53 protein-coding genes and 1 pseudogene are annotated in these 55,407 nt (G+C 62.5%); 22 read left to right on the forward strand and 32 right to left on the reverse strand.

The window, feature by feature from the left end:
• The first annotated feature begins 88 nt into the window (after window positions 1-88).
• The 5 genes from tnpA (at window position 89) to ACZ7GB_RS18835 (ending at window position 4,619) form a co-directional block, all read left to right on the forward strand.
• The gene (tnpA, locus tag ACZ7GB_RS18815) at window positions 89-526 is read left to right on the forward strand and encodes an IS66-like element accessory protein TnpA (protein ID WP_472158834.1); all 438 of its coding nucleotides are present in this window, start codon (window positions 89-91) and stop codon (window positions 524-526) included.
• Window positions 523-876: an IS66 family insertion sequence element accessory protein TnpB gene (tnpB, locus tag ACZ7GB_RS18820; protein ID WP_472158832.1), complete on the forward strand. Its 354-nt coding sequence runs from the start codon at window positions 523-525 to the stop codon at window positions 874-876. The genes tnpA and tnpB overlap by 4 nt, the downstream gene beginning before the upstream one ends.
• A 71-nt stretch (window positions 877-947) precedes the next feature.
• Window positions 948-2,513 (forward strand): IS66 family transposase, encoded by a 1,566-nt coding sequence (gene tnpC / locus ACZ7GB_RS18825; protein WP_472158831.1) that lies wholly within the window; start codon window positions 948-950, stop codon window positions 2,511-2,513.
• Window positions 2,514-2,743: 230 nt separating this feature from the next.
• Window positions 2,744-3,436: a hypothetical protein gene (locus ACZ7GB_RS18830; RefSeq protein WP_472159965.1), complete on the forward strand. Its 693-nt coding sequence runs from the start codon at window positions 2,744-2,746 to the stop codon at window positions 3,434-3,436.
• 637 nt (window positions 3,437-4,073) lie between these two features.
• Complete coding sequence (locus ACZ7GB_RS18835) at window positions 4,074-4,619, forward strand: hypothetical protein (RefSeq protein ID WP_472159967.1); 546 nt, start codon at window positions 4,074-4,076, stop codon at window positions 4,617-4,619.
• A gap of 578 nt (window positions 4,620-5,197) precedes the next feature.
• Here ACZ7GB_RS18835 and ACZ7GB_RS18840 read toward each other — a convergent pair.
• From ACZ7GB_RS18840 to hppD, 5 genes are all read right to left on the reverse strand, one after another.
• Window positions 5,198-5,623, reverse strand: a complete 426-nt coding sequence (locus ACZ7GB_RS18840) for a helix-turn-helix domain-containing protein (RefSeq protein ID WP_472159968.1) — start codon at window positions 5,621-5,623, stop codon at window positions 5,198-5,200.
• Window positions 5,624-5,659: 36 nt separating this feature from the next.
• A complete protein-coding gene (locus ACZ7GB_RS18845) occupies window positions 5,660-6,997 on the reverse strand; it encodes a hypothetical protein (protein WP_472159970.1) in 1,338 nt (445 codons plus the stop codon).
• Window positions 6,987-8,936 carry a hypothetical protein gene (locus tag ACZ7GB_RS18850; protein ID WP_472159972.1) on the reverse strand — a complete coding sequence of 650 codons (1,950 nt, stop codon included), beginning with the start codon at window positions 8,934-8,936 and terminating at the stop codon, window positions 6,987-6,989. Before ACZ7GB_RS18850 ends, ACZ7GB_RS18845 begins: the two co-directional genes overlap by 11 nt.
• A 646-nt stretch (window positions 8,937-9,582) precedes the next feature.
• A complete protein-coding gene (locus tag ACZ7GB_RS18855) occupies window positions 9,583-9,837 on the reverse strand; it encodes a hypothetical protein (RefSeq protein ID WP_146681576.1) in 255 nt (84 codons plus the stop codon).
• A gap of 267 nt (window positions 9,838-10,104) precedes the next feature.
• Window positions 10,105-11,199 carry a 4-hydroxyphenylpyruvate dioxygenase gene (gene hppD, locus ACZ7GB_RS18860; protein WP_078521147.1) on the reverse strand — a complete coding sequence of 365 codons (1,095 nt, stop codon included), beginning with the start codon at window positions 11,197-11,199 and terminating at the stop codon, window positions 10,105-10,107.
• A 133-nt stretch (window positions 11,200-11,332) separates the two neighbouring features.
• Here hppD and ACZ7GB_RS18865 point away from each other — a divergent pair, with 133 nt between their 5' ends.
• A complete protein-coding gene (locus ACZ7GB_RS18865; RefSeq protein ID WP_078521651.1) occupies window positions 11,333-11,788 on the forward strand; it encodes an Lrp/AsnC family transcriptional regulator in 456 nt (151 codons plus the stop codon).
• Window positions 11,789-11,852: 64 nt separating this feature from the next.
• Here the strand turns inward: ACZ7GB_RS18865 and ACZ7GB_RS18870 are convergent, their stop codons facing one another.
• The 7 genes from ACZ7GB_RS18870 to ACZ7GB_RS18900 form a co-directional block, all read right to left on the reverse strand.
• Entirely contained in the window at window positions 11,853-12,602 is a 750-nt protein-coding gene (locus tag ACZ7GB_RS18870; RefSeq protein ID WP_078521149.1) for an HpcH/HpaI aldolase family protein, read from the reverse strand.
• Window positions 12,603-12,744: 142 nt separating this feature from the next.
• The gene (locus tag ACZ7GB_RS18875) at window positions 12,745-13,545 is read right to left on the reverse strand and encodes an FAA hydrolase family protein (protein WP_472159975.1); all 801 of its coding nucleotides are present in this window, start codon (window positions 13,543-13,545) and stop codon (window positions 12,745-12,747) included.
• Window positions 13,539-14,420 (reverse strand): fumarylacetoacetate hydrolase family protein, encoded by an 882-nt coding sequence (locus tag ACZ7GB_RS18880; protein WP_472159976.1) that lies wholly within the window; start codon window positions 14,418-14,420, stop codon window positions 13,539-13,541. Before ACZ7GB_RS18880 ends, ACZ7GB_RS18875 begins: the two co-directional genes overlap by 7 nt.
• Complete coding sequence (locus tag ACZ7GB_RS18885) at window positions 14,417-15,829, reverse strand: pyridoxal phosphate-dependent decarboxylase family protein (protein WP_472159978.1); 1,413 nt, start codon at window positions 15,827-15,829, stop codon at window positions 14,417-14,419. The genes ACZ7GB_RS18880 and ACZ7GB_RS18885 overlap by 4 nt, the downstream gene beginning before the upstream one ends.
• 38 nt (window positions 15,830-15,867) lie before the next feature.
• Window positions 15,868-16,848 carry a 3,4-dihydroxyphenylacetate 2,3-dioxygenase gene (gene hpaD, locus ACZ7GB_RS18890; RefSeq protein ID WP_472159980.1) on the reverse strand — a complete coding sequence of 327 codons (981 nt, stop codon included), beginning with the start codon at window positions 16,846-16,848 and terminating at the stop codon, window positions 15,868-15,870.
• A gap of 54 nt (window positions 16,849-16,902) precedes the next feature.
• The gene (hpaE, locus tag ACZ7GB_RS18895) at window positions 16,903-18,411 is read right to left on the reverse strand and encodes a 5-carboxymethyl-2-hydroxymuconate semialdehyde dehydrogenase (protein ID WP_472159981.1); all 1,509 of its coding nucleotides are present in this window, start codon (window positions 18,409-18,411) and stop codon (window positions 16,903-16,905) included.
• Complete coding sequence (locus ACZ7GB_RS18900) at window positions 18,411-18,809, reverse strand: 5-carboxymethyl-2-hydroxymuconate isomerase (RefSeq protein WP_472159983.1); 399 nt, start codon at window positions 18,807-18,809, stop codon at window positions 18,411-18,413. The genes hpaE and ACZ7GB_RS18900 overlap by 1 nt, the downstream gene beginning before the upstream one ends.
• A 104-nt stretch (window positions 18,810-18,913) precedes the next feature.
• Here ACZ7GB_RS18900 and hpaR point away from each other — a divergent pair, with 104 nt between their 5' ends.
• Window positions 18,914-19,396: a homoprotocatechuate degradation operon regulator HpaR gene (hpaR, locus tag ACZ7GB_RS18905; protein WP_472159984.1), complete on the forward strand. Its 483-nt coding sequence runs from the start codon at window positions 18,914-18,916 to the stop codon at window positions 19,394-19,396.
• A gap of 61 nt (window positions 19,397-19,457) precedes the next feature.
• Window positions 19,458-19,916 (forward strand): MarR family winged helix-turn-helix transcriptional regulator, encoded by a 459-nt coding sequence (locus tag ACZ7GB_RS18910; RefSeq protein WP_078521164.1) that lies wholly within the window; start codon window positions 19,458-19,460, stop codon window positions 19,914-19,916.
• Window positions 19,917-19,932: 16 nt separating this feature from the next.
• Here ACZ7GB_RS18910 and ACZ7GB_RS18915 read toward each other — a convergent pair whose 3' ends face one another.
• The 8 genes from ACZ7GB_RS18915 to hmgA are packed head-to-tail and all read right to left on the reverse strand — an operon-like array spanning window position 19,933 to window position 28,149.
• Entirely contained in the window at window positions 19,933-21,246 is a 1,314-nt protein-coding gene (locus ACZ7GB_RS18915) for a TRAP transporter large permease (RefSeq protein ID WP_472159986.1), read from the reverse strand.
• A complete protein-coding gene (locus ACZ7GB_RS18920; RefSeq protein ID WP_472159988.1) occupies window positions 21,243-21,689 on the reverse strand; it encodes a TRAP transporter small permease in 447 nt (148 codons plus the stop codon). Before ACZ7GB_RS18920 ends, ACZ7GB_RS18915 begins: the two co-directional genes overlap by 4 nt.
• On the reverse strand, window positions 21,686-22,726 hold the full coding sequence (locus ACZ7GB_RS18925; protein WP_472159990.1) for a TRAP transporter substrate-binding protein: 1,041 nt from the start codon (window positions 22,724-22,726) through the stop codon (window positions 21,686-21,688). Before ACZ7GB_RS18925 ends, ACZ7GB_RS18920 begins: the two co-directional genes overlap by 4 nt.
• A 41-nt stretch (window positions 22,727-22,767) precedes the next feature.
• Window positions 22,768-23,013: a DUF2783 domain-containing protein gene (locus tag ACZ7GB_RS18930; protein WP_078521172.1), complete on the reverse strand. Its 246-nt coding sequence runs from the start codon at window positions 23,011-23,013 to the stop codon at window positions 22,768-22,770.
• On the reverse strand, window positions 23,010-24,566 hold the full coding sequence (locus ACZ7GB_RS18935; RefSeq protein WP_472159991.1) for an FAD-dependent oxidoreductase: 1,557 nt from the start codon (window positions 24,564-24,566) through the stop codon (window positions 23,010-23,012). Before ACZ7GB_RS18935 ends, ACZ7GB_RS18930 begins: the two co-directional genes overlap by 4 nt.
• A gap of 24 nt (window positions 24,567-24,590) precedes the next feature.
• Entirely contained in the window at window positions 24,591-25,541 is a 951-nt protein-coding gene (locus tag ACZ7GB_RS18940) for an MBL fold metallo-hydrolase (RefSeq protein WP_078521176.1), read from the reverse strand.
• A gap of 11 nt (window positions 25,542-25,552) precedes the next feature.
• Complete coding sequence (gene fahA, locus ACZ7GB_RS18945) at window positions 25,553-26,791, reverse strand: fumarylacetoacetase (protein WP_472159992.1); 1,239 nt, start codon at window positions 26,789-26,791, stop codon at window positions 25,553-25,555.
• On the reverse strand, window positions 26,788-28,149 hold the full coding sequence (gene hmgA / locus ACZ7GB_RS18950; RefSeq protein WP_078521180.1) for a homogentisate 1,2-dioxygenase: 1,362 nt from the start codon (window positions 28,147-28,149) through the stop codon (window positions 26,788-26,790). The genes fahA and hmgA overlap by 4 nt, the downstream gene beginning before the upstream one ends.
• A gap of 173 nt (window positions 28,150-28,322) precedes the next feature.
• Between hmgA and ACZ7GB_RS18955 the strand changes: the two genes are divergently transcribed.
• The 3 genes from ACZ7GB_RS18955 (at window position 28,323) to maiA (ending at window position 29,973) form a co-directional block, all read left to right on the forward strand.
• On the forward strand, window positions 28,323-28,775 hold the full coding sequence (locus ACZ7GB_RS18955; RefSeq protein ID WP_472159994.1) for a MarR family winged helix-turn-helix transcriptional regulator: 453 nt from the start codon (window positions 28,323-28,325) through the stop codon (window positions 28,773-28,775).
• 125 nt (window positions 28,776-28,900) lie between these two features.
• The gene (locus tag ACZ7GB_RS18960; protein ID WP_472159996.1) at window positions 28,901-29,359 is read left to right on the forward strand and encodes a MarR family winged helix-turn-helix transcriptional regulator; all 459 of its coding nucleotides are present in this window, start codon (window positions 28,901-28,903) and stop codon (window positions 29,357-29,359) included.
• Window positions 29,356-29,973 (forward strand): maleylacetoacetate isomerase, encoded by a 618-nt coding sequence (gene maiA / locus ACZ7GB_RS18965; RefSeq protein ID WP_472159997.1) that lies wholly within the window; start codon window positions 29,356-29,358, stop codon window positions 29,971-29,973. The genes ACZ7GB_RS18960 and maiA overlap by 4 nt, the downstream gene beginning before the upstream one ends.
• Before the next feature lie 57 nt (window positions 29,974-30,030).
• On the opposite strand, the gene ACZ7GB_RS18970 is transcribed toward maiA, so the two are convergent.
• Genes ACZ7GB_RS18970 through ACZ7GB_RS18980 form a run of 3 tightly spaced genes read right to left on the reverse strand, consistent with a single transcriptional unit; the run spans window position 30,031 to window position 32,820 of the window.
• Window positions 30,031-31,383 (reverse strand): aminotransferase class III-fold pyridoxal phosphate-dependent enzyme, encoded by a 1,353-nt coding sequence (locus ACZ7GB_RS18970; RefSeq protein ID WP_472159999.1) that lies wholly within the window; start codon window positions 31,381-31,383, stop codon window positions 30,031-30,033.
• An 11-nt stretch (window positions 31,384-31,394) separates the two neighbouring features.
• Window positions 31,395-32,042 carry an HAD-IA family hydrolase gene (locus ACZ7GB_RS18975; protein WP_078521190.1) on the reverse strand — a complete coding sequence of 216 codons (648 nt, stop codon included), beginning with the start codon at window positions 32,040-32,042 and terminating at the stop codon, window positions 31,395-31,397.
• Window positions 32,035-32,820: an IclR family transcriptional regulator gene (locus ACZ7GB_RS18980; RefSeq protein WP_078521192.1), complete on the reverse strand. Its 786-nt coding sequence runs from the start codon at window positions 32,818-32,820 to the stop codon at window positions 32,035-32,037. The genes ACZ7GB_RS18975 and ACZ7GB_RS18980 overlap by 8 nt, the downstream gene beginning before the upstream one ends.
• A 129-nt stretch (window positions 32,821-32,949) precedes the next feature.
• On the opposite strand from ACZ7GB_RS18980, the gene ACZ7GB_RS18985 reads away from it, so the two are divergent.
• Genes ACZ7GB_RS18985 through ACZ7GB_RS19005 form a run of 5 tightly spaced genes read left to right on the forward strand, consistent with a single transcriptional unit; the run spans window position 32,950 to window position 38,771 of the window.
• Complete coding sequence (locus ACZ7GB_RS18985; protein ID WP_472160001.1) at window positions 32,950-33,903, forward strand: tripartite tricarboxylate transporter substrate binding protein; 954 nt, start codon at window positions 32,950-32,952, stop codon at window positions 33,901-33,903.
• On the forward strand, window positions 33,893-34,504 hold the full coding sequence (locus ACZ7GB_RS18990; RefSeq protein WP_078521196.1) for a tripartite tricarboxylate transporter TctB family protein: 612 nt from the start codon (window positions 33,893-33,895) through the stop codon (window positions 34,502-34,504). The genes ACZ7GB_RS18985 and ACZ7GB_RS18990 overlap by 11 nt, the downstream gene beginning before the upstream one ends.
• Before the next feature lie 12 nt (window positions 34,505-34,516).
• Window positions 34,517-36,040 (forward strand): tripartite tricarboxylate transporter permease, encoded by a 1,524-nt coding sequence (locus tag ACZ7GB_RS18995; RefSeq protein ID WP_472160003.1) that lies wholly within the window; start codon window positions 34,517-34,519, stop codon window positions 36,038-36,040.
• 3 nt (window positions 36,041-36,043) lie between these two features.
• Window positions 36,044-37,528, forward strand: coding sequence for an aldehyde dehydrogenase (locus ACZ7GB_RS19000; protein WP_472160005.1), 1,485 nt, complete (start codon window positions 36,044-36,046; stop codon window positions 37,526-37,528).
• Window positions 37,529-37,538: 10 nt separating this feature from the next.
• The gene (locus ACZ7GB_RS19005) at window positions 37,539-38,771 is read left to right on the forward strand and encodes a Tm-1-like ATP-binding domain-containing protein (protein WP_078521203.1); all 1,233 of its coding nucleotides are present in this window, start codon (window positions 37,539-37,541) and stop codon (window positions 38,769-38,771) included.
• Window positions 38,772-38,821: 50 nt separating this feature from the next.
• Here the strand turns inward: ACZ7GB_RS19005 and ACZ7GB_RS19010 are convergent.
• The 3 genes and pseudogenes from ACZ7GB_RS19010 to ACZ7GB_RS19020 form a co-directional block, all read right to left on the reverse strand.
• Window positions 38,822-38,929 (reverse strand): annotated as a pseudogene (locus ACZ7GB_RS19010) (SDR family oxidoreductase); the annotation flags it as partial.
• 714 nt (window positions 38,930-39,643) lie between these two features.
• Window positions 39,644-41,386 (reverse strand): dihydroxyacetone kinase subunit DhaL, encoded by a 1,743-nt coding sequence (dhaL, locus tag ACZ7GB_RS19015; protein ID WP_472160006.1) that lies wholly within the window; start codon window positions 41,384-41,386, stop codon window positions 39,644-39,646.
• Between the two features lies 1 nt (window position 41,387).
• Window positions 41,388-42,206 carry a sugar phosphate isomerase/epimerase family protein gene (locus tag ACZ7GB_RS19020; protein WP_472160008.1) on the reverse strand — a complete coding sequence of 273 codons (819 nt, stop codon included), beginning with the start codon at window positions 42,204-42,206 and terminating at the stop codon, window positions 41,388-41,390.
• Between the two features lie 227 nt (window positions 42,207-42,433).
• On the opposite strand from ACZ7GB_RS19020, the gene ACZ7GB_RS19025 reads away from it, so the two are divergent.
• The 6 genes from ACZ7GB_RS19025 (at window position 42,434) to ACZ7GB_RS19050 (ending at window position 48,060) form a co-directional block, all read left to right on the forward strand.
• The gene (locus ACZ7GB_RS19025; RefSeq protein WP_472160009.1) at window positions 42,434-43,285 is read left to right on the forward strand and encodes a transketolase; all 852 of its coding nucleotides are present in this window, start codon (window positions 42,434-42,436) and stop codon (window positions 43,283-43,285) included.
• On the forward strand, window positions 43,282-44,310 hold the full coding sequence (locus tag ACZ7GB_RS19030; RefSeq protein WP_472160011.1) for a transketolase family protein: 1,029 nt from the start codon (window positions 43,282-43,284) through the stop codon (window positions 44,308-44,310). The genes ACZ7GB_RS19025 and ACZ7GB_RS19030 overlap by 4 nt, the downstream gene beginning before the upstream one ends.
• Before the next feature lie 33 nt (window positions 44,311-44,343).
• Complete coding sequence (locus ACZ7GB_RS19035; protein WP_472160012.1) at window positions 44,344-45,099, forward strand: glucose 1-dehydrogenase; 756 nt, start codon at window positions 44,344-44,346, stop codon at window positions 45,097-45,099.
• Between the two features lie 143 nt (window positions 45,100-45,242).
• Window positions 45,243-46,217, forward strand: coding sequence for a TRAP transporter substrate-binding protein (locus tag ACZ7GB_RS19040; RefSeq protein ID WP_078521212.1), 975 nt, complete (start codon window positions 45,243-45,245; stop codon window positions 46,215-46,217).
• Between the two features lie 50 nt (window positions 46,218-46,267).
• Window positions 46,268-46,792 carry a TRAP transporter small permease gene (locus ACZ7GB_RS19045; RefSeq protein WP_232621666.1) on the forward strand — a complete coding sequence of 175 codons (525 nt, stop codon included), beginning with the start codon at window positions 46,268-46,270 and terminating at the stop codon, window positions 46,790-46,792.
• Window positions 46,793-46,803: 11 nt separating this feature from the next.
• Window positions 46,804-48,060, forward strand: a complete 1,257-nt coding sequence (locus ACZ7GB_RS19050) for a TRAP transporter large permease (RefSeq protein ID WP_472160013.1) — start codon at window positions 46,804-46,806, stop codon at window positions 48,058-48,060.
• Between the two features lie 56 nt (window positions 48,061-48,116).
• Here ACZ7GB_RS19050 and ACZ7GB_RS19055 read toward each other — a convergent pair whose 3' ends face one another.
• The 6 genes from ACZ7GB_RS19055 to ACZ7GB_RS19080 all read right to left on the reverse strand — a co-directional run bounded on the left by ACZ7GB_RS19055 (window position 48,117) and on the right by ACZ7GB_RS19080 (window position 55,183).
• The gene (locus ACZ7GB_RS19055; RefSeq protein ID WP_078571290.1) at window positions 48,117-49,106 is read right to left on the reverse strand and encodes a LysR substrate-binding domain-containing protein; all 990 of its coding nucleotides are present in this window, start codon (window positions 49,104-49,106) and stop codon (window positions 48,117-48,119) included.
• Between the two features lie 212 nt (window positions 49,107-49,318).
• A complete protein-coding gene (locus ACZ7GB_RS19060) occupies window positions 49,319-50,086 on the reverse strand; it encodes a DeoR/GlpR family DNA-binding transcription regulator (RefSeq protein ID WP_472160014.1) in 768 nt (255 codons plus the stop codon).
• Between the two features lie 22 nt (window positions 50,087-50,108).
• Window positions 50,109-51,044 carry a sugar-binding transcriptional regulator gene (locus tag ACZ7GB_RS19065; protein WP_078521221.1) on the reverse strand — a complete coding sequence of 312 codons (936 nt, stop codon included), beginning with the start codon at window positions 51,042-51,044 and terminating at the stop codon, window positions 50,109-50,111.
• A 95-nt stretch (window positions 51,045-51,139) separates the two neighbouring features.
• Window positions 51,140-52,072 (reverse strand): sugar phosphate isomerase/epimerase family protein, encoded by a 933-nt coding sequence (locus tag ACZ7GB_RS19070; RefSeq protein ID WP_472160016.1) that lies wholly within the window; start codon window positions 52,070-52,072, stop codon window positions 51,140-51,142.
• On the reverse strand, window positions 52,072-53,580 hold the full coding sequence (locus ACZ7GB_RS19075) for a glycerol-3-phosphate dehydrogenase (RefSeq protein WP_078549246.1): 1,509 nt from the start codon (window positions 53,578-53,580) through the stop codon (window positions 52,072-52,074). The genes ACZ7GB_RS19070 and ACZ7GB_RS19075 overlap by 1 nt, the downstream gene beginning before the upstream one ends.
• A 1-nt stretch (window position 53,581) precedes the next feature.
• Window positions 53,582-55,183, reverse strand: a complete 1,602-nt coding sequence (locus ACZ7GB_RS19080) for an FGGY family carbohydrate kinase (RefSeq protein WP_472160017.1) — start codon at window positions 55,181-55,183, stop codon at window positions 53,582-53,584.
• Window positions 55,184-55,407 lie beyond the last annotated feature (224 nt).

Here is a 55,407-nt window from a genome sequence, read left to right on the forward strand (position 1 = left end):
CGTAAGCGCTTTGCCGCCCCCCTCCTGCCGCTCTGGGATCATCTGTGGGAGTCCTGTGCCGAGATGAGGCATAGGAGAGGACGGCAAAATGGACGGCTCTTTAGGCAGCTCAGCGGATGGCTACGCGGGCAGGATCGAGATTTACGAGGGCCGGTCGGGCCGGCGAATGCGGAGCGAGGCGGAACGGGCTCGGATCGCGGCGGAAAGCATGGCGCCCGGAGCGAAGGTGGCGGATGTCGCACGGCGACATGACGTGACCCGCTGGCAGGTCTACGATTGGCGCAAGAAGTTGATGGCCGGGGCGCTGGCTCTGCCCGCTGGGGCAACTGACGAACCGATGTTCGCGGCGCTTGTCGTGGAGCCGAAGCCGGCTCGGCCTGCATCCATCCCGAAAGGGTGCGGCAGTGCGATCAAACCCGGCAGGATCGAGATGGTGGTCGACGGTGTGACCCTGCATGTGCCGCCGGATATCGACGACGCGCAATTAACCCGGATAATCCGCGCGATCCGGGCGGCATCGCAATGATCTCGCCGGCTGGTGGGCTGCGCGTCTATGTGGCCACGCGTCCGACCGATTTCCGAAAGGGCATGGATGGTCTGGCGCTGTTGGTTCAGGAGGCGATGGATCTCGATCCGTTCAGCGGCGCGGCCTTTGTATTCCGCGCCAAGCGCGCGGACCGCATCAAGGTGCTGGTCTGGGACCAGACCGGCATCGTGCTGATCCACAAGCGCCTGGAAGGTGCGAAATTCGTCTGGCCCAAGGCGCAGGAGGGTGTGATCAAGATATCGCCAGCACAGTTCTCGGCATTGTTCGAAGGGCTCGACTGGCGGCTTGTTCGCCCCGAGCGTGTGCGGCGACCAGACTTGGCGGGGTAGGAGCTGCGGCAGAATGACTCGGGGATGATTTGTCGGTGGCAGGGCGCCGCCCCGTGTGCTTGATCGCAGTCATGACCGACACCGCTCTGGCCGAAGAAAACGCACTTCTGAAAGCCCGCCTCGCCGAGACCGAGGCGGCGCTTGTCGATGCGGTCGAGTCGCAGCGACGACTGGAAAGCATCGTCAGCGAACTGCGGCGGGAGAAGTTCGGGCGGAGATCCGAGAAGCTCGATCCGGAGCAGTTCAATTTGCCGCTCGAAGATGTTGAACTGGCGCAGGGTGTGCTGGAGGCGGCGCAGGAGAAGGCGCGACGCGCCCTGAAGGGACAAGGCGCTGCCGAGAGCGGCAGGCCGAACCGAAACCGGGGTCACCTTCCAAAACATCTGCCCCGGATCGAACGGATCATCGAACCCGAAAGCACCCTCTGCCCCTGCGGTTGCGGCGAGATGGCCAGGATCGGCGAGGACGTTTCCGAGCGGCTCGACGTGGTTCCGGCCCAGCTCCGCGTGCTTGTCACCCGCCGGCCCAAATATGCCTGCCGGCGCTGCTCCGGCACGGTAGCGCAGGCCCACGCCCCGGAACATGTCGTGCCCGGCGGGTTGCCCACAGAGGCCCTGATCGCGCAGGTCATGGTGGCCAAGTTCGGCGATCATCTTCCCTTCTACAGGCAGGCCGAAATCTATACCCGGCAGGGGATCACCCTGGACCGGGCCACGCTCGGCAACTGGGTGGGACGCGCCTGTTTCCACCTGCGTCCGATCGCCGATCACCTGAAGGAGCGGCTGAAAGGTGCGGACCGGATCTTCATGGACGAAACAAGAGCACCGGTGCTCGACCCCGGGCGACGGAAGACGAAGACCGGTTACTTCTGGGCCATCGTTGCCGATGATCGGGGGCACGGTGGCGCAGACCCTCCCGTGGTGATGTTCCACTACGCGCCCGGCCGCGGTGCCGTGCATGCACTTCGATTCCTTGAGGGCTATCGCGGGCGGTTCGTGCAATGCGACGGCTATGAAGCCTATGACAAGCTCACCAAGGTCGACCGGCCTGAAGGCCCATGGACGCTCGTCCATTGCTGGACGCATGCGCGTCGGCGGTTCGTGAAGCGTCTGGAAAAAGATGGGTCGCCGATTGCCGAGGAAGCTCTGCGCCAGATCGCCGAGCTCTATGCCGTCGAAAAATCCGTGCGCGGCTTTGCTCCAGACGCCCGACTTGCTGCCCGGCGCGACCTCTCGGCACCGGTCATCGCCGCTTTCCGTCCCTGGCTCGAGGCACAGCTCTCGCGCATCCCGCGTTCATCCAAGTTGGCCGAGGACATCCGTTACACTCTGGCGCGCTGGCCCAGCCTCACGCGTTTCCTTGAAGACGGCCGTCTGGAGCTGGATACCAACCCGGTCGAGAACCAGATCAGGAAGATCGCTCTGACACGGAAAAACGCGCTCTTCGCGGGGCACGAGGTCGGAGCAGAGAACTGGGCATTGCTCGCGAGCCTGATCGCAAACTGCAAGATGTGCGACGTCGATCCGGTCAGCTACCTCTCCGACACCTTGCGCGCCTTGCTCGATGGGCATCCCAAAAGCCGCATCGACGCACTCATGCCCTGGAACTACCAGATCCCGTCAAGCATCGCCGCGTAGGGGATCGGCAAAACGCTTACCAAAGAGCGTCACATCACCATTGTGCTTCCAGGGGACGTCGTGAGCTATTTTCCTAAGAGAATTCAACGCACTGTAAAAATTTTCGTATTCAATTTCCGTATCAGAGTGGACGAACAAATCTCCTTGTTAGGGCGGGACACTTCCCCACCCGCAGGCCGCGATTGCCCGCCCACTCTGAATACACAGGCTGCAAATTATGGAGACGACACATGTGCAAAGCTGAAATCAGGACGTACAAGTCCGGCGCAGCAATTTCTTTCCCGATCGAATTCAAAACAATCTTCAAGGAGCACTTTCCCAGCGCGAAGTGGAAGCCGGAGACAAAGGAATGGCACGTTTCTACGCGGGCAGCAGTGCATCTGAAACAATTTGAAGAAGCGGTGAACAAAGCAATCGAAATTCGTCTTGAGCGTGAAGAACGCATTCTTGCTGTGAAGGAAATCGAAAAGCTCGAATTCAAGCTCAAGAAAGTCGCGAGTGAGTACAACTCCTTCGAAAAAGAGGTGGAGGACCTTGCCGCAGCGCGCGAACAGATTGCTACGGCACGCATCGAACTCGCAGCGAGACAGGACCAACTCGCAGCGATCAAGGCGGAGCGCAGGGCTGCCGAAGAAATGGTCCGAGCAGAGCGCGAGTCGGTTCACGCGATCGTATCGTCTGTCGTCGATGTTGACGAAATTGAGCGCGCGCGAAGTGAGATGCGCAAAGTCATGAAGGTTCCCAAAGCATGGGCGAGCGAACAATATTTGGACGCTGAGACTCGCTTGCGAGATATCTACGCAGAACTCAAGAAGGCGGGGATCGCGTCGGAAGCAATCGCATCAGCACTCCGTGCTAACAAGAACCGGCCGGATCGCGATTTTCGGCTTCTCGAACTCGATCTCGATTTCTCCGTCACCTGACAAGCGCAATCCACATTAGCGCACATCAGCGCGGGCGGGGCCATCTGAATGATGGTCCCGCCCGTTCCGTTGCGCACCTTGGCGCGCGCTTGGACGTTAGGCGGCCTTGTGCAATTCGCTGCGGCAACGAGATTGCGATCCAGCTTCTCTCGCTCGGCCCCAAGCAAATTCATGTGAGCGGCAACTGACGAAACAAATTTCCCACGCTTATCGGCTCGCAGATGAGGGTGGGGAGGTAAGACTGCAGCGCCACACCGCACGGGGTCCGGCGCGGTCTCAGAGACGACGGTATGCGGCTGAGATAACCGGATTCGACTTGCGCTGAAGGTTACCCGGTACAGCCGGAAGCGAACATGGCATCGAATGGGGAGCTCCGCACGCCCCAAACCAAGGATGAACGCCAGGTCATTAAATATATTCAAAACAATCGCTTAAAATATTTTTTGAGAAATAATCACAACCAACCACGAAAGTCGTTTCCGCATCAATCCGGATGAACCCACCTTCAGAACATGACGGAAATGGGAGTGGCTGAGCGCCATCAGAAAGACCCGCTCAGCTGCAAGCCGCCGTTCATGAGAGACTTGCTCAGGCGCTTGCCGGAGCTTCAGACCAACACTTTTTAGGAGTCTGCAACATGGGACTTACTGTCGCCGCATTCAAAAATGCTCGCCGTGTCAATGCGTATATCAATGACGAGAACCGTGCGATCGAAAGAGACACCGGAAAGGAGATCGACGCCTTCAAGGCGGGAAACCACCCTTTCTATCAGCGCTATGCTCCCGAGTTTGTCCAAGGCCAGCTCTACACCTTCGATGAAATTTTCCGTTTTGAGGCGGGTTCCTACAGCTATTATGCAGATTTCAGAGAAGAACTCGCTGCGTTGGGTGTCGCGATGGATGACGACTTCGAGTCCTGGTGCGAAGAAGACCCTCAAAGTGTCGTCCAAAGGTATATGCAAGAATGCTATGAGTGGACGCCTCTTCCGTTCTCAGGTCTGATCGCCTTCTCGGACTGCGATGGGACGCTGGGCTGCAGCGCAGTGATGAAACTCGCGCAGGATTTTGCCGACCACGCCCACCTGGCCGCGAAACTTGAGAGCGAGAGATTCCGAAAAGACTATGCGGCCTGGCAGCGCGCGCTCGCCCTCGCGTCCGCGTCAGGATGCATCATCTTCATTTAATCTGTGAGCACGGAGGTAGTTTTCAAAGCTTTCTCCGTGAATGTCCTCAGCTCGCTCGAAGCTCATCTCGACGGCCGCCTCCCTTCGACGAAGAAGGACTGCCCTTGAAACGCACACGCTGGCGGGATTTTTCCCCATTTCGCAAAAAGGTCCCCAAACATAACGCCGATATATGTTTGGGGGCCTCTGTGCGGCTGGCGGGACTTCAAACGGCGTGTCGCGGATTTGCATATTGTACTGTGCGCTTAAAAGACCTGAGCGAGACGTCGACGAAGTTTCGGTAGCCGCAACAAGTCATGGATATGCACTTTCGGACCCTCCTGACTGCCCAAATTCGCGGCGCTCGCCCGCCACGTAAGACGCTATGCTGCCGCGCAGAGAGATGCAGCTTTATTCATTCTTGAACGCATGCACTGAATAGCCCAACCCAGTGAGTTCGTTTTCGGGGTTAGTGCACCACCGACCTTCACGGCATCAAGGCAAGGGGGGCCGTGGCTGACTTCGATGAAGGACGATCTTGGGAGCGGCTCGCAGTCAGCCGCTTCCCAGACCTCAAGACCGAATTATCCTTCCGAGCGCTATTCCGGGAATGACCCCTCGACGAATAGAGAGCCGAATGCAGTTTTATTATTCCAGTTGTTGCGGAATCGACTTTCGCACCAACGTGCCGCGTCGAACGGCGCGACACGGACGTTCGTCAACACGTTGCGCGTCGGGAGGCCCTGAGCGATCCAGCGCTCGACCGTGCGTTCACTGACATTGAACTTTCGCGCAACGTCGCTCTTGGAAAGTAGAGGGCACTGATAATCCTTCCGGAGCGCTCCGCTCGGCGCCGGGCCTCGCTCGATCGCCCAGACGTAACGCCAGGACGATCTCCATTCGCCATCCAGCCGCACACCACGCAACCGTCCGTTACCGAGGTAGTCACGGACGGTTCGGTCGGTCAGTGCGAGGTGATCGGCTATTTTCGCAACGGTGAGGATGAAATCGTGTGCTGGCTCCATGAAACAGAGATTGTGCGGTCAGACGCCCGATCAAAATCACAGGCGAGAAATACCTCTCGCGTGCATCTCGCGGATTTCAAGCCACCCTCTCTGTACTATGGTCTGATTAGAAATTGCCTGATACTCAGCTCCTGCTTCTCGCGAGGAATGGCCAAGCAAAGCCGAGACGGTCCCTGCGGCCGTAACTGGATCGTGCAATCGCAGATAGTCTGCTGCGAGGGTTCTAAGATCGTGCAATGGCACCCCAAGCGCAGCTGAAACGCGCTCGCTCGGCCACCGCCGATCATGCCCGGACGCTTCATGCGACAACCAGTTCATACCGATCAGCTCTGTATAGCGCCGATGAGCATAGCGTGGCGGTCGACCTCCCAAGAGATGTTCATCAATCACCCAACCGACTTCCGGCCAAAGGGTTCCAGCGTTCAGCCAGACCCCGGTCTTTTCCTGTTGCCAGCGCAGATGCCAAATGCCGTGAGGTTCACGAACGAGAGCTTCGCCATAGACCCAGCTAACGATATCTCCGCTGCGTGGCGGTATGTTGAGCGTGATCGCAAGGATGGCAGCCGTCGCCCTTGCCGTCTCAGCCGCTTCCCGCCAGTCCGCGCATGCCGCTGCCCGATCAAGCTGCCGAACGATCGCCCGCACGACTTCCGCATAGCCACCTTTCTCATAGAGCACTTCAATCCGCCCTTGTTTCAGCTTCGGCACGCGTCGTGTTTCCCGCAGGAGGCCTGCTTGGACGGAGCGAAGCCCTGAGACGGCCTGAGTGTCGGCTCCGCCATGCGACGCAAGGCTGACCAACCCACCGAGATAGCTGGCGATGGTCGCGGGTCGAAGCCCCTCCTCGCGAAATGTCTTGGCTATCTCCCATGCAAGCAACCAGCCGAGACGTGGTGGACAGGTCAGGATCGGCAACAGATCCGCGCATCGATTGATAGACGCGATATGTCGTGCAAGCGTGCTCTCAGTGATCGGCGCCATCTGCATCGCAGGCAGCATCGCTTTCCACGCACTGGGCCATCCGCGCAGTTCTGCTTGATGACGCGTGGGAGAAGCGGTGACCGCCGAAGACCTCACCGAACGAACCCGATAGAAGCTTCTGCGGAGCCCCCTGCCCTCTGCGAGACACATCTCTGGCGCGAACTGCTCGAGCATGCGGAGCAGCAGGCCGAGCGTTGACTCTGACTTGCACGCAGCTTCGAAACTTGCTCGTTTTGGGAGCGCCGGATCGTCTCCGGTCTCTTCAAGCACTGCGAAGAAGCGAGCCACGACAGTCACTGCGCCGTTTGGCAGATCAACTCGCCGGGCCATGAGGCGCGCGCGCAACTCGGTTGGAACGTCGGCAAGACGTGAAGCAGCGATCTTATCGTGCATCGGACAATCTCCTGGTGAGGTTCTTGAATATGTCTGGATGTGTCGCGAGGATCGCGGCGCGGGCTTCTCGCGCAGCAGCCTGTCCGTCATCTCGACCGTAGTGTTTACGTGCGGTGCTCTCGAGGATGCCGAGAACAGAAGACGTGAATGCATGATCGCCCGGGCGCAACGCGAGGCTGAGGAGAGCGACCACATGGCGCATTCGGTGGGGTGTTAGATGAACGCCGAGTACGTCGGACGCATCCCGCCAGAGATCCAGAAAGGCGCTCGTCGAATAAGTCCCGCGTGGCAACGTGACGGGGTCCCCCTCGTCATGCGCTGGCAGTGCTGAACCGGGGAAAAGAAAGACATTTCGTGGATCGAGCCCTTGCAGCTCGATCAATCTCGGTCGCCCACGTTCAAGCCATTCCTGAACGATCGCTGCGTCTTCTCCGACTACATCGACGTTGACCCACGTATTGTTCTTCACTTCCCAGGGCGCATACCGGAATGTAAGCATGGTCTCGTCAGGGGCGGCTCGAAGAAGGTTCGCATGCACCTCGCCGTGCGAGGCGATCCGAGTATTGCGGAGGCAAGCTGTACGCAGCGGGCGCGACATTTGTAGCGCGTAAGCTACGGCTCCCGCGAAGAGCCGAAGCGCGGTCACTTCGCGGACTGGTTCGCCAAGCGTGCGGGCTTCGTGAAGCGCTTCACACGCGGCCTGCGCGATACGCATCGGTGCGTTGGTCCACACCGTAGCAAGCTCTGGCCGTTGCCTCAGTAGGCTCGCAATCCGATCAACATCCATCTCGACCGAGCTCGCCTTGGAAGCCTTGTGCTTCGCGCGCGGAGCATCAAAATATTTTTTCTTCAGAAGTGTGAGCACCGCCGTGACGGCAACGTCTCCAAAACCATGTTTCGCGAGCGTGATGAGCGGGGTCAGCCGCGTTTTCAGCGTTGTCGAGTCCAGAGGGTCCTTAAGATCGCAGGCCGCGTTGGAGCGTTCGATCTGTTGCTGAATGGCGGCTTCAATGGTTTGACGCTCAAAAAGCTCTCGGACATCCCGCAGGGTGGCGATATCACCGCCGGTATCTTCCCAGGCCCGCACGAGCCAACTGATCGCCTCCCGATACCCTTTGCGCGCAGCCGTCGGCTTGCCAATATTTCGAGTCTTTTCGAGCGCCAACGCATCGGCTTCAGACATAACAAGCTCCGGATCCTCGCCGGCCTCAATCCGCGCGAGCATCCTGTCCGCAAGGTCTTCGCTGCCCGCCAGGCTGGCATCAACAAGCGCATCGAAGGAGTTTCGAAAGGCCTCGGGCAGTTCAGTCCATTCGACCTTGCGCGCACGTCCTGACCCAGCCGGCACCCGCAACTTGATCGAGGGAAGATATTTCAGGATCCCAGGCACCGTGGCACTCCGGTGCTCAAGCGAGTTCAGAAACAAAACCGCTTTTCGAAGGCTCCTGCGGGTCTCAGCGGATACATCGCGCCCGATCCTTTCGATCTCGACCTGTGTCAGAGCCTCCGGCGCACATTGCGCGCGCGCCCTCAAGACAGCGAGAGACCGGTGCCGACCAATATTCCAGAGCGCGCCGGAACCAGGCAGCCCCTCCTGCGCCTTGATCAAATCCATAAGCTCACAATACCGAATACTATGCTCAGGGCTCGGCCTCGGAGCCACCGCTTTAGCTTGCAGAAACTGCCGCAGCGCCGCGCGGATGCGCGAGTCCATACGACGCCCGTTTGTCTTCATGTTCTTCGCTCGGCTCACGAGCGCATAACCTTGGCCGGCGACATCCATCTCGAAGGAGCGCATCTCGGCAGGGATCGCGCCGATATCCCGGTCAAGCAGCCCGAGACGCGCGGGGACTTTCTCTATCGCTCGAATTGTATCAACGCCGCTTCCCTTTTCTTCTGCCCAAGCGAGCAAGTCTTTGAAAGAATACTGATGTTTCATATCGATCTCCGCGTTCGACCGCCGGGCGGCCCTTCGGATAAGGGCCGGACAGGGGGTAGAGCGGAGATAGGTGTCGCGAAGATTGATCTAAAATCTGAGAGGATATCAGCCGATTTGGGTCACGGTTGATGTTCGCGGACCGGCTGTCTTAAAGACTATAGCGGTCGTACCGCGTCGCCGAACGGTAGTTTTCTTTTCTTCGCTCCTGCCGCGCAGACCGATCTCAAGAGCCCATGCAGGGCGTTCTCTATTTTAAGTGTTTCGATAGAAGGAAGCTAATTTCCGCATACGCTCAGAGCGACCTATTAGTTTGATCTCTCGCCGACCACCGCCGTTCTCGCGGGCGATTTGCGCCGCAGAAGCGGCGCCTGAGCGTATATCACACTCATCTTGGGCCCGCGCGGCAGCTTTTTCAGCGGCACGCTGATCGAACGAAAAGCTTTTCTCAGACTTCATCGCGTACCCCCTTGAAAATCCCTTAGATGTAGTAAATCCGCCAAAAAACGAACAAAGCTTTCTCTTTTAAGTGAAGGCCTTATCGTCATTTAAGCTCTGTGAACGCATCTATTCGAATAGACCGCAATTCCACAGAGCCTGAGTGCTGCCGCAGCACGTTCGGCCAATCGCGGTGAGTTTTCCGGCCTGCTCATAGATGAGCATCCACTACCGAACGATAGGCGGCGACGATTGCGGGAGCCGGCATCTCACCGGTAAGCGACTCGCATTTCCGAACATCCGCGAGTGACAACTCTGAAACAACCGCGATCTCTTCTTGAGCCAAGTTAACGCTATCGCGAAGAGCGCGAAGTTCCATCGCCAAGGCGATCTTCTCTTCAAAGTTAGCTTCACGCTCTGCAATCTCCGGGCGCACCCCGAGTATCTCGTCTCGAAATCTTTTCATAAGACACTTATACCACGGTTCGGGTCCACTCGGGAGACGCGTTTTACAAATATGAAATTGGGCGTTCGAATCTCCGCGGGAAAGGAGGCTGATCTGATCCCCGGAAACTCCGACGTCCGGCGATCCAAAAAAACGTAGGCAGAGACCCCAACGGCTCGCTTGGCGTGCCATAGATAAACCACAGAGTACTCGGGGCTTTGTATTTTGTGGCCGCGATAGGGAGCTCGGGCCAGGCACCTACCTGACCCGAATTCTTCGCTCAGAAGATCATTCCACGACGAGTTCGCCGCTTTCGATCTGCTCGCGCTCGATCGACTCGAAGAGCGCCTTGAAGTTGCCCTCGCCGAACCCGTCATCACCCTTACGCTGGATGAATTCGAAGAAGATCGGCCCGATCACAGTCTTCGAGAAGATCTGCAGCAGGATCTTGGTCTCGCCGCCGCCAAGGACGCCTTCGCCGTCGATCAGGATACCGTGCTTCTTCATTCGCTCGACCGGCTCCTCATGCCCGGTCACGCGGTCATGGCTGAGCTCGTAATAGGTCTCGGGCGGGGCCGGCATGAAGCGGATGCCGCGATCGGCGATCGCGTCGGTCGCCTCGTAGATGTCGCGTGCGCCCACGGCGATGTGCTGGATGCCCTCGCCCTTGTATTTCTTGAGATAGGAGACGATCTGCCCGGTCTCGCCGCGATCCTCGTTGATCGGGATGCGGATGCGCCCGCAGGGCGAGGTCAGCGCCCGGGAATAGAGACCGGAATATTTCCCCTCGATATCGAAGAACCGGATCTCGCGGAAATTGAACAGATCGCCATAGAAGTTGAACCACTTGTCCATGTTGCCCTTGAAGACATTGTGGGTCAGGTGGTCGAGGTAATAGAAGCCCACGCCCTTCGGCTTCGACGTCTTCAGCCAGTCGAATTCCGCGTTATAGGGTGAGGTGTCGTAATACTGGTCGGTGAAATAGATCAGGCTGCCGCCGATCCCCTTGATCGCGGGCCAGTCGACTGTCTTGTCGGTCCCTTCATATGGCTCCGCGCCGTTCTTCACCGCGTGATCGAAGGCGTGCTGCGCATCGACGACGCGCCACGCCATCGAGGGTGCGCAGGGCCCGTGCTCCTCCACGAAACGGGCCGCGAAACTGTCGGAGTCGGCGTTGAGAACGTAGGTGATGTCGCCCTGCTGCCAAAGCTCGACCGGCTTGGATTTGTGGTTGGCGACATGCTCGTAGCCCATCTTCGCGAAGAGATCGCGCAGCTCTTGCGGATCGGGATGGGCGAACTCGACGAATTCGAACCCGTCCGTGCCGGCGGGGTTCTCCTCGGTGATGGTCGATTGCGGGGCATCGTGCGGGAACGGTCCCATGGGTCTCTCCTCCTGTTTGCGCTGCGAAGAGGATAGCCCGGCGCGAATGCTCGTTCCGCGCGAAATCGCGCATATAATCCCTAAGATTTGCGGGAATATTGCACCTTCTCACAAAAGTGCGCAAACTTCCCGCATGATCGACGATATCGACAAACGCCTGCTCGCGGAATTGCAGCAGAATGCACAGCTGACCTCGCAGGATTTGAGCGAGCGACTGAACCTGTCACCAAGTCAGGTGGGACGCAGGCGGCAGCGGCTCGAGGCCGAGGGGCTGATCCGCGGCTATGGCGCGCGGCTCGACGCGGCGCGGCTTGGGCTTGCGGTTCAGGCCTTCGTGCAGGTGCAGATGCTGCGCCACGGGGCAGAGCCCGCGCAGCAATTCTCGCGCCTCGTCTCCTTGCAGCCCGAGATAACCTCGGCCTGGACCCTTACCGGGGAGGCCGATTATCTGCTGCGGGTCTATTGCGCGGATCTGGCGGCGCTGCACCGGCTGATCCACGACGTGCTTCTGGCCCACCCCACCGTCGCGCGGGTGCAGAGCCAGATCGTCATGCATCAGTTCAAGCAGGATGCGCCATTGCCGATCTGATTGCGGAGCGCACTCTGGAACGTCATGTCATTACACGTGATCTCGGGCCCGTCCGCACGCGCCGTCAGCCGAGAGTGAGCCCCTTGCGCAGGGCGATCAGGTCGATGTCACGTGAGACGAAGACGGCACCGGCCTCGAGCGCCCGCTGATAGACCTCATCGTCGGTGGTCAGGATGCCCGGCGGCAGGCCCGCGGCGCGGATGCGCGCGATCGCATCGAGCACCGCCGCAGTGGTCTCGGGGTGCGAAGGCTCGCCCGGATGCCCAAGCGAGGCCGCCAGATCCGCAGGCCCGACGAAAATCCCATCCACCCCGGGCACGGCGGCGATTTCCTCGAGATTGGAGAGCCCCTCGACACTCTCGATCTGTACGACGAGACAGATCTCTTCCCGGGCGATCTTGTGGTAACCGGGAATCTTGGCGAAGCGCGTGGCGCGGTTCATGCCGGAAACCCCACGCATGCCCTGCGGCGGATATTCGACCGCCGCCACCGCCGCGCGTGCCATCTCTGCATCATGCACCATCGGCACGAGGATCGTCTGCGCGCCGAGGTCGAGTATTTTCTTGATCTCCGCCGCGTCGAGGGATCCGGGCCGCACGATCGGCGAAACAGGATAAGGAGCCACCGCCTGCAATAGCGGCAAGACACTGCGCGCATCGAGCGCCGAATGCTCGGTGTCGAACATCATCCAGTCGTAACCGCAGCCAGCGATCAGCTCGGTGGCGAGCGGGTCGCTCATCGTGCACCAACAGCCCCGCTGGACCCCGAAGGCTTTCAGCGCCGCTTTGAACGAATTTCTTGGCAGATCGACCATCGTGATTTTCTTCCTTGTTGACCTCGGCACCCGCGGAACGGATGCGCGGGGCCGTCCTAAAAAGGTTGCTTGAGCTTATTCGAAACGAACGCCGATCGCACCTCGCGAACAGCATTCCGCCGGGCTTGCATGGCCTGCCGTCTCAATCGAAGGCGATGGACACATCCCCGAAAGCGCCGAACTCGGCCTCGATCCGGGTCCCCGGGGGGCACTCGATCGGTGCGATGAACGACCCCGACAGGATCACCTGCCCCGCCTCGATCCGCTGGCCGTATTGGCCCATTCGCCGCGCCAGCCAGACAAGCCCCTGCACTGGATCGTCCAACACCGCCGCGCCGAGCCCGGTCGTCTCGACCTCGCCATCCTTGCGCAGGATCGCTCCGGCCCAGCGCAGATCGACCTGAGATGGATCGTGACGCGCCTCGCCCAGCACGATCCCCGCATTCGCCGCATTGTCCGATACGGTATCGACGATCACGCGCGCCTGCCCGGTCGCGGGATCGGCGCGCAGAATGCGGGTGTCGAGGATCTCGAGCGACGGGGTCACGTAATCGGTCGCGGCCAGCACCGCCGCGCGATCCGCCGTGGCGTCGAGCGGCGCTTTCATGACGAAGGCGATCTCGGCCTCGACCCGCGGCTGGATGAAACGCCCGGCAGGCACCGTCGCCCCGCTGGCAAACAGCATATCGTCATAGAGCACACCAGAATCCGGCGTGTCGATCTTGAGCGCGGCCTGCATCACCTTCGAGGTCAGCCCGATCTTCCAGCCAAGGATCGACCGTCCCGCCGCCAGCTTGCGCGCCATCTGCGCCGACTGGATTGCATAGGCGTCGTCCAGCGTCATGCCGGGATGGCGCAGGCTCAGCAGCCCGATCTGTTTGCGCGCTTCTTCGGCGGCCAGCAGGTCATCGGCGGCCTGCGCGATCTGATCGGGGCTCAGCATGTCGGCTCATCCGCAACGACGTTGCGCAGCAGGCCGATGCCTTCGGCCTCGACTTCGATCACGTCGCCAGGTTGTAGCCAGATCGGAGGATCGAACCGCGCCCCCGCCCCGGTTGGCGTGCCGCACACGATCACGTCGCCCGGCACCAGCGTTGTGAAGGTGGAGACGTAATTCACGATATAGCGGAAATCGAAGATCATCCGGCCTGTGCGATCATTTTGCCGGATCTCGCCATTCACGCGGGTGGTCAGCTCGATATCGTCCAACTGGGTCGCGTCGCGGAACGGCACCAGCCACGGCCCCATCGCGCCGGAGCGGTCCCAGTTCTTGCCCTGCGTTACGTTGAATTTCGCATGGCGCACCCAATCGCGGATCGTGCCCTCGTTGCACAGTGTCAGCGCGGCGATATGATCATAGGCGTCTTCCTTCGCGATCCGGCGACCCGCCTTTCCGATCACGATCACAACCTCGCCCTCGTAATCGAGCTGCGGGCTTTCCGGCGGACGGATCAGCGGCTGATTATGGCCCGTGAAACTGCGCGGGAAGCGGATGAACATCGAGGGATAAGGCGGCGCGGCCTGCCCGTCTTTGTATTCGGCGTTACGATCGGGAAAGTTCACACCGATACAGATCAGCTTTTCCGGGGCTGCCAACGGGATCAGGAACTCGACCTCGTCGGCGCGATATTCAGGCGCGCGGCCCTCCGCCGCCGCGATCACCTCTTCCAGCGCGCCGGCCTCTACGACCTCCTGAAGGGTCGCGAACCGCGCGCCGAACTCCGGGATGAGATCCACGATACCGCCATCCTGCACCACGCCGTAGCGATCCGTGCCACCGGTGCGAAACGCCGCGATGCGCGGCAGTGCCAGAGTCATGACATTCCCTCCTGTGGAAGTCCCAGACCATCGAGAATGGCGCTATAGGCGATGTCGATATCGGATTCGCTCATCGCAAAGGACCCGGCCTGAAAGCGGATCGCAAGCTGGTTGCCGACCCGCGTTTGGGTGAGATAGATGCGCCCGTCATCATTGATCGCGCTCACATGTGAGATCGTGTCGTCATCCGATGCGCCCGCCCGGCGAAATGAGAACAGCGACAGCACCGGGGCGGTCACGATCTCAACGTCCGGGGTCGCAGCCAGCCGGTCATGCAGCATCCCCGCCCAGCGAACGTGATCGCGGATCATCGCGCGCAGCCCCTCAAGCCCGTGAAAACGCATCAGGAACCACAGCTTGAGCGCGCGGAAACGGCGTCCCAGCGGTACGGACCATTCGGAATAGTTGACGATCCCGTCGCGGCCATGGGTCTCGAGATACTCGGGCTGGATCGCCAGCGTGCGCACCAGCATCTCGGGGTCGCGAATGAAATGGGCCGAGCAGTCGAAGGACGCGCCCAGCCATTTATGCGGATTGAAGACGACGGAATCCGCACCCTCGATCCCGGCCCAAAGCGTGCGGAACTCGGGACAGATCATTGCAGAACCGGCCCAGGCTGCATCGACATGGATCAACAGATCATGGGCATGCGCGACCGCCACCAGTGCGCCGATATCGTCGCATGCCCCGGTGCTGGTCGCCCCCACGCAGCCGATCACCCCGGCGGGCTGATATCCGGCCGCCAGATCCGCACGGATCGCGGCCTCCAGCGCTTCGGGCGGGAGCGCGCCGCTGCGCGGATCGGCGGGCAGTTTCACAAGGTTGTCCTGCCCGATCCCCGCGATCCAGATCGCCCGGTCAATCGAGGAATGCACCTGATCCGAGCAGTAGATCCGCAAGCGCGGCGCCTGGCTGAGCCCCGCGCGATTGCCCTGCCAGTCCAGCGCACGCTCACGCATCATCACGACCGCCGCCAGCGTCGCGGACGAGGCGCTGTCCTGAATGACGCCCGAGAACGCTTCGGGCAGCCCCAGCGCGTCGCGCAGCCATTCCATCATCCGGGTTTCCAGCTCGGTCGCCGCCGGAGAGGTCTGCCAGAGCATGCATTGCGCGGCCATAGCGGTGACCAGATATTCCGCCACCACCGAAACGGGGGCGGCATTGCTGGGGAAGTAAGCGAAGAAGCGCGGATGCTGCCAATGGGTCATGCCCGGCTCGATCAGGCTCTCGAACTCGTCAAAGATCCGCTCCATTTCGCAGCCGGTTTCGGGCGGCTTGGGCGGGATCGCGCGGTAGATCTCGCCGGGCGTCGTGCGCGCGCGCACCGGGCGGGCATCGAGTGTTTCGCGATATTTCACACCCCATGACGCCGCGCGCCGCGACCATGTCTCGAAGTCCTGAACATCCATCCTGTTTCTCCTGCAATGGCTTGTCTGCGGAGACCCGCTCACGGCGCGATGATCGGAGTGGCCTTCATGTCGCTGGCGACCGGCTCGACATCTTGGAACAGCGAGCCATGCTCGAACCACGAGCGCGGAGCGGGCGCCCCCCACAGCGTCTGGCGCTGCGGGTCCTTCAGATCCCAGCGGATCGCCTCGAGATCGGGATCCACGGTCTGATAATCCGAGCAATAAATCTCGATCCGGTGACCATCGGGATCGAGGATATACAGGAAGAACGCGTTCGAAATGCCGTGTCGGCCCGGTCCGCGCTCGATATTGGCGACATAGCCGGTGGTCGACATCAGATCGAGCAGATCGATGATGTTAAGCGGCGTCGGCACCCAGAACGCGGTGTGATGCAACCGCGGGCCAAGGCCGTTGGTGAAGGCGATGTCATGCACCCCGCCCTTGCGATGGGTCCATGCCGCCCAAAGCCGTCCGCTCTCTTCATCCTCGGTATATTCGGTGACGCGGAAGCCGATGCGATTGTAGAATTCGACCGCCTTATCGACATCGCTGGCAAAGCAATTGAAGTGGTCGATCCGGAGCGGCTTCACGCCGTGATAGAGCGCGTATTTCTGGTGGATCGGTTCCAGACGGTCCATCTGGAAATAGAACTCGATCGGCATTCCGAAACAGTCATGGGTGCGCAGGGTGCGGCCCTGATAGGGACGCTCGACCCATTCGACCGAATGCCCCTCGGACTTGAACCAGTCATGCGCCTTGTCCAGCTCGCCTTCGTCAAAGAGTTTGAAGGCAAGCGAGCGCACATTGGCCTCGGGCGTCTTGACCAGAACGACCGAGTGATGCCCGCGCTCTTCCATCGCACGCAGGAAGATATGACGGTCGTCCTCGTCGCTCACCTGAAGCCCCAGCGTATCGACATAGAAGGCGCGGCTGGCGGCCAGATCGGTCACGCCGAAGACGACATGGCTGAGGCGGATGATGTTGAACGGCGGATACAGGTTCGGGGCCGGAATAGGCATGTCTCGCTCCCTTGAGATAAGATCGGGGCGGCCTCCTCCGACCGCCCGCTGTCGTTAGCCGAGGCGCGGCACGCGATGCGCCTGACGCGGGAAGGAAACGTTGACCGTCTCCATGTAGAAATCGAAGGACCAGTCACCGCCATCGCGGCCGATACCGCTGGCCTTCACGCCGCCGAACGGGCTGGGCAGATGGCGCACGTTTTCCGAATTCACCCAGATCATGCCCGCCTCCAGCGCGTCGGTCATCCGCATCGCGCGGTCCAGATCGGCGGTCCACAGATAGGCGGCCAGCCCGTAATCGACGTCATTGGCCAAGGCGAGCGCTTCGTTTTCGTCGGCGAAGGGGATCGCGGTCAGCACCGGGCCGAAGATTTCTTCCTGCGCGATGGTCATATCGTTGCGGGCCTGCGTGAACAGCGTGGGCGCAACGTAGCAGCCCTGATCGCCGACTTTCTCTCCGCCGATCGCGATGGTCGCGCCCTCCTCACGGGCGGTCTCGAAATAAGACAGCACCTTGGCCTCGTGCTCGGGATGGATCAGCGGACCCACCACCGTATCCGGGTCGAGCGGATGGCCGACCTTGATATTCGCCGCCACCTTGGCGACGCGCTTGCAGACCTCGTCGTAAATGCTCTCCTGCACGAGAAGCCGCGAAGACGAGGTGCAGCGTTCGCCGTTGAGCGAGTAGATCATGAAGCTCGCCGCATCGACGGCGCGGTCGATATCGGCATCGTCGAACACGATCACGGGGTTCTTCCCGCCGAGCTCGAAATGCACGCGCTTCAGCGTCGCCGCCCCTTGCGCCATGATCATCGAACCGGTGCGGCTTTCGCCCACAAAGGCAATCGCCTTGATGTCGGGATGTTCGGTCAGCCGCTTGCCAGCATCCTCACCATAGCCGTTCACGAGATTCAGCACCCCTTTCGGCAGCCCCGCCTCTTCGGCGATCTCGACCAGCAGCTTTGCGGTCATCGGCGAGAATTCGGCCGGTTTGTGTACCACCGTGCAGCCCGCCGCCAGCGCCGGGGCAATCTTCCAGGTGGACAGCATGAAGGGCGTGTTCCACGGGGTAATGACGCCCACGGGGCCGATCGGGCGGCGCGAGGTCACGTTCATCTGCGTCGCGTTGCGCAGAGCCTGACCATCCTCGGCCGCCGGAGCCTTGTCCGCAAAGAACCGGAAATTGGCCGCCCCGCGCAGTGCCGCTTTCGACATGAAGCGCAGCGCCTGCCCAGTATCGAGACATTCGGTGAAGGCGATGCGCTCGGCATTCGCCTCGATCGCCTCGGCGACTTTGATCAGGATTTTGCGGCGGTCCGCTCCGGGCATCTTGCTCCAAGTCTTGAACGCCTCTTTCGCGACGGCGACCGCGCGGTCGATATCCTCGGCTCCGCCTTTCGCGACCTTTGCCAGCGGCTTCAGATCGACGGGCGAAAGCGTGTCGAACGTGGCACCGGATGCGGCCTCGACACTTTCACCTCCGATGTGATTGCGCACGCCGGTTTGAGCGAAATGCGCGATATAGCCTTCGGCACGGCGCAGGTTTTCCGTCAGATCGGTCATCACTTACCCTTGGCTTGGCCCGACAGGCGGGCGTGAATCGGTGTCTGCTTCCAGCTCAGCTCCGAGTCGATCACCCGGATTTCGAGCGAGAGCGCGAAATGTTCGGTGGCCAGCGGACCGGCAAGCGCGGTCTGGGCGGCGGCAAAAATCGCATCGCCCCCAGCGCGCAAGGTCGCCGTGTCGCGCCCCGCCCCCACCGAAAGCGTCAGCGCGGCGAAATCGTTTTCCGGCAGCCCGTCGGCCACGATCGCATGATCGGCGCAAAAGGCGCGCACCCGAATTCCGGCCACCGGGAACAGTCCACATTCGACCATCGCGGCATGCAGTGCCTGGCAGGCCGCCGAGATATCGACGCGCTCCGCCAGCCCTGCGGAATATTCGATCTTGAGATGCGGCACGATTCTCCTCCCGCGCTTTTCATTAACATGTTAAGTTTATCCAGACTTGTCAACCGCCCCAAACCCTCCGATTTTGCCCGCCACCTGACAGGAACGAGGTATCGATGACCCAAGACAGCGCCCCCCGACAGCGGCCGGACGGGTTCGAGTTGAACGCCCCGCGTCGCGCCTTGCCGATCGCCCTGCTGCGGGCGCGGGAATTGGTGATGGAGCGTTTCCGCCCGATGCTCAACGCGCATGACGTGACCGAGCAGCAATGGCGCGTGTTGCGAGTGCTGCGCGAAAGCGGGCCGCTCGATGCTTCGATGCTTGCCGAACGTGCCTGCGTTCTGGCCCCTTCGCTGACGCGAATGTTGCGCGCGCTCGAGGCTCGTGGACTGATCGAAATCCGCCGCGATGGCGAAGACCGCAGGCGCGCCAGCGTCGGGCTCAGCGAGGCCGGCACCGCCTTCCTCCGCGACGTCTCGCCCCAAAGCGCCGAAATCTATGCCAAGCTCGAAGCCGAAATCGGCGCAGAGCGGATCACCCGGCTTCTCGACGAGCTCGAGGCCTTCGTCGCTGCCCTGGAGCATGACGACCGCGCGTGAGATAAGTCATTTCATTGCGAACGAAACGGTCGTAGGGTTGGGTGTGAAAATCGGAGATCGCATGAAGCTCGAAGAGTTCTTTCCCTACCGTCTGGCCGTCGCGGCGGAAGCCTTCTCCCGTCGTCTGCAGGATGTCTACTCGCGCGAATATGGCCTGACGCGCGAGGAATGGCGGCTCATGTCGATCCTTGACGGGGTCGGTCGGATCAGCTCGCTCGACATCGCGCGGCGCACCACGCTCGACAAGGTGCAGGTGAGCCGTGCGGCGACCCGGCTTGAAGCGCGGGGGCTGATCGAACGGTTCGTGCCCGACAGCGACAGACGACTGCGGGAGTACGAATGCACGCCAGAGGGCCGCGCCCTCTATGCCGAAGCGCGACCAAAGGTGAACGCGCGCGCGAAGGCGATGCTGTCGGCGATGCCCCCCGAAGCGCAGGTCGCCCTCGAATACGGGGTCAACAGCCTGATCGACTCGCTCGCTCTCGATATCGAAACCCGTAACGAGAGCGCCGAGACCTGACCAGCAGCCAGGCCCGTCAGGGCCCGACCAGCCAGAGCGAGATCGCCGGGAAGGCGATGATCAGCACGATGCGCACGATATCCGCGACCCAAAACCACAAGATACCGCGGAACATCGTCATCAGCGGCACATCGGGCAAAACCGAGCGCAGCACGAAGACGTTCATGCCAACTGGCGGGGTGATCAAGGAGATCTCCGTCGCCACCACTACGATCACTGCGAACCAGATCAGAGCGTTATCGGGATTGGCGAGCACGCCCGAGCCGAAATCGAGCTGGTAAATCAGCGGATAGAAGATCGGCACTGTCAGCAGGATCATCGACAGGCTCTCGAGCACCATGCCGAGGAGCATATAGATCAGCACGATGATGATGATCACCTCGAAGCCACCAAGTCCCAAGTTGTAGACGATATCGGCCAACGCGTCGGGCAGGCCGGCAAACGTGACGAAATTCCCGAAGATCTCGGCCCCGATTATGATCGCGAAGATCATCGCAGAGGCGATCGCGGCATCCTTCAGCGCCTCCCAGAGCGCGCGCATCTTCAGCCCGCCTACAGCTGCCGCGATCACCACAGCAGCCGCAGCCCCCATGCCCGCAGCCTCGATCGGCGTGAAGAAGCCGCCATAAATCCCGACCATGATGAAGACGAACAGCGCCAAGGTCGCCAGCACGCCGATGAAATCGGTGCGCTTCATCGGCAGTGGCTCCCGCACCTCGGGAGCGAGTTTCGGGTTCAGCCGCACTGCGACCATGACGGAAACGAGATACAGGCCGATGCCCAGAACACCGGGAATGATCCCGGCGATGAACAGCTTGCCGATATCGCTTTCGGTCAGCAGGCCGAAAATGATCATGATGACCGAGGGCGGGATCAGAATGCCCAGCGTGCCGCCGGCGGCAATTGAGCCCGTGGCGATCGAGTCATGGTAGCCGAAGCGGCGCATCGAGGGCATCGCGACCTTTGACATCGTGGCCGCCGTCGCGAGTGACGAGCCGCAAACCGCCGAGAAACCGCCGCAGCTGAGGATCGTGGCCATCGCGAGACCGCCGCGCATCCGCCCGAACACCCGGTCGGCACCGGTGAATAGTCCGCTGGCGATGCCGGACCCGGCAAGCACGTTGCCCATGAAGATGAAGAGCGGCACGACGGAGAGCGAGTAGTTCATCCCGGTCTCGAAGACGGCGCTGCCAACCATCGAGCCTGCGGCATCTGCCCCGCGCATCCACGCGAACCCTGCGCCGCCGACAAGCGCCATTGCGAAGGCGATCGGCACGCGCAGAAAGACGAGGGCCAGAAGAATGGCAAAGGCGATCAGAGAAATTGTCATTCCGGTCTCCGGAGCAGGGCGACCACGGCGGAGGCGGCAAAGCTGACGATGCCGATCACGCCGAAATACCACAGTTTGATTCCAAGGCCCGATGTTGCGAGCTGGGTGTGGAACTGATCCTCGGCCAGGATCGCGAGGCGCCACGCGAAATAGCCCATGACGAGGGCTGCCACCACGCCGCCAATCTGCCCCAGCGCCCGGCGGACCGCCGTAGGCAGAAGCGGCATCAGCAGGTCCACCTCGACATGGCCGCCTTTGCCCGTGGTCAGCGGCATAGCCACAAAGACCAACGCGCCCAACAAGACCTGCGTGATCTCATAGGCGCCGGTCAGCGGATTGTTGAACACGTAGCGGCCGACCACGTCGACGCAGGTGACGAGGATCAACCCCGTCACCAACCCGGCCGCGATCGCCTCGAGAACGAAGCGGGCGCGTGCAATCATGCGGACACGCCGGTCTGCTTGCGGAACTCTTCCAGCGCCGCGCGCCCGTCATAGTCACCGCCCAGGCTATCGGCCCACTGCCCTTCGAGGACGGCGGCCTGCTCCTTGATCGCATCGAGCACGCCCTGCGGCGCGGTCTCGGCGACCATACCGCCATCGGCCGCGGACTTCTTGCCGCGCTCATCCGCACCGTTCCACGCCTTGCCGACACGGGTCGCGAAGGCGAGACCCGAGAGCTTGTTGATCGCATCCTGATCGGCCGGGGAGATCGAATCCCACTTGCCGGAATTCATCACGAGGAACCACGTGGTGTTGTAAATGCCGCCCGGGATCGTCGTGGTGTATTTCAGATAATCCGCGAGGTTGAACGAGGCGATCGCGTCATAGGGGAAAGTGACCCCATCGACGACACCGCGCGAGAGCTTCTCATAGACTTCGCCCGAGGGGGTGAAGATCGTCTCGACCCCGAAATGGCTCATCAGATCGGCGATGTAGCCGCCCGGCACACGCATCTTCAGACCCTGCAGGTCTTCGATCTTGTTGATCGGGCGCTTGTTGTTGTGGATCATCCCGGGTCCGTGGTTGAACAGGCCCAGCAGGTGGGTGCCGGCATGTTCTTCCTTGGCACCGAGCTTCTCGGTATAGACCGTCCAGAAGGCTTCCGACATCGACACCGCGTCATTGCCGAGGAAGCTGAACTGGCCGACGCGCGAGTTCTTGAAGCGGTCGTCCTGCGTGAAGCTGTGCAGACCGTAGGTGATGTCGGCCACACCGTCGCGCGCCATGTCGAAATGCGCAGGCGGCGAGCCCAGCGGCTTGGCGAGGACGCGGATGCGCACACGGCCTTCGGTCGCAGCCTCGATATCCTTCGCCCAGGGCTTGATCGCGTCCACCACGATCGGGTGGCGCGGCGGCAGCCAGCTGGACAGTACGAGGTCCACACCCTCTGCCCGCGCCGGAATCGCCGGGAGAGCAAGGCTGGCCCCGGCAAGCGCCGCGGTGCCGAGCATCGAACGTCTGGTCAGTTTGGTCGTCATTTTTTTCCTCCCCTGATGACGAAGCCTCGGGCCGAGCCCGATTAACTTAACGTGTTAACTTCATTCGCAGTCGTGTCACTTGTCAACTTCGCCTTGCGTCCGCTTTGCCGTGCGAGCGCAAAAGCTTCTTCCAGAACCTCCGGATCGCCGACGTGATTCATCAAGATCAGAACGAGCCGCGCGTTAAGTGCTGCACTCTCCGCTTCCGTCAACCCTTTATGCGTCGCGATCAATTTCTCGTAGAGCGCGTCGTGATCCTTGATATTGAGTTCGGTCTGCAAGCTCATGCCCGTCCCTCCTTGATCGCGGTGAGATGGTCGATGATCTGGGCGGGCTCTGCCGTTTCCCAGCGCGCCGCGATGATCTGGTCGGGGCGGATCAGGTAGAGCCCTGTCGTGGCCTGCCCGAGATAGCGCGCGCTCAGCTCCGGCGTGACCTCGAGCGTAAGCGTATTCAGCCCATCAACCTCAGGCGCCTTGCAGCCAATCGCGAGCAGGGTGAACTGGCCCGCAAGCTTTTGCAGGAGCCACTCGTTCCCGAGCGGCGCGTCGGGCGCGACTTTCCCGGGGCGGCTCACATCCGGCATCGCCGCGACGTTCGGCGCAGCATCGAGCGGATAGCAACACGGGAGGCTGAGCCGCCCGGAATTGACCATCGGCCGCGCAAAAGGCGCATGTTCCGAAAGCGCCAGAACCGCGTCGCGGAACCAGCGCTCAGCGCCGGCACGAGGCGACATGAACCGTGTCGTCCGGCTGGAATTGGTCAGGTTCTCATCGGAGCCATAGGTCCGTTCCGCATCGTAGCGCTCAAGAAGTTCCGGGCTCGCTCCATCATTGATAATCGCAGCAAGCCGCCAACCGAGCGCATCGACATCCTGCAGGCCGCCATTGCCGCCACGTGCGCCGAACGGGGAAACGACATGGGCGCTGTCGCCCACGAAGATCACACGATCATGCACGAACTTCTCGAGCCTGCGGCACTGGAACGTGTAGATCGACGTCCAGTCGAGCTTGAAGTTCGAATGCCCCACCGCCTTCTCGATACGCGGGATGATCCGCTCGGGTTTGCGCTCTTCCTCCGGGTCCGCTTCCCAACCGAGCTGAAGGTCGATGCGGTAGATATTGTCGGGCTGCTTGTGCAAAAGCGCCGACTGCCCGGCGTGGAATTCCGGCTCGAACCAGAACCACCGCTCGGACGGGAAATCGGCCTGCATTTCGATATCGGCAATGAGGAAACGCTCCTCGAACAGCTCACCTTCGAAATCGAGCCCCATCATCTGGCGAATGGGTGAACGCGCCCCGTCGCAGGCCAGCAGATAGTCTGCTTCAAGCGCGTATTCACCATCGGGCGTTTCGATCTGCACAACCGCACAATCGTCGGTCTGGGTCAGCCCGGTGACCTTGTTCTTGAAACGGAGGTCGATCAGCGGATTGGCCAGCGCCGCCTCGACCAGATACTCCTCGACATAGTATTGCTGCAGGTTCACGAAGGCGGGCATCTTGTGGCCGTCTTCAGGCAGCAGGTCGAAGTTGAAGACCTCGCGCGCCCCGTGCCGGGTGCGCCCGACCTTCCAGGTCACGCCTTTCTGCACGCAGGCATCGCCCACGCCGAGACGGTCGAGAATTTCGAGCGAGCGTTTCGACCAGCAGATCGCGCGGCTGCCGACCGAAACGACGTTGTTGTCATCGAGGATGACGGAGCCCACGCCGTGGTTCGCAAGCTCGATCGCAGCCGCAAGACCAATCGGCCCAGCGCCCACGATGATGACCTTGTGGCGTGCCTCCGGCCCCGAAAGGCCGGGAGGCGCTACATAGTCGAACGGTTTGTAATCATACGGCATGGCTCTCCTCCCTCCCGGCTCTCCTCAGCCTTGCAAAGCGTTCCACATTTCCTGATCGCGCTCAGCCGTCCAGACACGCGGGGTGTCGATGCCGCGGGCCTCGTCATAGGCGCGCGCCACATTGAACGGCAGGCAATGTTCGTAGATCGCGTAATCGGCGAATTTTGGATCGCAGGCTTCGCGCACCGCGTCCCATGCCTCTTTCAGGGTGCCGCCGCGGGCCACCACACGTTCCACCGGCTTGTAGCTCGAGCGGATGAAGTCGGCGGTGTTTTCCAGCGCCTCGGTGACCATCTCCTCACCGACCAGCGCATCGCCCCGACCGGGCGCAATCGCCTTGGGCTCGAAAGCCGCGATATTGGCCAGCGTCTCGGGCCAGTCCTGATAGTGCCCGTCGCCGCAATAGCAGGCCGAGTGATACTCGACGATGTCACCGGTGAACATGACCTCCTGATCCGGAACCCAGATCACCGCGTCGCCTGCGGTATGAGCGCGGCCGAGATGCATGATATCGACGCGGCGGTTGCCCAGATAAACCGTCATCTGGTCGGAGAAGGTCGTGGTCGGCCAAGTCAGACCCGGAATTTCCTCATGGCCTTGGAACAGGCGCGGGAAACGACCGAATTCACTGTCCCAGTCTTCCTGACCGCGTTCAGCAACCTGAGCGCGCGAGGTATCGGACATGATGACTTCGCGGGCACCGTAGGCCGATGCGCCGAGAACGCGCACGGCATGGTAGTGGGTGAGCACGAGGTGGCTGATCGGTTTGTCGGTCACCGAGCGGACGCATTCGATCACCTTGCGCGCAAGGCGCGGAGTGGCTTGCGCCTCAACGATCATCACGCTGTCGTCGCCGATGATCACACCGGTGTTGGGGTCACCTTCCGCGGTGAAGGCATACAGCCCCTCGCCCACCTGGGTGAAGCTGATTTTCTTGTCTTCCATGTCGCCTTGCGACGCGAATGCCTTGGCCATGAGATGCCTCCTTATTCCTTAGCCCAGTCCGGCAAGGCGCGGGCGGGCAGTACCTGCCCCGCGCAATCACCGAACCCGATGCGGTATCCTTCACCCTGCGCAGCGCCGCGCAGGGTCAGCGTGTCACCATCCTCGATGAAGCTGCGGGTCGAGCCATCGGGAAGTTCCAGCGGCTCCTTGCCCGACCAGCTGAGTTCGAGCAGCGAGCCCCGGCTGTCTTTCTCGGTGCCCGAGATCGTGCCCGAGCCCAGCAGATCGCCTACGCGCATGGCGCAGCCCGACGTGGTGTGATGGGCCAGCTGCTGCGCGGCAGAGTAGTAGAGCATCGAGGTATTGGTGCGCGAAATCACCGCTTCCTCGCCGCCCTCGGGGCGCAGAGCGACCTCCAGGTCGATGTCGTAATTCATCGGCCCCGGCTCGCGCAGATACGGCAGGAGCGGTCGCTCGCGCTCGGGCGTCGAGACCCGGAACGGCTCCAGCGCTGCGCGGGTCACGATCCACGGGCTGATCGTGGTCGCGGTCGCCTTGGCCTGGAACGGACCGAGCGGCACGTATTCCCAAGCCTGGATGTCGCGCGCCGACCAGTCGTTGAGCAGCACATAGCCGAAGATCATGTCATCGGCTTGACCGACCGAGATCATGCCTTCGGAGGGCTGGCCGACGATCGCGCCGAATTCCAGTTCGATGTCGAAGCGCGCCGAGGGGGCGAAACGCGGCAGATCCTCGTTCGGGCCTTTCACCTGCCCGTTGGGGCGCGTGACCGGCGTGCCCGAGACGACGACCGACGAGGCGCGGCCGTTATAGCCGATCGGGATCGACAGCCAGTTCGCCGGCAGCGCGTTTTCCGCCCCCCGGAAGATCGTGCCGACATTGGTCGCGTGGTTTTTGCCTGCGTAGAAATCCGTGTACTCGGCCACGCGGAACGGCATGAGCATCTTCGCGCCGGACTGCGGCACCAGATGCGGCTCGACCGCCGACTTATGCGTCTCGTTGGAGAGAAGCTCGGTCAGCCGCGCGCGAAGCTTGGCCCAGGTCTCCGGGCCGGCTTCCATGACGCGGTTCCATGCGGGCTCGGCAAAGAGCTCCGCCGAAAGCTCGTGATCCACCTTGGCCACATCAAGTATCATATCCCCGATCGCGACACCCATCCGCGCCCCCTTGCCGTCGTCAAAGACGCCGTAGGGCAGGTTCTGGATCGGAAAGTCGGTGTCGCCCTGTGCGGACGAAACCCAGCTGGTCTTGTCGGTCATTTGATCCCCGGTTTTCCGTCGAATTTCTTCTCGATGCTGTCCCAACAGTCGATGTAATCGTCCTGAAGGGGCGCTTCCTTCGCCGCGAATTCGGTCAGCATCTGCGGGAAGCGCGTCTCGAACATGAATTGCATCGTGTCGGCCTGATAGACAGGCTCCATCGGCTCGTTCGATGCATGTTCGAACGCGTTGCGATCCGGCCCGTGCGGCAGCATCATGTTGTGCAGGCTCATCCCGCCCGGCACGAAGCCCTGCGGCTTGGCGTCGTAGATGCCGTAGATGTTGCCCATCAGCTCGGACATGATGTTCTTGTGATACCACGGCGGACGGAAGGTGTGCTCCGCCACCATCCAACGCTCGCGGAACAGCACGAAATCGATATTCGCGGTACCTTCCTGCCCCGAAGGCGCGGTGAGCACGGTGAAGATCGACGGATCAGGGTGATCGAACAGGATCGCGCCGACCGGGCTGTAGGTGCGCAGGTCGTATTTATAGGCGCAGTAGTTCCCGTGCCATGCCACCACGTCGAGCGGGCTGTGGCCGATGAACGTCTCGTGGAACTGCCCGCACCACTTGATCACGACCCGGCTTTTCGCATCACGGTCTTCGAAGGCTGCGACGGGGCATTTGAAGTCACGCGGGTTGGCAAGGCAGTTTGCGCCGATCGGACCTCGGCCCGGGAGGTCGAACTTCTGACCGTAGTTTTCGCAGACAAAGCCGCGTGCAGGCCCGTCGAGAAGCTCGACGCGATACACGAGACCGCGCGGCAGGATCGCGATTTCCTTGGGCTCGAGGTCGATGATTCCAAGCTCGGTGCAGAAGCGCAGACGCCCCTCCTGCGGGACCACCAGCAATTCGCTGTCGGCCGAAAAGAAATACTCGTCTTCCATCGATTTGGTGACGAGGTAGATATGGCTCGCCATGCCGACCTGAGTGTTCACGTCGCCGGCCGTGGTGACCGTGCGCATCCCGGTGATCCAGGTCAGCTCTTCGTCGGTATGCGGCACCGGATCCCAGCGATACTGACCAAGGCTGATCACGTCGGGGTCGATATTGGGCGCCGATTTCCAATACGGCACGTCGATCTTCTCGAACCGACCGGTGTGCTTCACCGAGGGTCGGATGCGGTAGCACCACGTGCGCTCGTTCTGGCCGCGCGGCGCAGTGAATGCGGTGCCCGAAAGCTGCTCGGCATAGAGGCCATATTCGACCTTCTGCGGGCTGTTCTGCCCCTGAGGCAGAGCGCCGGGCAGCGCCTCGGTTTCGAAGTCATTGCCAAAACCAGGCATATAACCTTCATGCGTGCCGGTGGTGCCGGTCGCGCGGATCATGCCCTTCGGAAGCGCTTGATCGGTCATGAGATCCTCCAATCCCTTGGTCACGGGCAGCGCGGAAAGCTGCAGTTTCGAACCTGGTCTGATTTTTCGTTTCATTCGCAACGAAGTCAAGGATATTTATTGCACTCGCAATGAATTCACCGCTGTATTATGATGATGTGGATATAAAAATGTGCGAAAGCAGGGGGTTGAGGATGTCTGAAGATGCCGCTGAGTTGCCCGAATTTGATCTCTACAGCTTTACCCCCTATCGGCTGGCCGTAGCTGCCGAGAAACTTTCGGAGAGGCTCGCCCGGCAATATCGAGACCGGTTCGGTATCTCGATTCCCGAATGGCGTGTCCTCGTCCATCTCGCACAGAGCGATGACGTATCGGTGCGGGACATCGAAGCGCGGGTGGCGATGGAAAAATCCAAGGTCTCGCGCGCGGCGTCCCGGCTGGAGGCCAACGGGCTGATCGCGAAGACCCGCCACGAAGGCGACAAACGACTGGTCAAGCTGCGACTTACCGCGAATGGCCGCGCAATGATGGCGGAGCTTCTGGTGCTGGCGAACGCCTTCCAAGCCGAGTTGGTGGCAGAACTTGGCGACGCGGCCACAAATCTGGAGACCGGTCTGGACCGGCTTCTCGCACTCCCACCACGGTAAACGACATGGCTTCCCGGTCGTTTGGTGCAGTCGACTGCACATCGCCGCCGCTTTTTCGTTGCAAATGAAACGTGTTTTGTGCTTCTTTGTTGCAAGCGCAACAAAACACAGATGCCCACGCGACGATGACCCGACACGAGACCGATACGCCGCTGCCCGAGTTCCAGCTCGATGATTTCCTGCCCTATCTGATGGCGGAGATCGCGACGAAGCTGAGTGACGAGTTGGCTCAAGGCTACCGCGAGGCCGGGCTGAGCATGCCGCAATGGCGAGTGATGGTTCACCTCAGCCATGCCGGGCCGGTGTCGGTGCGCGATATCGAACGGCGCGTCTCGCTGGAGCGGCCCAAGGTCAGCCGGGCCGCGGCGGCGCTGGAACAGGCGGGGCTTGTGACGAAACGCTCCGACCCCTCCGACGGACGCCTGATCGCGCTCAGCCTGACCCCGACCGGACGCGAGTTGATGGCCAAACTTCTACCGCGTGCCATCGCCTATCAATCGGATCTGGAGTCACTTCTGGGCCGCGATCTGGCGGGGCTGCGACGCGGCATGGACAAACTGCTTACAAAGAAGGCGGCACAATGACGGTGCTCTATGATTACTGGCGGTCCTCGGCGAGTTACCGGGTGCGGATCGCCCTCGGTCTGGCCGGAATGGACTGGACGAACGTTTCCGTCGACTTGACCAAGGGCGAGCAGACCGAGCCCGCGCATCTTACGCGCAATCCGCAGGGGCTGGTTCCCGCGATTGAACTCGACGGAAAGTGCTTCACCCAATCCCTGGCGATTCTCGAATATCTCGATGAGACGCGTGATCTGAACCTGCTGCCCGGCGATGCCGCTGAACGCGCCAATATCCGTGCTCTCGCCCATGCCGTCGCCATCGATATTCACCCGATCTGCAATCTTCGCGTCGCCAAACACGCAGTCGCCGCCTCTGAGGGAGCGATCACGATGGAGGGCTGGATGCAGGCGTTTATCAGGCCCGGCCTACAGGCGCTCGAAGCGATGGTGGATGCCGGCGATTACTGCCACGGATCATCGGTCACCCTGGCCGATCTGTGCCTCGTGCCGCAGCTCTACAATGCGCAGCGCTGGAAGGTCGACCTGACAGGGATGCCGAAACTGACCCGGATCGGAGCGCATCTCGAAAGCCTGCCCGCCTTCGCCGCGGCGCATCCCGACAAAACCCCGCATTGAGGCACATAAAGACGGCTTGAATGCACCCGACCCGCAGCTGCAGGCCGGGCTTTTTCGTCAGACCGCCGCCAGCCCTGCGTCGAGCGCGCCGAGGATTGTGGCAATGTTCTCTTCGGTCACGATCAGCGAGGGAGACAGAATCACGTTATTGCCCGAGATCCGAACCATCGCGCCCGTCTCGTAGGCACCGCGATGAACCTTGGCGATGCTGGCCTTGTCGATCGGCGCCTTGGTCGCGCGATCCGAGACCAGTTCCAGCGCGCACATGAGACCACGTCCGCCACGCACGTTACCCACGATGTCGTGCTTTTTCTGGAGATCGAGCAACCCTTCATAGAGCTGGGCCCCACGCGCGGCTGCGTTGTCCTTGACGTTGAGCGCCTGCGTCTCTTTCAGGCAGGCAATCGCCGCCGCCGCGCCGACCGGATGGCCCGAATAGGTGTAGCCAGAGCCGATCGCCGCCTTGCCGGTGGTATCGGTTTCGAACACTTCGGCCACGCGCCCCGAAATCATCACGGCGCCGAAGGGGAAATACCCATTCGTGATCGCCTTGGCGGTCGTCATCATATCCGGCTGCACCCCCCAGAGCCGCGAGCCCGACCAGGCCCCCGTGCGACCGAAGGCGGTGATCACCTCATCGGCGATCAGCAGAATGCCGTATTTGTCGCAGATTGCCCGCACGCCGGGCATGAAACTCTCATGCGGGACGATCACGCCCCCTGCCCCGAGGATCGGCTCCATGATCATTGCGGCGATTGTCTCGGCGCCCTGGAACTTGATCTCGTCTTCCAGCGCAGCGAGGCAGAGCTGCGCCAGCTTCTCGGGATCGGTTTCGTTGAAGGGATTGCGGTAGGTATAGGGCGCCGGGATGTGGTAGCAGCCCGGCATCAGCGGTTCGTACTGAGTGCGGAAATTGGCGTTGCCGTTGACGCTTGCGCCCAGCGTATGGGTGCCGTGATAGCCCTTCTTGAGCGAGAGGTATTTCACCCGGCCCGCCTCGCCGCGCAGCTTGTGATATTGCCGCGCCAGACGCAGCGCGATCTCGACCGAATCCGAACCGCCCGAGGTGTAGAACGCGCGCTCCAGCCCGTCGGGAGCGAAAAACTCGGCCAGCATCTCCCCCAGTTCGATCACCGCGTCGTTCGTGGTGCCGCGAAAGATCGAGTAATAGGGCAGACGGTCGAGCTGTGCGGCAATGGCGTCCTTCACCGGCTGGCACGAGAACCCGAGATTGACGTTCCAAAGCCCGCCCACACCGTCGACCGTCTTGTGGCCATCGACATCGGTGATCGTCACTCCGTCGCCCGCCACGATGATCTCGGGCAGATTCTTCTGGCTGTCCGCGGGATGCGCCATCGGGTGCCAGATCGAACGGGCGTTGCGCTCTTTCAGGAAATTCTCGTCTTTCATGTCGGTCCTCATCATAGGCCCAGCAGGCGCAGCGCGGTGGCGTAGCCCTGAGCGGGAGATTGCACATCGAAGTGAACGGGGATCATGCCGACGGCCTCGGCGCCGCGAATGTTGCGCAGCTGGTCATCGACGAAAACGCAGGCTTCGGCCGGAAGGTCGAGCGCCTCGAGCACACCGTGATAGGCGCGCGGGTCGGGTTTCAGAATCTTGGTATAGGTCGCGTCGATCACAGCATCGAACCGGCGAAGGAAGGGCAGCTTCTCGCGGAAATCCGCGCCGTAGAACAGATCGAGCTCGTTGGACAGGATCGCGAGGCGGCACCCTGCAGCCTCAGCCTTGTCGATCGCTGCGAGGAATTCCGGGCGGATCACATCGGCAGGGCTCGCCCCGCGCGCCGCGCGCACGAAATCGGACATCTCGCTCCAGTCGCGTCCGACCAGAGCCGCCACTTCCTGCGTGCGCTGGCGCCAATAGTCGCGCTCCGAGATTTCATCCGCCTGCATCGCGCGCCAGAGCGGGTCGGTCTGAGGCTCGAACGGACCGCGCCAGGTCAAGCTTCCCGACGCAAGACCCAACGCAGCCTCGGTCAGATCATGCGTTTCGAACAGCGTGCGTGAGATCACGCCACCGAAGTCGAGCACGAGCGCGCGCTCAGCCATGCGTCACCTCGCGTTGCTGATAATCCGCAGGAAGCGAACCGCCCATGAGCTCGGACAGTCGGGGCACCCATTTTCGCAGAGCCTCCACCATAGCTGCGCGCTTCTCGGCCCCTGCGCGCGACGAAGGAACCGCGATCGAAACCGCGCCGATCACCGCACCGCCAAGCCCGAAGATCGGACCAGCAAGGGAGGAAACCTCGTCGTCGAAGCCCTTCTCCACCCACACACTGCCATTGGCACGGCATTCCGCCAGCTTTTCGCGCAGGCTATCAGGGTCGACGACGGTCTGGGCGGTGAAGCTCTCCAGCGGCGCATCCAGAACCCGCGCCCGCAGATCGTCTCCGCCGAAGCAAAGCATCACCAAGCCAGAGGCTGTCGCGTGCAGAGGCAGAAGCTGCGACTCGTCGAAAGCGACCTGCGTCCCGTGCAGGCGCGGATCATGATGCACGACCGGCGAAAGCTGCTGGCCTTGCAACAGAGAGACATGGACCAGCTCGCCGACTTCCTGCGCCATCTCTTCGATAAAAGGACGCAACACCGAACGCAGCGGCATATTCGCCTCGCGCACCCCGTAGAGACGCAGAATCGCGGGGCCCAGCCGATAGCCACGGGTCTCCGGGTTCTGTTCGAGAAAGCCGCATTCGGCCAATTCGACGAGATGACGGTGCACCGTAGCCTTATCGCGCTGCGTGAGACGAACATATTCGCTGAGCCCGATCTCGGGGCGCTGAGTGGAGATATAATCCAGCAATTCCAATGCCTTTGTGATCGTTCCCATCGCGCCCTTTGGCAGCCTCCCGTAAAAATTCTGTTCGTTGCAACTGAAACGTTGACATAAAAGAAAACCCGATGCAAGAATATTTGATACCAATGGTTCAAATAATAAACCACGCAACAGGAGAGCTTCATGACTTCGACCTTCAAGCTGCTGGCAGGGGCGCTCGCCCTCGGCCTCCCGCTTGCCGCGGGCCTGCCCGCGCAGGCCGAGTACCCCGAGAAACCCGTCGAATTCGTCGTCCCGTTCCCGCCGGGCGATCTGGAAGACGTGCTGACCCGGATGATCGCGGACGAGTTCCAGAAGACCTATGGCGTTCCCGCTGCGGTGGTGAACAAGCCCGGCGGCGGCGGCGGCCCCTTCCCCGGCGCGGCCGAGGTCGCACAGGCTCCGGCCGATGGCTACACGGTCGGCTCTTTCGTGATTGACGTGCCCGTGGTCGGCCCCTCGGTTGGCATCCCCGCGCTCAGCCCCGATCCTTTCGAGCCGGTGGGCATTTTCCTGACCTACCCGTTCGTCATCGCCGCCTCAAAGGACGCGCCCTATGCAACGATCGACGAGCTGGCCGCCTATGCCAAGGACCACGACGTCGCACTCGGCCACTTCGGCTCCTTCCTGATCCCGACGCAGGTGACCTTCGCACTCGCGAAGAAAAAGGGCTTCGATTTCGGATCCGAAGCGGCGTTCGACGCGCTCGACTGCAACACGCTGGCCTCGGGCGATGCGGATGTGATCAACACCACCCTGCAACTGATCCTCCCCTGCCTCGACGATATCAACGTGATGGCATCGATCGGGGAGAAGCGTATTCCACTGACGCCCGACACCCCGACGGTCGGTGAATTGGAACCGGATCTCGACCTGGCGCTGTGGGATGGCCTCTTCGTCAAGAAAGGCACTCCTGAGGACGTGCGCGAAAAGATCGCTGCCGTCGCCGAAAAAGTCATGAGCTCGGACAAGGCCAAGGAGCTGGCCGATCAAACGGGTGCGCTGATCTACTGGCAAGATGCCGCGACCGCGACCCAGCGCATCGCGCATGACAGTGAAACCCTCGGCACGATCGACGGTCTAATCAATGGCGAATGAGCCATCCTCTCCAGGCCCCGCGCGCGAGACCCCTCCGCGCGCGGGCGCCCGCTTTGCCCGGGCGATCCGCACCAAGAACCTGGAAGATCTGTTCAAGCGCTATCGCCGTCCCGGTGACATGGCCTTCGCCGTGCTGTTCTTCGCGCTCTCAATCGGTTTGTTGATCGCCCTGCCGTGGCAGACCGAATGGGTCAAACGCACGAAGACCTACGCACAACCCGCCTTCTGGCCGATGATCTCGATCATCGCGATGGTTGTATTCAGCATGTTTCACCTTCTCGGCTCGTTTGTCTCGGAGCGCATTCCCGGCCGATGGCGCGAAGTCATGCAATGGCTACGCTCGCTCGAATATGCGGTGTGGTTCATGGCCTATGTCGCGCTGGTCCCGCTCATCGGATACCTGCCCGCCACGATCCTGTTCAGCTGCGCGATGACGCTGCGTCTGGGATACCGCGGCTGGCGCTGGATGCTGATCTCCGTCCTGTTCTCGGTCGTCGTCGTGGTGCTTTTCAAAAGCTTCCTGCAAGTCAAAATCCCCGCCGGACTGATTTACGAGGCCGCCCCTGCGCCCTTCCGCGCAATTCTAATGACCTACTTCTAAGGAGCGTCCCTCATGGACATGCTGCTTTCCGGCGCAGAGATGCTTATGCGCCTCGACGTTATGGTCGCTCTCTTGATCGGTTCGATTGGCGGGGTGATCATCGGTGCGATCCCCGGCGTCGGCCCGGCCGTCGCAATCGCCATCCTGCTGCCCGCGACCTTTGCGATGCCGCCGCTGGTCGGCTTGACCATGCTTCTGGGCATCTACGGGTCATCAATGTTCGGCGGATCGCTGCCCGCAATCCTGATCAACACGCCCGGCACGGCGGTCAACGCGCTGACCACCTATGATGGTCACCCGATGACGAAGAAGGGCGAGGCGTTGCGCGCACTTGGCCTCGCCTATGGAGCCTCGTTCTTCGGCGGCGTCGCCTCGATCATCGCTCTGATCCTGCTTTCACCCGTGCTGGCGAAAATCGCGCCGATGTTCGGCTCGCGCGAGATTTTCCTGGCCGCGCTGCTGGGTATCGTCCTGGTGATCCTCGCCCATCGCGGCCAGACCTTCGCGGCCGGAATGTTGGCGGCCTTCGGAATTTTTCTGCAGACCGTCGGGCTGGAGCCCGTCAAATACACGATGCGCTTCACCTTTGGTTTCGATTTCCTGAATTCGGGCTTTGATTTGATCGTGGTGGTTCTGGGGCTTTTCGCGCTGAGCCAAGCCTTCCTCCTGCTGATCGAACCGGAATCGGCACCGCATGCGCAACGCATCGAAGGCTCGATGGGGCGGGCGATGATGGGCGTCCTACGCCACAAAAGGGTGGCGGGCTTTGCTGCCAGCTGCGGGGTGTTGATGGGGATGATCCCCGGCGTCGGCGAATTCACCGCGCAGTTTCTGTCCTACACCTACGCACAGAAAACCTCGAAGACGCCCGAGGAATTTGGCAATGGCAGTGCCGAAGGCCTGATCGCGTCGGAGGCCGCCAACAACGCGGTGCCTGCCGCTGCGATGATCCCGCTGCTGGCGCTCGGCATCCCGGGCGAGGCGCTCACCGCAATGATGCTATCGGTCTTCTACGTCCACAACGTGACCCCCGGCCCGCAGCTGTTCCAGAACAAGCTGGATTTCGTCTACGCGCTCTATATCGCGATGATTTTGCTCAACATCATCGTGGTGTTGTTCATGCTCGTCTCGTCAAACTGGCTGCTCAAGATCATCCAGATCCCGACGCGTTTCCTTGGCATGATGATCCTCGTTCTTAGCTTCGTCGGCGTCTATTCACTGCGCAACTCGATTGTGGACTGCGCGATTGCTGCGGCATTTGGCGTCCTCGGACTGATCCTGAAACGGCAAAACCTGCCGATCGTCCCGATCGTTCTGGGCATGGTCCTGGGCGGCATCATGGAGACCAAGTTGCGGTCGTCGATGGCGCGCGTGCATGTGCCGATCGACTTCTTCGACCGTCCGATCGCGGCAATCCTCGGATTGGCCATCGGCGGACTTCTGATCGCCCATTTCGCGAGCCTTTACCGCGAGCGCCAGAACCGCGAGCCAGAGAGCGCGCACGATCACGACATGCATGACAGTTTCACGAGGTAAGCAATGCTCGATACCAACAAGATCGCGGCACTGCGTAGCGCCGACATCCCCCCCGCCCTGCATCTGATCGAGGGCGCGGCACAGCCCGCCTCGGACGGTGGCACATTGCCGGTGATCTCACCGCTCGACGGGCGCGAGATCACCACGCTGGCGCGCGGCACCACCACCGATGCCGAAGCCGCAATCGCCAGCGCGCGCGTAGCCTTCGATGACGGGCGCTGGTCGGGGCTGGCCCCGGCTGCACGCAAGGCAGTGCTGCTGAAATGGGCCGCATTGATCGAGGCCAACGCGCTGGAGCTTGCCGTTCTCGGCGTGCGCGACAACGGCACCGAGATCGGCATGGCACTGAAGGCTGAGCCGTTCTCCGCCGCCGCGACGATCCGCTACTATGCCGAGGCCATCGACAAGATCTATGGCGAGATCGCCCCCACCGCGCCCGATGCGTTGGGGCTGGTGCATCGCGAACCGGTGGGCGTGGTCGGCGCGATCGTACCATGGAACTTCCCGCTGATGATCGGCGCATGGAAGCTGGGCCCGGCGCTGGCGGCGGGAAATACCGTGGTTCTGAAACCGGCCGAGACCGCGTCGCTCACGCTGCGCCGTATTGCCGATCTGGCGCTCGAGGCCGGGATGCCGCCGGGCGTGTTCAACGTCGTGCTGGGCGAAGGAGCTGTGGTCGGCGAAGCGATGGCTCTGTCGATGCAGATCGACGTGATGGTGTTCACCGGCTCGGGTCCGGTCGGGCGGCGTCTGCTGGAGAACGCCGCGAAATCGAACCTCAAACGCGTCTATCTGGAACTGGGTGGCAAATCGCCCAACATCGTCTTTGCCGATGCGCCCGATCTGGACACGGCGGTGAAGGTCGCGGCCAACGGCATCTTCCGCAATTCCGGCCAAGTCTGCATCGCGGGGTCTCGGCTGCTGGTTGAGCGGTCGATCCATGACGCCTTCGTCGAGAAGCTGCGCGCCTTTACCGAGACGATTCAGGTGGGCGATCCGCTCGATCCGGCGACGCAGGCCGGAGCGGTGAACTCCGCCCGTCAGCTGGAGCAGAACCTCCGCTTCGTAAGCGAGGCCGAGGCGGCGGGTCGTCAGGTCTATGGCGGCAAGCGCATCCGTGAAGAGACAGGCGGGTTCTTCATGGAGCCCACGATCGTCACCGGGGTCGCCCCCGACGATCCGATCGCACAGCGCGAAGTCTTCGGCCCGGTTCTGGCAGTGATTCCGTTCGACACCGAAGAAGAGGCCCTGCGCATCGCCAACGGCACCGATTACGGGTTGGCCGCGGCCGTCTGGACCGCAGATCTGAGCCGCGCGCATCGGATGATTCGGGGCATCCACGCGGGCGTCGTGCATGTGAACACCTATGGCGGATCCGACCTGACCGTGCCCCTGGGCGGGGTCAAGCAGTCGGGCAACGGGCATGACAAGTCACTGCATGCGTTCGATAAATATCTCGACCTGAAAACCGCTTGGATCAAACTTTAAGGGGGCGCGTATGACTGATCGAACCATTCTCGTTGTCGGCACTTACGACACCAAGGACGATGAACTGACCTATCTGCGCGAGGTGATCGAAGCACAGGGCGGGCGTGTCCTGCGTATGGACGTCTCGGTTCTCGGCGAGCCCTCGACCCCGGTCGAATACAGCAAGCATCAGGTGGCCGAAGCGGGCGGCTCCTCTATCGAGGCTGCGATTGCGAGCGGCGACGAAAACCAGGCGATGCAGATCATGGCGCGCGGGGGCGCGACGCTGGTCGCGCAACTCCACGCCGAGGGCCTGTTCGACGGGATGGTCGTGCTGGGCGGAACGATGGGCACCGATCTGGCGCTCGACCTATGTGCGGCGCTGCCGATCGGGGTGCCGAAATATATCGTCTCGACGGTCTCTTTCTCGCCGCTTCTGCCGCCCGAACGGATCGCGGCGGATGTGCAGATGATCCTCTGGGCGGGCGGGCTTTACGGGCTGAACTCGATCTGCAAAGCCTCGCTCAGTCAGGCGGCGGGCGCGGTTCTGGGCGCGGCCCGAGCGGTGGAACGGCCCGATCGTTTGAAACCGCTGATCGGGATGACGTCCTTCGGGAAATCCTTCCTGAAATACATGGTGACGCTGAAGCCCGAACTGGAAGCGCGCGGCTACGAGGTCGCGGTATTTCACGCCACGGGCATGGGCGGGCGCGCCTTCGAGAGCCTCGCAGCACAGGGCGCCTTCGCCTGCGTTTTCGACTTCGCGACGCAGGAAATCGGCAACCACTTGCATGGCTCGTCCATCAGCGCGGGTGCCGACCGGATGACGAATGCAGGCGCCTCGGGCACGCCGCAGATCGTCGCTCCTGCCTGTCACGATCTGGTCGATATGATCGGCTGGCAGCCCCTGCCCGAGAAATGGAAAGATCATCCGAGTCACGCGCATAACCGGCTGCTGACCTCGGTCGTGCTCGATCATGCGGAGCGCCGGGCGGTGGCGCGTGCGCATTGCGAGAAATTGGCTGGGGCAAAGGGACCGACTGCGCTGCTGCTGCCCTTGGGCGGGGTGCACGAACTGGACCGCCCCGGCCACGATCTCCACGACCCCGAGGGGCTGGCGGGCTTTTTCGACGAAATCCGCGCCTGCGCGCCCGACAATGTCGCATTGCACGAGGTGAAGGCTCATATCAACGACCCCGACTTCCCCGCAGCCGCGCTTGAGATCTTCGACGCGTGGCGGGAGGAGGGTCTGATTAAGGGCTGAGTTAGAGCAGCATTCGCCGCAGGTTTCGTGAGATAGCTTCCTGGTTGAGGTCAGACGGACAGGAAACCACCATCGACCGGCAGCACAGCACCGGTGAGCAAACCGGCCTCGTAGGAGAGCAACAGCGCGATTGCATGTGCGACCTCCTCGGCCTCCGCAATAGCTCTCGCCGCTACGGTCATCTATTGGCTATGTGTCCTGAGCCGAATCGGGGAAGCAACATCGAATTGTCGACCCAGAGCGATGTCCAACTCGAGCGGAAACTTTTCGCCTGAAGGCGCGTTCCGGTACCGGTCACCGATCTCAGCCTCGATGCTAAACAGTTTTGCCGAGCGCGATACACCGCACATAGCCGATACCGACCCAATATTCGCTACAAGCCCGGGAGGTTTACAACTCGCCCTTTAAGTCATTGATATTCCAGCAAGCCAAACTCACTTAGTTTACAATAAAATTCAATGAAATCAGCGATCAAGCGCGGATTGCAAATCCGTGTACACCGGTTCGATTCCGGTACTCGCCTCCACTACTTAGCCGAAATCGGGGCACTGCATTGCAGGTTGGTTTCCAGAACCGACCCCGGTTTCCGGGTTTTCCAGCTGACATTTCAGATGCCCAATCGTAGCCTGGCGCCGCCGCAGCAGCGGACTGGAATGAGGCGGAAAACGCCGCGATCATAGCGGATGGCTTCGCCATGATCGCAGACGGTCTTTACGGGAAAGCGCGCTCCGCGCCGCCGGTTGGGACAACCTCGCCCACGAAATCGTCGGGGTGGTGAAGTGACCCTCGCAAACGGGACTACCCGAAATCGAGGATTTCGGACATTGATCGCTATGACGGGCGGGGCGCCCTTGAGAGCGCCCCGATCATGATCAATCGCGCAAGGCCTCGGTCATCGCGACCAGCATGACATGGGCCGAGGCCGCGCCCGGGTCCATGTGCCCGACAGAGCGTTCCCCCAGTTTGGCCGACCGGCCCCGGCGGCTTTCGATTTCAGCGGTGTAGTCGCGACCGTTTTTTGCACCGGCGCAAGCCGCGTCGAGGCAGGCGATCACGTCACCGCCCGATTGCAGGGTCTCGCGCGCTTTCGCCACCGCCGGAACCCATGCGTCGATCATCGTCTTATCGCCGACCTGTGCGCCACCGCGCGACTGGATGCCTGCGCAAATCCCTTCGATCCACGCGACCATCGCACCGGCATCGAGGTTTAGCCGATCGGACACAGCCTCGCCCGCCTTGCGGAAGGCGGTCGCATAAAGTGGCCCGGAAGACGCGCCGACCGCGTCGAGAAACGCCTTGGCCATGCGCGCGCAGGTCTCGGTCACGGTTTCATCCGTCGGGTCTTTCAACTCCTTGCGCACAGCGGTCCAGCCGATGTCCATCGTGACGCCGTGATCGCCATCCCCGATGACCCCGTCGAGCTCCGACAGCCAGTCGCGGTTCGCGTGGATCGCATCTGCAATCGCCAGCATCATCTGGCGGAAACGCACAGGCGTGACAGGGCCGTCGATAGCAAGGTCGGACCGCTCGATCCCGCTCGTGCTGGAGGCGGCGGCATGAGTGCGGCGGGTGCGCTTGCCCACCGGCTCGAGGTTTCCGGCGACCGTGAGCGCAGGTGTCCGGCACGGCATATCGAGCAGCGTCTTGAGGTCGTCGTCCAGCTTGAGCAGCGTGACCGAAGCCCCGGCCATTTCCAGAGAGGTGCAGTATTCTCCGACCCAGCTATGGTGGATTTTCACGTCGCGCTCGCCAAGAATCTGCGCGATCCGGCGGTGCAGGATGTAAAGCTCCAGCGGCCCGGTTGCGCCCAATCCGTTGACCAGCACTGCGACCTCGTCCCCCTTGCCCAGTTCCATGTCGGTCAGGATCGCCTGCATCAGCTCGTCGCTGACCGCATCGGCACTTTCGAGATGACCGCGACGCATGCCAGGTTCACCATGGATCCCCATGCCTATTTCCATCTCGCGCGGACCGAGGTCGAAATTCAGCTTGCCGGTCTGGGGCAAGGAGCACGCACTCAGCGCGACGCCCATAGACCGGCAATTGTCATTGGCGTGCTGTGCTGCGGCATAGCAGGCTTCGAGATCGCGACCGGCCTCGGCGGCAGCGCCCGCGATCTTGAAGACGAAGAAATCCCCGGCGATGCCGCGTCTTTCTTTCTCCCGGCCCTTGGGCGCCGAGGCCACGTCATCGGTGACCTGAACCGAGCGGGCGGGAATACCCATCCCCTCGCATTCCTCGGCGGCCATGTCGAAATTCATGACGTCGCCGGTGTAATTCCCATAGAGGAACATCACCCCCGCGCCCCCCTCCACCGCGCGCGCGGCATCCATGATGTGCTCGGGCGAAGGCGAGGCAAAGACGTTGCCGACCGCAGCCGCATCCGCCAGGCCGCGCCCGACATAGCCCGCGAAGGCCGGTTCGTGCCCCGAACCGCCACCGATGATGATGCCCACCTTGCCGTCGCGCGGGCCGTCCTTGGCCACGATCGCGCGGCGCGTGGCACCCTCGACACTCAGCAGGTCGGGATGGGCGGAAAGCATTCCTTCGATCGCCTCGGGGATGATGTCCTCGGGCGCGTTCATCAGTTTCTTGGTGCGAATGTCGTCGGTCATCTCAGCGCCCCTCGGTAAAAGTTTTCGCAGCCGCGGTCGTCTGTTCGATCCACGGCTGTTCCTTGGCGATCGCCGCTTCTAGGCCATCGCTCTCCAGCATCAGCCAATGTTCGAGGATCACGCTCATGTCGGCGGGGCAATGCGCCAGCTGGTCGAGGGTCCACGCGATCGGCGCGCGGCCCGTGCCCAAGGGCACGCCATGAATGCGGAAGCCGACGCCATAGGGGTCGGGCGTGATCTCGTAATCCTTCAGGTGCAGGTTGATCGTCCACGGCGCCAAGAGGCTGATCGTCTCTTCGGGCCACTCGTTTGCACAGATCGAATTCGCCACGTCGAGACAGACCCCGAGGTGATCGTCGCCGACCGCTTCCAGCAGCTCGACCATACGCGGGCTGGGATAGTTGAAGTGGTTCTCGATCGCGATTTTCATGCCTGCGGCACGCGCACGATCGACCCGCGGGCGCAACTGCTCGGCCAGCGCGGCCACCGGCATGTGGCTGTCTTCGGCATCGAGAGCCACGCGCATAATCTTTGAGTGAAGACGCTGGCCGATCTCGATATAGCGGTCGACTTCATCGGCATCGAAACATTGCGTCCCAAGCTCGAGTTGAAGGCCCTTTTGTTGGGCGATCTCGTAGAGCTTGTGATGATCGTCCGCAGTGTAACGATCCAGCGGCATGTTGTCCGCATATTGCACGACCTCAAGTCCGAGCGCTTCCGCACGATCCAGAAGGTCGAATGCCGTCAGTGGCTTAGAGGGGATCTGATCCTTGATCCCGATGGACCAGCGATAGGCGTAACTGCCCAAACCCAGTTTCATGATGTCCTCCCGTAGTCATGCCCCGCACACGACCTCCTCAGTGTAGCGCGCAGAGCTTCCCCAACAGGAGTAGCGGGGAAACCACCGCTCGGACATCAAAACCAGCCGGGAAGTTGTGAAGAAATACTAACAACGAGTTTAAGTTTCCTTTCTTTTTTTGGAGCGCTCCTCGCGGCAGTGTTCTGGGCAGGATGCGGCTGATGGAGGATCGCCGCAGGGGAGGAACCATGCCAGAACTTACCGCAAATCCGCGGTCGAACGTCTCGTTGGCGCGCCGCGCCTGGGGCATCCGTCGCAAAGCGCTCCAGATGGGCGAAGTCCAGGGACAGGGCTATGTCGGTCAGGCGCTTGGTGTGGCGGACGTTCTGGCAACCTCTTATTTCCACGCATTAAATCTGCGCGCCGACGATCCCGAATGGGAAGGGCGCGATCGTTTCCTGCTGTCGATCGGCCACTATGCGATTGCTCTTTATGCCGCGCTGATCGAGGCGGGCATCCTGCCCGAGGACGAGATCGGCACCTACGGGATGGACGACTCGCGGATGCCGATGTCGGGCATGGCCTCTTACACGCCGGGGATGGAGATCACCGGCGGCAGCCTCGGCCATGGGCTGGGCATCGCGGTCGGCATGGCGCTCGGGCTGAAGGCGAAGGGCGGCGATCAGTTCGTCTACAACCTGATGTCCGATGGCGAACTGGGCGAAGGCTCGACTTGGGAGGCCGTGATGTCGGCAACCCAGCACCGTCTGAGTAACCTGATCTGCATCGTCGATTTCAACAATCAGCAGGCCGATGGCCCGACCCGTGACGCGCTCGCCGTCGGGGCCGAGGCACCGAAATGGGAGGCCTTTGGCTGGCACGCGCAGGAAGTCGACGGCAATGACCTCGATGCGCTGGTCGCGGCCTTTGACGCTGCCCGCACCTGCCCCGAGCCAAAGCCCCGCGTGATCATCTGCAATACGAAGATGTGCAAGGGCGTGCCGTTTCTTGAAGAGCGCGAGATCACCCATTTCGTCCGCGTTGAGCCCGATGAGTGGACGCGCGCACTGGATATTCTAGACGCAGAGGTGCCCGCATGACCGCCGCAGCCCGCGCCCGCAAATACGAACCCCGCCGCGTGCCCGAAACGAAGGTCGCGACGAGCGCGATGATCGCTTCGCTGGCGGCGGAAGGCTATGACACCGTCGCCGCCCCCTTCGGGCATGCGCTGGTCAAGGCCGCCAAGGACGATCCTCGTATCGTGGGGCTGACTGCGGATCTCGCGAAATATACCGATCTGCATGTCTTCGCGCAGGCCTATCCCGACCGTTTCTACCAGATGGGCATGGCCGAGCAGCTTCTGATGTCGGCAGCGGCAGGGATGGCGCATGAGGGCTTCATTCCTTTCGCGACGACCTACTCGGTCTTCGCCTCGCGTCGGGCCTATGACTTCATCTGCATGGCGATCGCGGAGGAGAACCTGCCGGTCAAGATCGTCTGCGGCTTGCCGGGCCTGACCACGGGTTACGGCCCGAGCCATCAGGCGACCGAGGATCTCGCGATCTTCCGCGGGCTGCCGAACCTGACCATTCTCGATCCCTGTGACGCGACCGATGTCGCGCAGATGGTGCCTGCGATGATCGCCCATGATGGGCCGGTCTATGCCCGGCTTCTGCGGGGCAAGGTGCCTTCGGTGATCACCCGCTACCGGCCCGACTACCAGTTCGAGCTGGGCCGCGCGCAGATGATCCGCGAGGGGCGCGACGTTCTGGTGGTCTCCTCGGGGATCATGACCATGCGCGCGCTCGACGCGGCGGAGTTGCTGGCCAAGGACGGGATCGACGTCGCGGTTCTGCACTGCCCGACGATCAAGCCACTCGATACCGAGACGATCCTCGCCGAGGCCGGCAAGGGCCGACTTCTCGTCACCGCCGAGAACCACTCCGAAGTCGGCGGGCTGGGCGAAGCGGTTGCCCGCTCCCTCCTGCGCGCAGGTGTGACGCCGGCTTTCCGCCAGATCGCGCTGCCCGACCAATTTCTCGAAGCGGGCGCGCTGCCCACGCTTCATGACCTCTATGGCCTGAGCACCGCGAAGGTCGCCCAACAGATCCGCGGCTGGCTCTGAGCGCCGCGCCAACGACACGAAGAAAGGAACACAATGGGACTTCTGGACGGTAAATTTGCCCTCGTGACCGGGGCGGCCAGCCCCCGCGGGCTCGGCAAGGCGACGGCGACGCTTTTCGCGCAGCATGGCGCGACCGTGGCGATCCTCGACCTCGACGCGGATCAGGCCGCTGCCGCTGCCGCCGATCTGCCCGGCGAGGGACATGTCGGCCTCGCCTGCAACGTCGTCGACAAGGCAGCCTGTCAGGCCGCCGCAGACGAGTTGATCGCCAAATGGGGCGCGGTGGATATCCTCGTGAACAATGCGGGCATCACCCAGCCGCTCAAGCTCATGGACATCATGCCGGAGAATTACGACGCGGTGACCGATGTGAGCCTGCGTGGCACGCTCTACATGACGCAGGCGCTGACGCCGCATTTCCGCGAGCGCAAGGCCGGTTCGATCGTGAACCTGTCCTCGGTTTCCGCGCAGCGCGGCGGTGGCATCTTCGGTGGCCCGCACTATTCGGCCGCGAAGGCGGGCGTGCTGGGGCTGACCAAGGCCTCGGCGCGCGAGCTTGCCCCCGACGGCGTGCGCGTGAACGCGCTCTGCCCGGGCTTCATCGCCACCGACATCACCGCGGGCAAGCTGACCGAAGAGATGCGCACGCAAGTCCTCGCCGGAATTCCGATGGGACGCGCGGGCACGGCAGAGGATGTGGCTGGCTGCGCGCTGTTCCTTGCCTCTGACCTTTCGGCCTACTGCACCGGCACCGAAGTCGACGTGAATGGCGGCTCGCTCATTCACTAGGCCGACCGAATAACGCCTGTTCGCGGTTGTGCCTGACCGCAAGGCAACTAATCTCCGGCCCGCAGTGAGGTGGGCCGGATGAAGCCGGAGCCAATCCGGCGGGACGGTGAGGAGACCGTCCGAACCAATCGGGAGAGAGACCAATGAAATCTATGTTGACCATCGCACTTCTCGGCGCGACGGCCCTTGCGGGGGCCTCTACGGCGCAGGCTGACGAGGTGATCTTCGCGCACGGTGCGAACCCTGGAAACCCGCGCTACATCGCGGCGGAAAAATGGGCTGAAATCTTTAGCCAATGCACCGACGGCAAGGATACGGTGAACGTCGCGGCCTCGGCCACGATGGGCGACGACTCTGAGATGCTGACCTCGACCGCGGCGGGCGTGATTCAGGTCACGGCTAACAGCCAGGGTCCGATGGCGCAGATCGTGCCGCAGATCGGTCTGCTGGGCCTGCCCTTCCTGTTCAAGGATCTGCCAACCGCGTGGAAAGTGCTCGACGGGCCGGTGGGTGACTCGCTTGACGCGGACGCACAAAAAGCCGGGCTCAAGATCCTCGGCTTCTGGGATAACGGCATTCGCAACATCACCACGGTCAACAAGTTCGTCAAAGAGCCTGCCGACCTCAAAGGCCTGAAGATCCGCACCCCCCCGGATCAGATGACGATCGACATCTTCGACGCGCTCGGCGCATCGCCCGCGCCGCTGGCGTGGTCCGAACTGCCCTCGGCGCTGCAATCGGGCGTGTTCGACGGTCAGGAAAACCCGCTGACCAACATCAACTCGGCCAAGCTGCAGGAGATCACGCCCTACATCACGATGACCGGGCACAAGTATGAAAGCACCCCGGTCGTGGCCAGCCTGTCGTGGTGGGAAGGCCTTGATAAGGCGACGCAGGATTGCGCGCTCAAGGCGACCTCGGAAGCGGGCGCGATGGAGCGTGACATGTCGCTCAAGGCAGACAAGGAGCTGATGCCGAAGATGGAGGCAGACGGCGCCAAGTTCGCTGAGGCGGACCGCGCGGCTTATATCGAGGCAACCAAGTCGGTCTATGACAAATACGCCAAGGACTACCCCGATACGGTCGCCGAACTCAAAAAGGCTGCGGGGCTGGAATGATCGACTCTGACCGCAGCGACGCCGCGGGATCAGGCGAAGGGAGGGGGCGTATGCGCCCCTTCCTGCGCCTCGCGCAAGGCGTGATCGACCTGCTGGAATGGTCGGGAAAGCTGATCGCTGCGGGCACGCTTTCGGTGCTGTTCGTGGCGCTTTTGACAAACGTGATCCTGCGCTACGGGGCCGGCAAGGGCATCCCGTGGGCCTATGAAATCCATGCGATCCTGCTGCCATGGCTCGTGGCTGGCGGCATCGTCATCGCCACCGCGCGCTCGCGCAACATCGCGATCACCTTGTTGCCGGAGTTGGCCGGAGCCCGGGTTCGGCGCGCCTTCATGCTGTTTGTCGAAGCCGCGATCATCGTGATCTCGATCTCGGTCCTCTGGTCCAGCCAGCCGATCCTGCGCGCCTCGACCTTCCAGACGCTGTCGACCCTCGGGGTCAAGGCGATCTGGGGCTATTCCAGCATGGTCTATTCTTTCGGAGCGATGGCCATCATCGCCGCGCTCGACATCGTGTTGCTGCTGGGGGGCAAGTCCGTGATGGATGACGATCCCGCCCATGCAAGCCTGAGCTGAGGAGACCCGCAATGGCCGGTGTCATGATCTTCGTCTTCTTCGTGCTGCTCGCGCTTGCCGTGCCGGTGGCACATGCGATGCTGGGCGGCGTCGCCGCCGCGCTGTGGCTCGACCACAAGCCGCTGGCGGTGATCGTGCAGCGTCTCTACACGCCGACGCAAAGCTTTCCGATGCTGGCGGTGCCGTTCTTCATCCTTGCCGGCAACCTGATGATGGCGGGGCGGTTCGGCACCTATCTGGTGAATATCGCGCGTCTGGTCGTGGGGAATTTCAAGGGTGGCCTGGGACAGGTCTCGATCCTCGGATCGGTGATGTTCGGCGGTGTCTCGGGCTCGGCTGTGGCCGATGCGACCGCGATGGGCAACGCGCTGATCCCGGTGCAGAAAGCCGAAGGCTATCCGGGCGGTTTCTCGGGGGCGATCAACTCTGCCTCCTCGACCGTCTCGGTCCTGATCCCGCCGTCGATCCCGCTCATTCTGTACGGGCTGGTCTCGGGAACCTCGATCATCAACCTCTTCGTCGCGGGCATCCTGCCGGGGGTGATGCTGGGTGTCGGCATGTTCATTGCCGTCGCGATCGTGGCGCGCCGCCGCAATCTGCCGCGCTCGCCGCTGGAAGGAGGCTTCGCCGCCTTCCGTAGCCAAATCTTCAGCGCGATCCCGGCCCTGCTCATGCCCGTCTTCGTGATCGGCACCCTCCGCTTCGGCGTGGCGACCCCCACCGAGGTCAGCGTCATGGCGGTCGCCTATGCTCTTTTGGTCAGCGGTGTCATCTACCGTGATCTCAACCCCAAATCCCTGTGGGAGGCGGTGGTCGACACAGCGATGATGACCGGCGCGGTCATGTTCATCATCATGGCGTCCTCCACGATCCAGTGGCTGCTGACCGCAGAGCGCGTGCCGCAAGAGCTCGCCGCATGGGTGGCTGCGACCATTCAGGAGCGCTGGCTGGTGATCCTCGCGCTGAACGTGGTGATGTTGATCGTGGGCGCGTTCCTCGATCTGCCCGCAGCGGTGCTGCTGCTTGGCCCGCTCTTCGTGACGATCGGGCATACGATCGGTCTCGATCCGGTGCAGCTTGGCCTGATGATGGTCGTGAACCTGTCGATCGGTCTCTATACGCCACCGGTGGGAACCACGCTGTTCATCTCAGCCGCGATCGCACGGGTTGGCGTGATGGAGGTGGTGCGCGCGCTGGCGCCCTTCTACCTCGTGGCGATCCTCGTGCTGGCGCTGATCTCCTACGTGCCGGCGCTGACCATCTACTGACCCGGATCCAGCTTCCGCATCCATTGCGCGCGCCTTGGCAACAGGGCGCGCGTATTTCATTCGGGCAGGTACTCTTCTCCCGGTAGCTGTCGCCCACGCTGCTCGCGGATGCGGCAGCCCAAGCCAGTGATCAGCGCCGAGGCGCGCGCATCATGAGCGGCGCCCTCCTCCCGCATCCAGTCCGAGAAGATCCGCACGATCCGACGGCTGGTATGGCGCGCCGGAGAGACGAGCCAGTAGGCAGGGAAACGGATCGCCTCGAACGCGGTCGACAGCGGGACAAGGGCGCCACGCTCCAGCTCGTTCAGCGCAAGCGTCGTGCTTTCCAGAACGACCCCAGCCCCGTCAGTCGCCAACTGAATTGCCATCGAAGAGCGGTCGAACCGCATCGGGTAGATCATCCGCTCTCCCATGATGCCGTGCCGCGCCAGCCAGAAATCCCACCGGTAATGGGTCTTCACCGAGTCGATCAGCCGCGCCTGTCGCAACTGCCCGATCGGATCGTCGGACAGCGCGCGCAACTCTTCCAAATACCCGGGGGAACACATCGGCAGCACGAGGTCATGGACCACCGGTTCTTCATGCAGGCCAGTCCAGCCGCCTTCGCCATAGCGCAGGTCCAGATCGACGACCTCCGTCTCGAAGTCGGAGAAATCGGGCGCGGCATCGATCCGCATGTCCCAGTTCGGCGCAAGCTCGAGAAACGACTTGAGCCGCGGAGACAGCCAGCGCACCGCGAAAGAGGGCGACACCCGCAGGATGAAATGGCGCGTCTCGCGCTGGCGCTGGATCGCGGAGCGCACGTCACGCATCATCCGGAACGCCTGCGTCGTCGTCTGGAACAGTCGTTCGCCATCCAGTGTCAGTGACAGTCGCCGCTTCTCCCGTTTGAACAGGCGCACACCCATTTGCTGCTCGAACTGCCGGATCTGTTGGCTGACGGCGGAAGGCGACACGCCCAGCTCCTCGGCCGCCTTCGATATGCCGCCGAGCCGAGCGACGGCCTCGAAGTGATTCATCGCGTTGAGATTGATGTCTTTGAGCATGTCCTGCGCCTTGGAAATACGACCGTGCCGGATACGATCGCGCGCAAATCGTGTGGCGGAAGCCGTCACGGATGCTGCCCGGCATCGCGGCAAGTCTTTCCATGATCTTTAATGGCAGATGCAAACCCTGTGAAGCGCTGCTTCAATTCACTGCGCTTTCCCGATGGCGCAACCAGCCCGCCATCGTGACAAAGGGCGGAAACTGCGGTGCCCTACCCGCTTTTCGCGACTTTGAGCGCGGCCCCCGTGGCTTCGATCTGCGCCCGGGCTGCTTCCGACGGTTCGGCATCGGTGATGACCGCCGCGAATTCCGAGAAGTCAGCCAGAACGTGCAGCGCCGTCCGGTCGAAACGCAGATGGTTGATCAGCAGCACCGACTGCGCGGCGGCGTCCATCATGCCCCGTTTCGCACGCGTGATGTCGTCGTCCATGTGATAGACGCGCCCATCGCCCGCCGCCGGCGTCGAGATGAAGGCCAGATCGGCGCGCAGCGTGGCCAGCGCGCCTTCCGTGACCCGACCGACCCACGCGTTGTATTTCGCCGAATAGCGCCCGCCCAGCGCGATGACCGTCATCCCCGGCTCGGCTTTCAGGGCCTCCATCACCGCGTCGTTGTTGGTGATCACCGTCAACGGACGCTTCTCCGGCAACAAGCTGCCCAACACGGACGCGGTCGAGCCATCGTTGACCATCACGGTCATCCCCGGCTCCACCCATTCGAGCGCGGCGCGGGCCATCCGCTCCTTGAGGTCATGGCCCTGCAGCTGGCGGAACCGGAAATCGCTCTCGAATTGCGAGCCGGGCTCGATCGTGGCGCCGCCCCGGATTTTGCGCAGCAGCCCTTCCGTTTCGAGATCGTCGAGATCGCGGTGGATCGTCATTTTCGAGACGCCGAACCGTTCAGCCAACTCGTCAAGCTGCACCGCCCCGTCGCGTACCAGTGCGTCGAGGATGCTCTGCCTCCGGTCGTCTCGTTTCATCAGGGTCGTCCTTTGCGTGCCGTCAGCTCAATAGCGCGCGCGCGGTCCGCTCGTCGGTGATCAGCCCGGCCACCCTGCCAGACCGCAGAACTGCCCGGATCGCTTCGACCTTGTCCGGCCCGCCCGCGATCGCGACGATATCCTCTTCGCGCTCGGGATCGTAGCCCACTGCGAGCGTTCGGGCGGAAAGCGTGGTTTCTACAACATTCCCGGAGGCGTCGAAGAAATCGCCCAGCATCTCGCCCTGCGCGCCCGCCGCTGCAATCGCCTCGATCTCACCCGGTTCGATCATCCCCGAGGAGACCAGCTGAGCATCAGCTGTCGCGGTGCCGATACCGACAATCTTAAGCGTCGCGGATTGCGCCATGCGGAAGACCTCATCGACGCCGCGCTGCGACAGCAGCACCTCGCGGTCCTCGACGGTATTGGCGAAGAACGGCACCGGCATGACATAGGCGCGCGCGCCGGTTTTCTCCGCGATGCGATGCATCACGTCATGAGGGTTCGCCGCGAAATTGCGGGTCAGCCCGCCAAGCAGCGAGACGAAATGCAGCCCCTTGGCATCGGTACGCGGCAGTTGCCGGGTCACTTCGGCCAAGGTACGGCCATGTCCCAACCCGATGATCGAATGCTCGCCCGCTTCGAACTGACGCTTGAGATAGGCCGCGCCCGCCAGTGCCAATGCGCGCAGCGGCAAGCCCTCTTCCCCGATATCCGGCGCGACTTCGCAGAGCTTGAGATCGTAGGTCTCGAACAGCCGCGTCTCCAGCTCGACGCATTCGACGATATCGCCCTCGATCGACACTTTCACCCTACCGTCGGCCACCGCCTTGGCGATCAGCCGGTGGGCCTTGACCGACGGCAAACCGAGCCGCTTGGCGACCTTGGCCTGCGTGAGCCCGCCCACGTAGTGCATCCACGCTGCGCGGATGGCGAGTGTTTCATCGGTGTCGTTCATGCTGTCCTTCGGCTCGGGCCGCGCAAGATCGTTGCGCGGCGTTATTGATAAGGCGCAGGCAAGGCCTAGGGAAGCCCCGCCGCGTTGCCCGGACCTCAGACCTTGAGGTCGGAAGCACCGGTGTCGATATGCGGCGCCCAGAACGCCACGCTCTCGGCGATCTGCGGGATCACCTCGCGGTCGTTGGGCTCGCGTTCCTTGAAGGACAGCTCGAGGCAGATCTCGTTATCCGCCGCGCCGCCCTCGGCAAAGGCCTTGAGCAGTGGCTCGGGCTGGATGCGGCCGCGCGCGTTGAACTCCGCCGTGAAGGGCCGATGCCCGCCCTTGTCCATCAGGCTTTGCTTGATGTGGATGATCGGAGAAACCTTCGGCACCGCCCGCGCCCAGGCATAAGGGTCGAAATCGTCCGGGTTCTGGGAGGTCACGTCGCCATGGTCGATATCGGCCATCATCCAAATCGGAATCGCCATATTCGCTGCGGTCAGCCGGTCCTGCAGCGCCATGCATTCGGAGATGGTCTCGCCGAATTCGCGCGCCACGCTCATCGGCTCCCAGAAGACATAGTCCAGCCCGGCGGCCTTGCCGTGCTCGGCCACTTCGGCCCAGCAGTCGATGGCGATCCGGATCATCTCTTCGCGCTTGGCCGGGTCGTCCTGCTCGCGATAGGTCAGGATGGCGAACTGCGTGCCCACAGACGTGCCGCCGAGATCCGCGGTGATGTCCGCGAAAGTCTTGAACCAGTCGACATAGTAGCGCCGCACGTCGCGGTCGGGATGGCCGAAATGGTTCAGCCGCCCGTAAGGCCCCGTCATCCCAGAGGTCACACGCACCCCGGTCCGCGACAGCGCCGCGCTCATCTGCCGCGTCAGACGTCGGATCACCGGCGCGGGCCAGGACGGGTTGATGAACTCGTGCGTCAGTTGCAGGTCGCGGATTCGCAGATCGCGGGCGACGCAATCGATCAGGTCATCCGGATCGGCGAAGCGGTTCACCAGCGGATTGGTATTCAAAGACAGCGTCAGTCCCATCAGGCAGCCACCGCATGCGCCGTGTCGAACCATTCGGTGAAGGCCGCGATCTCGGCCTCGGACATGGTCAGCCGGTGCTTGGTGCGCCGCCAGAGGATATCCTCCGCCGTGGCCGCCCATTCGTTCTCGACCAGCCACGTCACCTCGGCCTCGTAGAGGTGCCCGCCGAAATGGCGCCCGAGACCTTTGGGGTCATTGGCCGTGCCCACGATCCGATGCGTGAGCGTCCCGTAGCGACGTCCGTAATATTCGCGCAAGTCCCGAGACATCCACGGATATTCAGCTTTCAGCGTCTCGCGGAACGCGTCGTAATCCGCCCCCGGCATGTCGCCGCCCGGCAGCGCCGCCTCTTCGGTCCAGTCGCCGCCCATCTTCGGGAAGACATGGCGAATCTCGTGCATGCCCCGTTCGGCCAGCTCGCGGAAAGTGGTGATCTTGCCGCCGAAGATGTTCAGGAGCGGCGCGCCGCCCGTCTCATCGAGATCGAAGACATAGTCGCGGGTCACCGCCGAAGGGTTGCCCTTGCCGTCGTCGAAGAGCGGCCGCACCCCCGAGAAGGTCTCGAGGATATCCTCGCGCCGCAACTTCTCCTTGAAGTAGCGGTTCACGCAGTCGAGCAGGTAGGTGATCTCGCCGTCATCGATCGAGACATCCTCGGCCCGGCCTTCGTAGGCAATATCGGTCGTCCCGATCAGCGCCTTGTCGCCCTCGTAGGCGTTGATGAAGATCACCCGCTTGTCGGTATTCTGCACGAGGTAGCTATGCGGCCCCTCCCAGAATTTCGGCACGATGATATGGCTGCCTTTGACCAGCCGGACATTGCGCGTCGAATTGGCGCCTGCAACCCGGGTCAGCACATCGGTCACCCAGGGCCCGGCGGCATTCACCAGACATTTGGCGAGAAATTCGCGTTTTTCTCCGGTCAGGGTGTTCTGCGTCACCACCCGCCATTTGCCGTCCTCGCGCCGCGCGCTGATCGCGGGCGAGCGGGTCATCACGATGGCCCCGCGCTGCGCCGCATCGAGCGCGTTCAGCGTCACCAGACGGGCATCATCGACCCAGCAATCGGAGTACTCAAAACCGCGTGTATATTTGTCGAGGAGCGGCGCGCCCTCGGGATCGCGAAGCAGGTCGAGCGTGCGCGTTCCCGGCAGCTTCTTGCGCCCGCCGAGATGGTCGTAGAGGAACAGCCCCAACCGCACGAGCCATGCCGGGCGATCCTGCGGCGAATGCGGCAGCACGAAGCGCAGCGGCCAGATGATATGCGGCGCGGCATTCATCAGCACTTCGCGTTCGATCAGCGCCTCGCGCACGAGCCGGAACTCGTAATATTCGAGATAGCGCAGCCCCCCATGCACCAGCTTGCCCGAGCGCGACGACGTGCCCTCGGCTAGGTCGTCCTTCTCGCACAGCGCCACCTTGAGGCCACGGCCCGCCGCGTCGCGCGCGAAGCCCGCGCCGTTGATGCCGCCTCCGATGACGAAAAGATCCAGTTCCTGCGTGCTCATGTCACGATCCTCCTTGCGCAGTGCGCGGCGCATCGATTTCGGGGGTGGTCCGCCGGTCGCGATGCTCTGCGAGCCGGTCCCATACCGGTTCGAGCGCCTCGCGGGCTTCGGCATAGGCGGGGTAAAGGTCTGCATAGGTGGTCTGAAGCGCCGGGTCCGGCGCTTCGGCCTCGCCCAGAAGCGGAGTGACCCATTCGGCGACGCAGCTTTCCATGTCCGGATAGGCACCGATTGCGACGGCGGCCATCATGGCGCAGCCAGCGGCGCCCGCCTCCTCGCGCGCCGACACCCGCACCGGGGCGCCGACAGACGCGGCAAGAATTCCGCGCAACGCGCCGGAGCGCGCAGCACCGCCGGTCAACCGCAACTCGCGCGGCAACTCTCCCATCGCGCCATAGCAATCGCGGGCGGCCATGCCGAGGCTTTCGACCACGGCGCGGATCATGTCCGGGAAACGGTGACCTGCGGAGAGGCCGATGAATCCGGCGCGAGCATTGGCGTTGACCATCGGTCCGCGCTCGCCCGCCTCGGAAACATAGGGTTGATAGAGCAGCGCGCCCGGTTCAGATCGGGCCAGCCAGCCGTCGATCCGCGCCACCAGATCTGCGTAGTCATGCGGATGGCCGGTCTCGCTCATCAGGTCGGCTGCGACGCGCAGCGCCCAATCGATGTTCAGCGTGGCGGCCATGTTCGTCTGGACCTGCGTGACCATGCCCTCTGCAGGAAGGCAGATCACATAGCCCGAGCGCCCGTTGAGCGTGACGTCCTCGTCGCGCACCGCGCGCATATGCACCCCGGTCGAGCCGATAGTGGAACAAGCCGCCCCCGGCGTGCCGGTATGCACGCCCGCACCGAGCGCGGTCATCACCATATCCACGTAGCCAAGGCTGACGGGCGTGCCGGCCAGCAGCCCCGTCGCCTCAGCCGCCGCGTCGCTCAGCGGATGGGTCTCGCGGCTGCCGTCGAGGATCGGCGGCAAAAGATGGCTGCGGCTCCGCAGTTCCAGCGCCTCGATCACGAGGTCGGAATAGCTGCGGGTGCGGAAATCACCAAAGGTGAAGCTCGCCTCGGAGGGATCGGTCGCGCGGACGCCCGTGAGGTTCAGATAGAGCCAGTCCTTGCAATGCAGCGCCACCTCGGCGCGATCCAAAAGCTCGGGGCAATGGCGATCCATATGCGCCATCTGCGCGCCCTGCTGGCAGGTGTTGAGCGCGGTGCCCGTGGCGCGGAAACGGGCCGCGTCCCGGCCATGCCCGGCCAGCCTGCGGGTCGTCTCCGCCGCCCGCGCATCGAGCCAGAGCCAGGCATCACCGACCGGGCGATCGCCCTGCCCTACGAGCCACGTACCGTCGCCCTGCGCGGTCACGGCCAGCGCAGCGGTGCGGCGGGCCAGCCCGTCGACACGCTCGCCAAGGCTGCGCAGCGCGCTGGCGCAATCGGCCCATGTCCGGTCCATGTTCTGTGTCGCGGCCCCGTTCGGGCCACTGTCGTAGCGGTTCGGCACAGCCGCCGCCGCGATCTGCCGACCCGACAGATCAAAGGCCACAGCCTTGATGACGGAGGTCCCCGCATCGATGCCGATAATGATGTCGCGATCAGCCATGCTGCACCGTTTCGGGACGCAGATGGCGAGCCACGCAAGGCGCTTGTGCCATGCGACCTCCTCCCTTGATTTGCGACCGCGGCCCCTCCAGCCAATGCGGTCTTCTCGGGGACAAATCTGCCCTCGAGACGCATCAAGCATACCCAAGCCCGACCACATGTCGAGTGTATTTTTTTTCTTTCTTTGTAATTTTTTTCAGGTATGGTGATCAGCACGAACCGAAC

This window comes from Thioclava sp. PTB-PU3-1, from assembly GCF_055666785.1.

Excerpts from the sequence above, each read along its gene's own strand:
- tnpA (WP_472158834.1), top strand. The coding sequence starts at position 89 with ATGGACGGCTCTTTAGGCAGCTCAGCGGATGGCTACGCGGGCAGGATC.
- tnpB (WP_472158832.1), top strand. The coding sequence starts at position 523 with ATGATCTCGCCGGCTGGTGGGCTGCGCGTCTATGTGGCCACGCGTCCG.
- tnpC (WP_472158831.1), top strand. The coding sequence starts at position 948 with ATGACCGACACCGCTCTGGCCGAAGAAAACGCACTTCTGAAAGCCCGC.
- ACZ7GB_RS18830 (WP_472159965.1), top strand. The coding sequence starts at position 2,744 with ATGTGCAAAGCTGAAATCAGGACGTACAAGTCCGGCGCAGCAATTTCT.
- ACZ7GB_RS18835 (WP_472159967.1), top strand. The coding sequence starts at position 4,074 with ATGGGACTTACTGTCGCCGCATTCAAAAATGCTCGCCGTGTCAATGCG.
- ACZ7GB_RS18840 (WP_472159968.1), bottom strand. The coding sequence starts at position 5,623 with ATGGAGCCAGCACACGATTTCATCCTCACCGTTGCGAAAATAGCCGAT.
- ACZ7GB_RS18845 (WP_472159970.1), bottom strand. The coding sequence starts at position 6,997 with ATGCACGATAAGATCGCTGCTTCACGTCTTGCCGACGTTCCAACCGAG.
- ACZ7GB_RS18850 (WP_472159972.1), bottom strand. The coding sequence starts at position 8,936 with ATGAAACATCAGTATTCTTTCAAAGACTTGCTCGCTTGGGCAGAAGAA.
- ACZ7GB_RS18855 (WP_146681576.1), bottom strand. The coding sequence starts at position 9,837 with ATGAAAAGATTTCGAGACGAGATACTCGGGGTGCGCCCGGAGATTGCA.
- hppD (WP_078521147.1), bottom strand. The coding sequence starts at position 11,199 with ATGGGACCGTTCCCGCACGATGCCCCGCAATCGACCATCACCGAGGAG.
- ACZ7GB_RS18865 (WP_078521651.1), top strand. The coding sequence starts at position 11,333 with ATGATCGACGATATCGACAAACGCCTGCTCGCGGAATTGCAGCAGAAT.
- ACZ7GB_RS18870 (WP_078521149.1), bottom strand. The coding sequence starts at position 12,602 with ATGGTCGATCTGCCAAGAAATTCGTTCAAAGCGGCGCTGAAAGCCTTC.
- ACZ7GB_RS18875 (WP_472159975.1), bottom strand. The coding sequence starts at position 13,545 with ATGCTGAGCCCCGATCAGATCGCGCAGGCCGCCGATGACCTGCTGGCC.
- ACZ7GB_RS18880 (WP_472159976.1), bottom strand. The coding sequence starts at position 14,420 with ATGACTCTGGCACTGCCGCGCATCGCGGCGTTTCGCACCGGTGGCACG.
- ACZ7GB_RS18885 (WP_472159978.1), bottom strand. The coding sequence starts at position 15,829 with ATGGATGTTCAGGACTTCGAGACATGGTCGCGGCGCGCGGCGTCATGG.
- hpaD (WP_472159980.1), bottom strand. The coding sequence starts at position 16,848 with ATGCCTATTCCGGCCCCGAACCTGTATCCGCCGTTCAACATCATCCGC.
- hpaE (WP_472159981.1), bottom strand. The coding sequence starts at position 18,411 with ATGACCGATCTGACGGAAAACCTGCGCCGTGCCGAAGGCTATATCGCG.
- hpaR (WP_472159984.1), top strand. The coding sequence starts at position 18,914 with ATGACCCAAGACAGCGCCCCCCGACAGCGGCCGGACGGGTTCGAGTTG.
- ACZ7GB_RS18910 (WP_078521164.1), top strand. The coding sequence starts at position 19,458 with ATGAAGCTCGAAGAGTTCTTTCCCTACCGTCTGGCCGTCGCGGCGGAA.
- ACZ7GB_RS18915 (WP_472159986.1), bottom strand. The coding sequence starts at position 21,246 with ATGACAATTTCTCTGATCGCCTTTGCCATTCTTCTGGCCCTCGTCTTT.
- ACZ7GB_RS18920 (WP_472159988.1), bottom strand. The coding sequence starts at position 21,689 with ATGATTGCACGCGCCCGCTTCGTTCTCGAGGCGATCGCGGCCGGGTTG.
- ACZ7GB_RS18925 (WP_472159990.1), bottom strand. The coding sequence starts at position 22,726 with ATGACGACCAAACTGACCAGACGTTCGATGCTCGGCACCGCGGCGCTT.
- ACZ7GB_RS18930 (WP_078521172.1), bottom strand. The coding sequence starts at position 23,013 with ATGAGCTTGCAGACCGAACTCAATATCAAGGATCACGACGCGCTCTAC.
- ACZ7GB_RS18935 (WP_472159991.1), bottom strand. The coding sequence starts at position 24,566 with ATGCCGTATGATTACAAACCGTTCGACTATGTAGCGCCTCCCGGCCTT.
- ACZ7GB_RS18940 (WP_078521176.1), bottom strand. The coding sequence starts at position 25,541 with ATGGCCAAGGCATTCGCGTCGCAAGGCGACATGGAAGACAAGAAAATC.
- fahA (WP_472159992.1), bottom strand. The coding sequence starts at position 26,791 with ATGACCGACAAGACCAGCTGGGTTTCGTCCGCACAGGGCGACACCGAC.
- hmgA (WP_078521180.1), bottom strand. The coding sequence starts at position 28,149 with ATGACCGATCAAGCGCTTCCGAAGGGCATGATCCGCGCGACCGGCACC.
- ACZ7GB_RS18955 (WP_472159994.1), top strand. The coding sequence starts at position 28,323 with ATGTCTGAAGATGCCGCTGAGTTGCCCGAATTTGATCTCTACAGCTTT.
- ACZ7GB_RS18960 (WP_472159996.1), top strand. The coding sequence starts at position 28,901 with ATGACCCGACACGAGACCGATACGCCGCTGCCCGAGTTCCAGCTCGAT.
- maiA (WP_472159997.1), top strand. The coding sequence starts at position 29,356 with ATGACGGTGCTCTATGATTACTGGCGGTCCTCGGCGAGTTACCGGGTG.
- ACZ7GB_RS18970 (WP_472159999.1), bottom strand. The coding sequence starts at position 31,383 with ATGAAAGACGAGAATTTCCTGAAAGAGCGCAACGCCCGTTCGATCTGG.
- ACZ7GB_RS18975 (WP_078521190.1), bottom strand. The coding sequence starts at position 32,042 with ATGGCTGAGCGCGCGCTCGTGCTCGACTTCGGTGGCGTGATCTCACGC.
- ACZ7GB_RS18980 (WP_078521192.1), bottom strand. The coding sequence starts at position 32,820 with ATGGGAACGATCACAAAGGCATTGGAATTGCTGGATTATATCTCCACT.
- ACZ7GB_RS18985 (WP_472160001.1), top strand. The coding sequence starts at position 32,950 with ATGACTTCGACCTTCAAGCTGCTGGCAGGGGCGCTCGCCCTCGGCCTC.
- ACZ7GB_RS18990 (WP_078521196.1), top strand. The coding sequence starts at position 33,893 with ATGGCGAATGAGCCATCCTCTCCAGGCCCCGCGCGCGAGACCCCTCCG.
- ACZ7GB_RS18995 (WP_472160003.1), top strand. The coding sequence starts at position 34,517 with ATGGACATGCTGCTTTCCGGCGCAGAGATGCTTATGCGCCTCGACGTT.
- ACZ7GB_RS19000 (WP_472160005.1), top strand. The coding sequence starts at position 36,044 with ATGCTCGATACCAACAAGATCGCGGCACTGCGTAGCGCCGACATCCCC.
- ACZ7GB_RS19005 (WP_078521203.1), top strand. The coding sequence starts at position 37,539 with ATGACTGATCGAACCATTCTCGTTGTCGGCACTTACGACACCAAGGAC.
- dhaL (WP_472160006.1), bottom strand. The coding sequence starts at position 41,386 with ATGACCGACGACATTCGCACCAAGAAACTGATGAACGCGCCCGAGGAC.
- ACZ7GB_RS19020 (WP_472160008.1), bottom strand. The coding sequence starts at position 42,206 with ATGAAACTGGGTTTGGGCAGTTACGCCTATCGCTGGTCCATCGGGATC.
- ACZ7GB_RS19025 (WP_472160009.1), top strand. The coding sequence starts at position 42,434 with ATGCCAGAACTTACCGCAAATCCGCGGTCGAACGTCTCGTTGGCGCGC.
- ACZ7GB_RS19030 (WP_472160011.1), top strand. The coding sequence starts at position 43,282 with ATGACCGCCGCAGCCCGCGCCCGCAAATACGAACCCCGCCGCGTGCCC.
- ACZ7GB_RS19035 (WP_472160012.1), top strand. The coding sequence starts at position 44,344 with ATGGGACTTCTGGACGGTAAATTTGCCCTCGTGACCGGGGCGGCCAGC.
- ACZ7GB_RS19040 (WP_078521212.1), top strand. The coding sequence starts at position 45,243 with ATGAAATCTATGTTGACCATCGCACTTCTCGGCGCGACGGCCCTTGCG.
- ACZ7GB_RS19045 (WP_232621666.1), top strand. The coding sequence starts at position 46,268 with ATGCGCCCCTTCCTGCGCCTCGCGCAAGGCGTGATCGACCTGCTGGAA.
- ACZ7GB_RS19050 (WP_472160013.1), top strand. The coding sequence starts at position 46,804 with ATGGCCGGTGTCATGATCTTCGTCTTCTTCGTGCTGCTCGCGCTTGCC.
- ACZ7GB_RS19055 (WP_078571290.1), bottom strand. The coding sequence starts at position 49,106 with ATGCTCAAAGACATCAATCTCAACGCGATGAATCACTTCGAGGCCGTC.
- ACZ7GB_RS19060 (WP_472160014.1), bottom strand. The coding sequence starts at position 50,086 with ATGAAACGAGACGACCGGAGGCAGAGCATCCTCGACGCACTGGTACGC.
- ACZ7GB_RS19065 (WP_078521221.1), bottom strand. The coding sequence starts at position 51,044 with ATGAACGACACCGATGAAACACTCGCCATCCGCGCAGCGTGGATGCAC.
- ACZ7GB_RS19070 (WP_472160016.1), bottom strand. The coding sequence starts at position 52,072 with ATGGGACTGACGCTGTCTTTGAATACCAATCCGCTGGTGAACCGCTTC.
- ACZ7GB_RS19075 (WP_078549246.1), bottom strand. The coding sequence starts at position 53,580 with ATGAGCACGCAGGAACTGGATCTTTTCGTCATCGGAGGCGGCATCAAC.
- ACZ7GB_RS19080 (WP_472160017.1), bottom strand. The coding sequence starts at position 55,183 with ATGGCTGATCGCGACATCATTATCGGCATCGATGCGGGGACCTCCGTC.